Annotated in this window: 39 protein-coding genes and 2 pseudogenes (2 of these 41 only partly in view); 17 read left to right on the top strand and 24 right to left on the bottom strand. The window is 72.7% G+C overall.

Going from position 1 to position 57,671, the window contains the following annotated elements; translation table 11 throughout:
- A protein-coding gene (locus tag ABEA10_RS09795; RefSeq protein ID WP_345460478.1) for a lactonase family protein crosses the window boundary here: on the top strand, positions 1 to 289 show its final stretch. The gene continues 335 nt to the left of window position 1, outside the view; the window shows 289 of its 624 coding nt (coding positions 336-624); its start codon lies beyond the left edge, outside the window; the stop codon is at positions 287 to 289.
- 49 nt (positions 290 to 338) lie between these two features.
- Here the strand turns inward: ABEA10_RS09795 and ABEA10_RS09790 are convergent, their stop codons facing one another.
- Together ABEA10_RS09790 and ABEA10_RS09785 are read right to left on the bottom strand one after the other, a co-directional pair.
- Entirely contained in the window at positions 339 to 1,412 is a 1,074-nt protein-coding gene (locus tag ABEA10_RS09790) for an enolase C-terminal domain-like protein (protein ID WP_345460475.1), read from the bottom strand.
- Positions 1,413 to 1,588: 176 nt separating this feature from the next.
- Positions 1,589 to 4,567, bottom strand: coding sequence for an FAD-binding and (Fe-S)-binding domain-containing protein (locus tag ABEA10_RS09785; RefSeq protein WP_345460472.1), 2,979 nt, complete (start codon positions 4,565 to 4,567; stop codon positions 1,589 to 1,591).
- Positions 4,568 to 4,656: 89 nt separating this feature from the next.
- Between ABEA10_RS09785 and ABEA10_RS09780 the strand changes: the two genes are divergently transcribed.
- A complete protein-coding gene (locus ABEA10_RS09780; protein WP_345460469.1) occupies positions 4,657 to 6,444 on the top strand; it encodes a thiamine pyrophosphate-requiring protein in 1,788 nt (595 codons plus the stop codon).
- A gap of 78 nt (positions 6,445 to 6,522) precedes the next feature.
- Here ABEA10_RS09780 and ABEA10_RS09775 read toward each other — a convergent pair whose 3' ends face one another.
- On the bottom strand, positions 6,523 to 8,613 hold the full coding sequence (locus ABEA10_RS09775; RefSeq protein WP_345460466.1) for a catalase: 2,091 nt from the start codon (positions 8,611 to 8,613) through the stop codon (positions 6,523 to 6,525).
- 168 nt (positions 8,614 to 8,781) lie between these two features.
- Between ABEA10_RS09775 and ABEA10_RS09770 the strand changes: the two genes are divergently transcribed.
- Positions 8,782 to 9,207, top strand: coding sequence for a ChaB family protein (locus ABEA10_RS09770; protein ID WP_329236685.1), 426 nt, complete (start codon positions 8,782 to 8,784; stop codon positions 9,205 to 9,207).
- 121 nt (positions 9,208 to 9,328) lie between these two features.
- On the opposite strand, the gene ABEA10_RS09765 is transcribed toward ABEA10_RS09770, so the two are convergent.
- Positions 9,329 to 9,895, bottom strand: a complete 567-nt coding sequence (locus ABEA10_RS09765; protein ID WP_345460459.1) for a hemerythrin domain-containing protein — start codon at positions 9,893 to 9,895, stop codon at positions 9,329 to 9,331.
- A 240-nt stretch (positions 9,896 to 10,135) separates the two neighbouring features.
- On the opposite strand from ABEA10_RS09765, the gene ABEA10_RS09760 reads away from it, so the two are divergent.
- The 5 genes and pseudogenes from ABEA10_RS09760 (at position 10,136) to ABEA10_RS09750 (ending at position 14,684) form a co-directional block, all read left to right on the top strand.
- Complete coding sequence (locus ABEA10_RS09760; protein WP_345460456.1) at positions 10,136 to 11,836, top strand: ABC transporter ATP-binding protein; 1,701 nt, start codon at positions 10,136 to 10,138, stop codon at positions 11,834 to 11,836.
- A gap of 87 nt (positions 11,837 to 11,923) precedes the next feature.
- Positions 11,924 to 13,660 carry an ABC transporter ATP-binding protein gene (locus tag ABEA10_RS09755; RefSeq protein ID WP_345460453.1) on the top strand — a complete coding sequence of 579 codons (1,737 nt, stop codon included), beginning with the start codon at positions 11,924 to 11,926 and terminating at the stop codon, positions 13,658 to 13,660.
- Between the two features lie 283 nt (positions 13,661 to 13,943).
- Positions 13,944 to 14,219, top strand: a pseudogene (locus ABEA10_RS51055) (hypothetical protein); the annotation flags it as partial.
- Positions 14,213 to 14,446, top strand: a pseudogene (locus tag ABEA10_RS51050) (AbfB domain-containing protein); the annotation flags it as partial. The pseudogenes ABEA10_RS51055 and ABEA10_RS51050, both read left to right, overlap by 7 nt.
- Positions 14,415 to 14,684: an AbfB domain-containing protein gene (locus ABEA10_RS09750; RefSeq protein ID WP_345460450.1), complete on the top strand. Its 270-nt coding sequence runs from the start codon at positions 14,415 to 14,417 to the stop codon at positions 14,682 to 14,684. The pseudogene ABEA10_RS51050 and the gene ABEA10_RS09750, both read left to right, overlap by 32 nt.
- 63 nt (positions 14,685 to 14,747) lie before the next feature.
- On the opposite strand, the gene ABEA10_RS09745 is transcribed toward ABEA10_RS09750, so the two are convergent.
- Together ABEA10_RS09745 and ABEA10_RS09740 are read right to left on the bottom strand one after the other, a co-directional pair.
- Positions 14,748 to 16,322: an aldehyde dehydrogenase (NADP(+)) gene (locus ABEA10_RS09745; protein ID WP_345460447.1), complete on the bottom strand. Its 1,575-nt coding sequence runs from the start codon at positions 16,320 to 16,322 to the stop codon at positions 14,748 to 14,750.
- 65 nt (positions 16,323 to 16,387) lie between these two features.
- Positions 16,388 to 17,611 (bottom strand): CaiB/BaiF CoA transferase family protein, encoded by a 1,224-nt coding sequence (locus ABEA10_RS09740; RefSeq protein ID WP_345460444.1) that lies wholly within the window; start codon positions 17,609 to 17,611, stop codon positions 16,388 to 16,390.
- 304 nt (positions 17,612 to 17,915) lie between these two features.
- On the opposite strand from ABEA10_RS09740, the gene ABEA10_RS09735 reads away from it, so the two are divergent.
- Complete coding sequence (locus ABEA10_RS09735) at positions 17,916 to 18,971, top strand: LacI family DNA-binding transcriptional regulator (protein WP_345460441.1); 1,056 nt, start codon at positions 17,916 to 17,918, stop codon at positions 18,969 to 18,971.
- A 45-nt stretch (positions 18,972 to 19,016) separates the two neighbouring features.
- Here the strand turns inward: ABEA10_RS09735 and ABEA10_RS09730 are convergent, their stop codons facing one another.
- From ABEA10_RS09730 to ABEA10_RS09675, 12 genes are all read right to left on the bottom strand, one after another.
- A complete protein-coding gene (locus ABEA10_RS09730; protein ID WP_345460438.1) occupies positions 19,017 to 20,222 on the bottom strand; it encodes a fumarylacetoacetate hydrolase family protein in 1,206 nt (401 codons plus the stop codon).
- 5 nt (positions 20,223 to 20,227) lie between these two features.
- Positions 20,228 to 21,007, bottom strand: a complete 780-nt coding sequence (locus ABEA10_RS09725; RefSeq protein WP_345460435.1) for an enoyl-CoA hydratase/isomerase family protein — start codon at positions 21,005 to 21,007, stop codon at positions 20,228 to 20,230.
- Positions 21,008 to 21,090: 83 nt separating this feature from the next.
- Entirely contained in the window at positions 21,091 to 22,230 is a 1,140-nt protein-coding gene (locus ABEA10_RS09720) for an ABC transporter substrate-binding protein (protein WP_345460432.1), read from the bottom strand.
- A 198-nt stretch (positions 22,231 to 22,428) separates the two neighbouring features.
- The gene (locus ABEA10_RS09715; protein WP_345460429.1) at positions 22,429 to 23,640 is read right to left on the bottom strand and encodes a DUF4185 domain-containing protein; all 1,212 of its coding nucleotides are present in this window, start codon (positions 23,638 to 23,640) and stop codon (positions 22,429 to 22,431) included.
- Positions 23,641 to 23,710: 70 nt separating this feature from the next.
- Entirely contained in the window at positions 23,711 to 25,006 is a 1,296-nt protein-coding gene (locus tag ABEA10_RS09710) for an ABC transporter substrate-binding protein (RefSeq protein ID WP_345460426.1), read from the bottom strand.
- Positions 25,007 to 25,070: 64 nt separating this feature from the next.
- Positions 25,071 to 25,949, bottom strand: coding sequence for a carbohydrate ABC transporter permease (locus ABEA10_RS09705; protein WP_345460423.1), 879 nt, complete (start codon positions 25,947 to 25,949; stop codon positions 25,071 to 25,073).
- Entirely contained in the window at positions 25,946 to 26,911 is a 966-nt protein-coding gene (locus ABEA10_RS09700) for a carbohydrate ABC transporter permease (protein WP_345460420.1), read from the bottom strand. Before ABEA10_RS09700 ends, ABEA10_RS09705 begins: the two co-directional genes overlap by 4 nt.
- A complete protein-coding gene (locus ABEA10_RS09695; protein WP_345460417.1) occupies positions 26,908 to 27,984 on the bottom strand; it encodes a glycoside hydrolase family 130 protein in 1,077 nt (358 codons plus the stop codon). Before ABEA10_RS09695 ends, ABEA10_RS09700 begins: the two co-directional genes overlap by 4 nt.
- 64 nt (positions 27,985 to 28,048) lie before the next feature.
- Entirely contained in the window at positions 28,049 to 29,023 is a 975-nt protein-coding gene (locus tag ABEA10_RS09690; RefSeq protein ID WP_345460414.1) for an acetylxylan esterase, read from the bottom strand.
- 166 nt (positions 29,024 to 29,189) lie between these two features.
- On the bottom strand, positions 29,190 to 32,243 hold the full coding sequence (locus tag ABEA10_RS09685) for an alpha-mannosidase (RefSeq protein WP_345460411.1): 3,054 nt from the start codon (positions 32,241 to 32,243) through the stop codon (positions 29,190 to 29,192).
- A complete protein-coding gene (locus ABEA10_RS09680; protein WP_345460408.1) occupies positions 32,236 to 35,244 on the bottom strand; it encodes an alpha-mannosidase in 3,009 nt (1,002 codons plus the stop codon). Before ABEA10_RS09680 ends, ABEA10_RS09685 begins: the two co-directional genes overlap by 8 nt.
- Positions 35,245 to 35,620: 376 nt before the next feature.
- Positions 35,621 to 36,679, bottom strand: coding sequence for a LacI family DNA-binding transcriptional regulator (locus tag ABEA10_RS09675; protein ID WP_345460405.1), 1,059 nt, complete (start codon positions 36,677 to 36,679; stop codon positions 35,621 to 35,623).
- Positions 36,680 to 36,908: 229 nt separating this feature from the next.
- Between ABEA10_RS09675 and ABEA10_RS09670 the strand changes: the two genes are divergently transcribed.
- Positions 36,909 to 37,712 carry an FHA domain-containing protein gene (locus ABEA10_RS09670; RefSeq protein ID WP_345460403.1) on the top strand — a complete coding sequence of 268 codons (804 nt, stop codon included), beginning with the start codon at positions 36,909 to 36,911 and terminating at the stop codon, positions 37,710 to 37,712.
- A gap of 67 nt (positions 37,713 to 37,779) precedes the next feature.
- On the opposite strand, the gene ABEA10_RS09665 is transcribed toward ABEA10_RS09670, so the two are convergent.
- Complete coding sequence (locus ABEA10_RS09665; protein WP_345460401.1) at positions 37,780 to 38,580, bottom strand: FHA domain-containing protein; 801 nt, start codon at positions 38,578 to 38,580, stop codon at positions 37,780 to 37,782.
- A 267-nt stretch (positions 38,581 to 38,847) separates the two neighbouring features.
- On the opposite strand from ABEA10_RS09665, the gene ABEA10_RS09660 reads away from it, so the two are divergent.
- The 5 genes from ABEA10_RS09660 (at position 38,848) to ABEA10_RS09640 (ending at position 44,996) form a co-directional block, all read left to right on the top strand.
- Positions 38,848 to 40,416, top strand: a complete 1,569-nt coding sequence (locus tag ABEA10_RS09660; protein WP_345460399.1) for an N-acyl-D-amino-acid deacylase family protein — start codon at positions 38,848 to 38,850, stop codon at positions 40,414 to 40,416.
- 12 nt (positions 40,417 to 40,428) lie between these two features.
- On the top strand, positions 40,429 to 41,850 hold the full coding sequence (locus ABEA10_RS09655) for a GntT/GntP/DsdX family permease (protein ID WP_345460397.1): 1,422 nt from the start codon (positions 40,429 to 40,431) through the stop codon (positions 41,848 to 41,850).
- A complete protein-coding gene (locus ABEA10_RS09650) occupies positions 41,847 to 42,593 on the top strand; it encodes a serine hydrolase (RefSeq protein ID WP_345460394.1) in 747 nt (248 codons plus the stop codon). The genes ABEA10_RS09655 and ABEA10_RS09650 overlap by 4 nt, the downstream gene beginning before the upstream one ends.
- Positions 42,594 to 42,765: 172 nt before the next feature.
- The gene (locus ABEA10_RS09645; RefSeq protein ID WP_345460392.1) at positions 42,766 to 43,791 is read left to right on the top strand and encodes an alpha/beta hydrolase; all 1,026 of its coding nucleotides are present in this window, start codon (positions 42,766 to 42,768) and stop codon (positions 43,789 to 43,791) included.
- A complete protein-coding gene (locus ABEA10_RS09640; RefSeq protein ID WP_345460390.1) occupies positions 43,788 to 44,996 on the top strand; it encodes an alpha/beta hydrolase in 1,209 nt (402 codons plus the stop codon). The genes ABEA10_RS09645 and ABEA10_RS09640 overlap by 4 nt, the downstream gene beginning before the upstream one ends.
- A 60-nt stretch (positions 44,997 to 45,056) precedes the next feature.
- Here the strand turns inward: ABEA10_RS09640 and ABEA10_RS09635 are convergent, their stop codons facing one another.
- Positions 45,057 to 46,013, bottom strand: a complete 957-nt coding sequence (locus ABEA10_RS09635) for a helix-turn-helix domain-containing protein (RefSeq protein ID WP_345460388.1) — start codon at positions 46,011 to 46,013, stop codon at positions 45,057 to 45,059.
- Positions 46,014 to 46,102: 89 nt separating this feature from the next.
- Here ABEA10_RS09635 and ABEA10_RS09630 point away from each other — a divergent pair, with 89 nt between their 5' ends.
- A complete protein-coding gene (locus ABEA10_RS09630; protein WP_345460386.1) occupies positions 46,103 to 50,182 on the top strand; it encodes a S8 family serine peptidase in 4,080 nt (1,359 codons plus the stop codon).
- A gap of 95 nt (positions 50,183 to 50,277) precedes the next feature.
- Here ABEA10_RS09630 and ABEA10_RS09625 read toward each other — a convergent pair whose 3' ends face one another.
- Entirely contained in the window at positions 50,278 to 51,354 is a 1,077-nt protein-coding gene (locus tag ABEA10_RS09625; protein ID WP_345460384.1) for a cytochrome P450, read from the bottom strand.
- Positions 51,351 to 52,784: an ABC1 kinase family protein gene (locus ABEA10_RS09620; protein WP_345460382.1), complete on the bottom strand. Its 1,434-nt coding sequence runs from the start codon at positions 52,782 to 52,784 to the stop codon at positions 51,351 to 51,353. Before ABEA10_RS09620 ends, ABEA10_RS09625 begins: the two co-directional genes overlap by 4 nt.
- Before the next feature lie 29 nt (positions 52,785 to 52,813).
- Here ABEA10_RS09620 and ABEA10_RS09615 point away from each other — a divergent pair, with 29 nt between their 5' ends.
- Complete coding sequence (locus tag ABEA10_RS09615) at positions 52,814 to 53,404, top strand: TetR/AcrR family transcriptional regulator (RefSeq protein WP_345460380.1); 591 nt, start codon at positions 52,814 to 52,816, stop codon at positions 53,402 to 53,404.
- 18 nt (positions 53,405 to 53,422) lie between these two features.
- Here the strand turns inward: ABEA10_RS09615 and ABEA10_RS09610 are convergent, their stop codons facing one another.
- Together ABEA10_RS09610 and ABEA10_RS09605 are read right to left on the bottom strand one after the other, a co-directional pair.
- On the bottom strand, positions 53,423 to 54,586 hold the full coding sequence (locus ABEA10_RS09610; protein WP_345460377.1) for an FAD-dependent monooxygenase: 1,164 nt from the start codon (positions 54,584 to 54,586) through the stop codon (positions 53,423 to 53,425).
- 38 nt (positions 54,587 to 54,624) lie between these two features.
- Positions 54,625 to 57,671, bottom strand: the 3' portion of a protein-coding gene (locus ABEA10_RS09605; protein WP_345460374.1) for an AfsR/SARP family transcriptional regulator. Its footprint extends 40 nt past the window's final position; only the last 3,047 of its 3,087 coding nucleotides appear in the window; its start codon lies beyond the right edge, outside the window; the stop codon is at positions 54,625 to 54,627.

Raw genomic sequence — 57,671 nt, 5'->3', positions numbered from 1 at the left:
CCCCGGCGGCCGGTTCGCCCTGATCGCGGACTTCGGCGCCGGCCGGGTCCTCATCCGTCGTTTCGACCGCACGAGCCGCGTGCTGTCCGCACTCGTACAGCGCATCCCCTGCGGAGGCCTGACGCCGTGGAGTTTCTCGCTCCACCGGAGCGGGCGGTGGCTGCTCGTCGCCAATGAGGCGAGCGGCTCCGTCGACCTGTTCGGCGTCGACCCGCGCTCCGGCAGGCTGACGGACACCGGAACGTCGATACCCGTCCCGAATCCCGCCTGCATCACCTTCGACCGTTAGCCCGGACGCACCGGCCGGCACGCGCTGCGGCCCCTGCGCACCAGCGCGTTCAGGCGACCCGATAGGGCTCGGCGTCCGGGCGTTTGAACTCCAGGCCCAGGCCGGGGGCGTCGTCTCGCGGGCGTACGGTGCCGCCCGCCGGGTCGAGGGCTCCGTCGAAGAGCATCGACTCGATGCGCACGTGGTCGTGGAACCACTCGATGTGGCGGGCGTTGGGGATGGCGGCCATCGCGGCGGCGTGCAGGTGCGGGGCGCAGTGGGCGGACAGGTCCCTGCCGTGGGCTCGGGCGAGCCCGGCGGCGCGGAGGAACTCGGTGATCCCGCCGATCCGCGTCACGTCGGCCTGCGGGCAGTCGATGACGGGCAGGAGCCGGACGAAGTAGGGCAGGTCATAGCCGTACTCCCCGGCCGCCACCTCGCACGGCACAGCGTCGCGTACGGTCGCGAGCCCGGCCAGGTCGTCGGAGGAGACCGGCTCCTCGAACCACCGGATGTCGGCGGCCCGGGCGACTCGGACCGCCTGTTTGGCGCTGTAGGCCCCGTTGGCGTCGGCGAACAGCTCCGTGTCGGGACCGATGATCTCCTGCGCGCGGCGCAGGCGTTCGACGTCGCGGGCCTCGCGGCTCCCCCACGCCTCCCCTATCTTGATCTTGACGCGGGGGATGCGCTGCTCGCCGGCCCAGTGCTCGAGCTGTTCGCGCATCCGTGCGTCGTCGTAGGTGGTGAAGCCGCCGGAGCCGTACACGGGTACCACCTCGTGGACGGCGCCGAGCAGGCGGTGCAGCGGCAGGCCGAGGCGGCGGGCCTTCAGGTCCCACAGGGCGCAGTCGACGGCCGAGATCGCCATGGAGCACAGGCCGGGGCGGCCCGCGTTGCGGACCGCGCGGCACATGGCCTCGTGCGCGGCGGGCGGGTTCAGCACGCCGCTCCCGGCGACCTCGGAGGCGAGCAGCTTGGTGACCACCTGCGCGACGGTCGCGGGCCCGTACGTCCAGCCGATCCCGGTGACGCCCTCGGCGCTCGCCTCGACCAGGACGAGAGTGGTCGAGTCCCACTCCAGCGTGCCGTCCGCCTCGGGGGCGTCCGTCGGGATCGTGTAGGCGGCGGTGGAGAGCTCGATCATGGCACCTCCCTCGCCGGCGTCGCGGCCTCGCTTCGCTCGGTCATGAGGCCTCCTTCGTCGGGGAGGGTGACCACAAGGGCGCGTCTTCGATTCCCTCGCTTCGCTCGGTCATGGGACCTCCTTCGTCGGGGAGGGTGACCACAAGGGCGCGTCTTCGATTCCCTCGCTTCGCTCGGTCATGGGACCTCCGTCGGTGTCGTGACCGCCGTGTCGCGTTCGCCGGCCTCCTCCGGGCACAGCAGTTCCGCGAGCAGCTCGGCGAGGTGTTTCGGCTTCGCCTCCGTACCGGCCTCGATCTGGGTGCGGCAGGAGAAGCCGTCGGCGAGCACGGTGGTGCCCGGGTCGGCGTCACGTACCGCCGGCCACAGCCCCAGCTCGGCGGCTCCGACGGAGACGTCGTAGTGGCCGCGTTCGAAGCCGAAGTTGCCGGCCAGGCCGCAGCAGCCCTCGTCCAGCACGTCCGCCTGGACGCCGACGCGCTGGAGCACCTCGGTGTCGGCATCGAACCCCCAGATGGCGTGCTGGTGGCAGTGCGTCTGGGCGATGGCGGTACGGCCCGTGCCCGGCGGGGGCGCGGTGATCGCCTGCGGCGCCCGGTCCAGGAGGAACTCGGCCAAGGAGTGGGTCTGCTTCGAGAGGCGCTCGACGTCCGGATCGCCGGACATCAGCTCCGGGGCGTCCGAGCGGAACACCGCGCCGCAGCTGGGTTCGAGGGCGATCACCGGGGTGCCGGCGCGCAGCCGGGGCGCCAGGGCGTCGACGGTACGGCGCAGCACACGTTCGGCCGTGCCGAGTTGCCCGGTGGAGATCCAGGTGAGCCCGCAGCACAGCGGGACGGGCGGCATCTCGACCCGGAACCCGGCCGCCTCCAGCACCCGGACGGCCGCCTGGCCGATCGCGGGATGGAAGTTGTTGGTGAAGGAGTCCGGCCACAGGACGACCGACGGCCCGTCCGCCTGCGGGCCTCCGCGCCGCTTGAACCAGTCGGTCAGGCGTTCGCGGGCGAACCGGGGAAGCTCCCGGCGCCGGTCGACGCCGCCGGCGCGTTTGACCACCCGGTCGAGCCCCGGCGCGTGCGTCAGGGCGTTGACCGCGCCCGGCGCGGCGGAGGCCAGCCGTGCCCACAGCGGGAGCCAGCCCATCGAGTAGTGCGACAGCGGGCGGGGCCGCCAGCGGTAGTGGTGGGCCAGGAACTCGGCCTTGTAGGTCGCCATGTCGACGTTGACCGGGCAGTCGCCGCGGCATCCCTTGCAGGCCAGGCACAGGTCGAGGGCCTCGTGGACGTCCTTGGACCGCCAGCCGTCGGTGATGACGGCGTCCTCGCCGCCGCCGCGCATGCCGCGCATCATCTCCATCAGCAGCCGGGCGCGCCCCCGCGTGGCGTGCTTCTCCTCGCGGGTGACCCGGTAGCTCGGGCACATGACGCCGCCGGAGGAGGCGCGGCACTTGCCGATGCCCACGCATCGCGCCGCCGCGTGCGTGAACCGGCCGTGGTCTTCGGGATAGTGGAAGTGGGTCCGCGGCTCGGCGGGGTGGTAGCCGAGGTGGTCGAGGTTCTCATCCAGCCGGAACACCCCCGGCGTGCCCGCCGGGTGCTCGGTCTCCTCGGGCGAGGCGACCTTTCCGGGGTTCATCCGGTTGCCCGGATCGAAGATCTTCTTGTACCGGCCGAACAGCCGGATGATCTCGTCGCCGAACATGATCGGCAGCAGCTCGCCGCGGGACTGGCCGTCCCCGTGCTCGCCGGACAGCGATCCGCCGTAGGAGGCGACGAGGCGCGCGGCGCGCTCGACGAACCGGCGGTAGGTCTCGGCCCCGTCGGGGTCCTCCAGGTCGAAGGCGATCCGCGTGTGCACGCACCCCTGCCCGAAGTGCCCGTACAGCGACGCCGAACCGTAGCCGAACTCCTCCAGCAGGGCGCGGAAGTCGCGCAGGTAGTCCCCCAGCCGGTCGGGCGGCACCGCCGCGTCCTCCCAGCCTTCATGCGTGTCCGGACCGCCGGGAGGGTACGCGGTCGCGCCCAGGCCGGCCTCGCGGACCTTCCACAGCCGTTCTTCCTCATCCGGGTCGTCCAGGTAGGACACGCCCGGGCCGTGCTCGGAGCGGTGGATGTCGGACAGCAGCCGTTCGGCGCGCTCGTCGGCCTCCTCCCGCGTGTCGCCGCCGAACCGGACCATCAGCCACCCCGACCCCTCGGGCATCTCCTCCAGCACGCCTTGCTTCGCCACGTGCTCGGCGCGGGCCAGGTCGATGAGCGTCTCGTCGATCCCCTCCAGCGCCAGCGGCTCGTGCCGGGCGACGGTCGGTACGGCGTCGCCGGCGGCGGCGATGTCGTCGTAGCCCAGGACGACGAGGGACTGGTACGGCGGCACCGGCACCAGCGAGATCTCCGCCTGCAGGACGGTCACCAGCGTGGACTCGCTGCCGACGAGGGCCCGGGCGAGGTTGAAGCCGTTCTCGGGCAGCAGCGCGTCGAGGTTGTAGCCCGAGACCCGGCGCGGGATGTCCGGATAGCGGGTACGGATCAGCGCGAGGTTCTCCTCCGCCAGCTCGTGCAGCGCCCGGTAGATCTCCGCTCGCCGTCCTCCCTCGGCGAGGATCCGCTCGTACTCCTCCTTGCTGGTCCGTCCGACCCACATCCGCGTGCCGTCGTAGGTCAGCACCTCCATGCGGATCACCGAGTCGGCCATCTTCCCGTACGCCTGGGCCGAGGCTCCGCAGGAGTTGTTGCCGATCATCCCGCCGATCGTGCAGGTGTCGTGCGTCGACGGTTTGGGGCCCACCATCAGGTGATACTTCGACAGCTCGGCGTTGAGATCGTCCAGGCAGGCGCCCGGTTCGACGACCGCCCGCCGCCGGTCGGGGTCCGCCGACACCAGGCGTCGGCAGTACTTGGACCAGTCGATCACCACGCCGGTGTTGCAGCACTGTCCCGCCAGGCTCGTGCCCCCGCCCCGCGAGAAGACCGGCACATCGTGTTCCCGGCACACCGCGACGGCCTCCACGGCCGCCTCGACGTTCCGGGGGACCACCACGCCGATCGGCACCTGCCGGTAGTTGGATGCGTCATGGGCGTAGTCGGCGCGCGACCCGGCGTCGAACCGCACCTCGCCGTCGACGCGTGCCGCAAGATCGCGGAGAAGTGTCTCGGACATATGACTTCGGTTACCCGCGTATCAGGTTTCAATCGCGCTCTCCGGGAAGCGGATCGTCAGGAGCATTCGCCACCTCGGAAGGATTGATCATGGCGCCCACTGTCGGCGATTACCTGCTCGAACGCCTGCGCGAGTGGGACGTGAAGCACATTTTCGGCTACCCGGGCGACGGCATCAACGGAATCATCGCGGCACTCGGCCGGGCCGACGATCGCCCACAGCTCGTCCAGGCCCGGCACGAGGAGATGGCCGCCTTCCAGGCGGTCGGTTACGCGAAGTTCACCGGGAAACCGGGCGTCTGCATGGCCACCAGCGGGCCCGGCGCGATCCACCTGCTGAACGGCCTGTACGACGCCAAGCTCGATCACGTCCCGGTGGTGGCGATCGTGGGGCAGACCGCCCGCAGCGCGATGGGCGGCAACTACCAGCAGGAGGTCGACCTGCTGAGCCTGTTCAAGGACGTCGCGAGCTCGTACGTGCAGATGGCGACCGTCCCGGCGCAGCTGCCCAACCTGATCGACCGGGCCATGCGGATCGCCCTCGCCGACCACGCGCCCACTGCCGTGATCATTCCGGCCGACCTGCAGGAAGAGCCCTACGAGGGGCCGTCGCACGCGTTCAAGAACGTGCCGTCGTCCCCGCCCGGCTACACGCCCTCGGTGACCCGCGCCCCCGACGCCGAGGTCGCACGCGCCGCCGAGATCCTGAACGAGGGTTCGAAGGTGGCGATCCTCGCCGGCCAGGGCGCCCGGTCCGCCGCGGCGGAGGTCATGGAGGTCGCCGAGCTGACCGGCGCCGGGGTCGCCAAGGCGCTGCTCGGCAAGGACGTGCTGCCCGACGACCTGCCCTACGTCACCGGAGCCATCGGCCTGCTCGGCACCCGGCCCTCCTATGAGCTCATGCGCGACTGCGACACGCTGCTCATCGTCGGGTCCAACTTCCCGTACAGCCAGTTCCTGCCGGAGTTCGGCGACGCCCGGGGGATCCAGATCGACATCGACGGCCGGATGATCGGGATGCGCTACCCGACCGAGGTCAACCTCGTCGGCGACGCGGCCGAGACCCTGCGTGCGCTCATCCCGCGGCTCGAACGCAAGAAGAAGCGCTCCTGGCGCGAGACGATCGAGGACAACGTCGCGCGCTGGTGGGGCACGGTCGAGCGGCAGGCCCACGTCGAGGCCGACCCGGTCAACCCGATGCTGCTGTTCTGGGAGCTGAACTCCCGGATCCCCGACAACGCCATCGTCACCGCCGACTCCGGCTCGGCCGCGAACTGGTACGCCCGCGACCTGAAGATCCGCGCCGGCATCCGCGGTTCGCTGTCGGGGACCCTGGCGACGATGGGGCCGGGCGTGCCGTACGCGATCGGCGCGAAGTTCGCCCATCCCGACCGGCCCGCCATCGCGTTCGTCGGCGACGGCGCCATGCAGATGAACGGCCTGGCCGAGCTTCTCACCATCAAGCGCTACTGCTCCGACTGGTCCGACCCGCGGCTCGTCATCGCCGTCCTGCACAACAACGACCTGAACCAGGTCACCTGGGAGCTGCGCGCGATGAGCGGCGCGCCGAAGTTCGAGGAGTCCCAGAACCTGCCCGACATGTCCTACGCCGCGTTCGCTCGCTCGATCGGCCTGGAGGGCATCGAGGTGGACAAGCCCGAGGCCATCGGGTCCGCGTGGGACCGCGCCCTGGCCGCCGACCGGCCGGTCCTCCTCGACGTCCACTGCGACCCCGACATCCCGCCGATCCCGCCGCACGCGGAGTTCGAGCAGATGAAGGACGCCGCCGAGGCCATCATCAAGGGCGACCCCGACTCCACCGGCGTGGTCAGGAAGGGGCTGAAGACCAAGGCCCAGGAGCTGTTCGGCAAGTCCTGAGCGCCCGCGAAGCCGGAGCCCGTCGAGGATCTTCCTCGACGGGCTCCGGCTCGCTCGGCGCCGGGGTTCGTCCCGGCGTCAGGCGGGAACGGCGCTCAGGTCGCGTTCGGGGTGGCGGTGGGCCGCCACGGCCGTGATGAACGCCTCGGTGAAGTCGCCGCTCGCCGTGCCGCCGGTCACCACGCCCTGGTCGGTGACGGTCTCCCGGTCGCCGCGCCGTACGGAGGTGACCCGGGCGACCTCCAGCAGCGAGACGCCGTCGCCGAGCGCGCCGATCGCCTTGCCGTGCTTGAAGGCCTCGCTGACGAAGTGCACCGCGTCGCCGTCGCCCGCCAGCGTCTGGACCGAACGGACACCGCCGGGCACCAGCACCGCGTCGTACAGGACGGAGGCGACGGTGGTCAGCGCCCGGGTGACCGTGACATCGTCCCCGGAGGCCGCGCTGAGCGATCCGTCGGCGGCGGCGAGGACCTCGCAGTTCGCTCCCGCCTCGGTCAGGGCCGCCGTGGCCGCCCGTACGTGGTCGCCGTCCACACCGTCGGCGGCCAGGATCGCGATCTTGCGGGTGGCGACCGTGTCGGTGGGGCTGTTCGCCTGGCTGAGCGCCGGAGAGCGGCGGTCGCCGGGCGGGGTGGCGGGCGGCGCCGGGGGTTCGACGCCGATGCCCTCGGCGACCCTGGTGGCCAGGTCGGGGTGGACGTTGGCCAGGTTCCGTACGACGCCCTCGCGGACGTGCATGGGCTCGACCTTGCCGAGTTCGAACCGGAACGCCGCGACGATGTGCTCCTTCTCCCAGTCCGCCATGCTGTTCCAGAACAGCGTGGCCTGGGAGTAGTGGTCGGCGAAGCTCTCGCTGCGCTTGCGGATCTTGTTGCCGTCGACCCGTTCCTGGTAGTGCGTGTAACCGTCGCCCGCGATGGCCGGGCACCCGCCGCCGAGGGAGTTGGGGTGGTACGCGGCCTGTCCCCGGTGCACCGTCGTCTGGTGGTAGCCGTCGCGGTGGTGGTTGCTCACCTCGCTCAGCGGGCGGTTGACCGGCAGCTGGGTGAAGTTGGGCCCGCCGAGGCGGATCAGCTGGGTGTCGAGGTAGGAGAACAGGCGGGCCTGCAGCAACGGGTCGTTGCTGAAGTCGATCCCGGGCACGACGTTCGCGGTGTGGAAGGCGACCTGCTCGGTCTCGGCGAAGAAGTTGTCGGGGTTGCGGTCCAGGACCATGCGGCCGACCGGCCGTACCGGGACCTCCTCCTCCGGGATGATCTTGGTCGGGTCGAGCAGGTCGAAGTCGAAGGCGTGCTCGTCGGCCTCGGCGACGAGTTGCACGCCGAGCTCCCACTCGGGGAAGTCACCGTCGTTGATCGCCTCCCACAGGTCACGGCGGTTGAAGTCCGGGTCCTTGCCCGCGACCTTCTGGGTCTCGTCCCACACCAGCGAGTGCGTGCCGAGCTTGGGCTTCCAGTGGAACTTCACGAACGTGCCCTCGCCGGCCTCGTTGACGAGCCGGAACGTGTGCACGCCGAACCCCTGCATCATCCGGAAGCTCCGCGGCAGCGCCCGGTCCGACATCAGCCACATCATCATGTGCGTCGTCTCGGGCTGGAGCTGCACGAAGTCCCACAGCGTGTCGTGGGCCGAGGACGCCTGCGGGATCTCGTTGTGCGGCTCGGGCTTCACGGCGTGGACGAAGTCGGGGAACTTGATGCCGTCCTGGATGAAGAAGACGGGCATGTTGTTACCGACCAGGTCGAAGTTGCCCTGCCGCGTGTAGAACTTGGTCGCGAAGCCGCGGACGTCCCGTACGGTGTCGGCCGACCCGCGCGACCCGGCGACAGTGGAGAACCGCACGAACACCGGGGTCCGCAGGCCCGGGTCGGTGAGGAACTCCGCGGCCGTCACCCCGGCCAGCGCGTCGCCGTAGGCCTCGAAGTAGCCGTAGGCGCCCGCGCCGCGGGCGTGCACGACGCGTTCGGGGATCCGCTCGTGGTCGAAGTGCGTGAGCTTCTCGCGGAAGTGGAAGTCCTCCATGAGCGTCGGGCCGCGCTCGCCGGGCCGCAGCGAGTTGTCGGTGTCGCCCACGGCGACGCCCTGGTCGGTGGTCAGAACCGTCTCCTCCGGGGCGGCCCGGTCGGCGTCCAGCTGCCGATCCTTGTCAGTACGGCCGTCGGCCGGCATGTGCGTCTCCTCGGCATCTCGGGGTCGTGGTCGTGCCGCCCTACCCGGCCGCCGCACCGCAAACAGCCACCGCGACACCCCGGCTCGGCGACCATGTGTGGCCGCCGCGTGCGGGGTAGGTCTTGCGGTGACAGGGATCCGCCTTCATCGGGAGGGGAGAGAGGAGACATGCCGAAGACCACCAAGAAGGGCAAGGCCAAGCAGAGCGAGCTGCCCGACACGATCAAGCGTTCCGACGCCAAGGCCCAGCGCACGTTCGCCAAGGCCCACGACGCGGCGGTCCAGGAGTACGGCGAAGGGCAGCGGGCGCACCGGGTGGCCTACGGCGCGCTCAAGCACACCCACGAGAAGGTCGGCGATCACTGGGAGCCCAAGGACAAGGGCGCGAAGGGCCCGTCGGACGAGCAGTCCAAGGGAGGCCGCGACACCTCACGCCCGTCGGCGGGCGGCGTCGACGCCAACGCCTCCAAGCAGCACCTGTACGACCTGGCCAAGGAGATGGACATCCCCGGCCGCTCGCAGATGAGCAAGAACGAGCTCGTCAAGGCCCTGCGGAAGGCCAACGACCGCGCCACCGCCAAGGCACGCTCCTGACGCCCCGCCCGACGGCGCGTGAGGCCGTCGCCTCCGGCGGTGATCCGCCCGCCGCCGGAAGTGACGCGCCGGCCTAGAGCCGCACGGATAGGGGCGCGCAGCCCCTGTCCGTGCGGGCTCTTCAGTCCTGTCCGCGTCCGGTGGCCGCGTCGCGGGCCCGGTCGGCCGCCGCGACCGCCGGTCCGGCGGCCTTGAGAATGCCGGGCTTCGGCGGTGTGTGCGGGTGCGGCCGGGTCGGAGCGATCTTCTTGCCCTCCTCGACCTTGTGGCCGAGCTCCTCCGCCTCCTCGGCGCTGAGCGTCTTCTCCATCTGCGGCCAGACGTTGTCCTCCTCGTAGGCGATGTGCTCGCGCCCGTCGGCGATGAACCGCCCCACCAGCTCCTCGAACTTGGGGTCGTCGGTCTTCATGCCGATCAGGTCGTTGAGGATGAACTTGGCCGCCTGTTCCTGCTCGATCGCGTGGTCGGCCAGAGCGTCGCCGTCGTCGAGGTGTTCCCGTACGGCCGGCCAGAAGTACTCCTCCTCGACCGCCTCGTGCTTGGACTCCTCGATGGTCAGCTCCTCGACCAGCTTCTCCCGCAGCGTCAGCTGGTCGGCGTCGGCACCGGACGCGGCGGTCGGGCCGCGCTCGATCTCGGCCAGGGCCCGCTTGACCTCTTCATGATCCTTGCGCAGTACCTCGAACACGTTCCCCATGACATCCCCCGCTCGATGAGGCTCCCCCTACCTTGCGCCCTCGATTTCACGCTACGCGTGCCCCCGTTTCCGAACCGGCTCGGGGGTGGCCGCCTTTCGCACGAGGCGGGCCGGAAGGTAATTTAGGTGAGCCTAATAAAGGCAAGGCTTACCTAAATTATTTGCCGACAGTCTCCGGAGGAAGGCGCCCATGTGGGTCGCGATCGACGGCCGTGACATCGGCGGACGCGGATGAGGCGTCCGCGGATCCGGAGGGAGGTCACGATCCCCACCGGGCGCTCCGTACTGGCGCGTGCCATCGGCGGACAGCGCCGGCAGGTTCTGCTCGGCTCGGCGATGATCACGGGCCACCAGGCGGGCGAGGCGCTCGTGCCGTTCCTGATCGGCGTGGTGATCGACCAGGCGGTCGACGGCGGGCCCGGCGGTCTGGCGCTGTGGCTCGGCGTTCTCGGCGCGGTGTACCTGACGCTCAGCTTCAGCCACCGGTTCGGCGACCGGGCCGCCCAGCGCGCGTCGCAGCAGGCCGCGCACGAGTTGCGGCTCGCGCTGACCCGGCGGGTGCTCGACCACCGGGGCGGGGCCGAGGCCGGACGGCTGCCGGGCGTCCTGGTGAGCATCGCCGCCGGGGACGCGGCGCGCGTCGGCGCGGTCGCCGCGATGGTGCCCGCCGCGGTCGCCGCCGGCGGCGGGCTCGCGCTGACCGCGGTGCTGCTGTTGATGATCTCACTGCCGCTCGGCCTGCTGGTTCTGGTCGGCGCGCCTCCGCTGCTCTGGCTGTCGCACGTGCTCGGCAGGCCGCTCGAACACCGCAGCGAGACCGAGCAGGAGCACGCCGCGCGGGCGTCGGGGGTGGCCGCCGATCTCGTCTCGGGGCTCCGGGTGCTCAAGGGCCTCGGCGCCGAGCGGCACGCGCTCGACCGTTACCGGCGCACCAGCCGGGAGTCGTTGCGGGCCACCGTACGGTCGGCGCGGGCCGAGGCGTCCTACCACGGCCTGACGATCGCGCTCAACGGCGTGTTCCTCGCCGTCATCGCCCTCGCCGGCGGACGGCTGGCGGCGGGCGGGCACATCACCATCGGCGCGCTGGTCTCGACGGCCGGGCTCGCCCAGTACCTGCTGACCCCGCTGACCACCTTGGCGTGGGTGAACGGCGTCTTCGCGCAGGGCCGCGCGTCGGCCCGGCGCGTCGCTGCGGTGCTGTCGAGCCCGCCGGCCGTGACGCCGGGGCCGCTCGCGGTGCCCGAACCCGCCGCCGGGAAGATCGCCCTGCGCGGCCTGTACGGCACGGGCCTGCGCGGTGTCGACCTGGACGTCACTCCCGGCGAGTTCGTCGGCGTCGTGGCCACCGACCCGGCCGCCGCGACGGCGCTGCTCGCCCACCTCGGACGTGCGGCCGACCCCGAGGAGGGTTCGGTCGAACTGGACGGCGTGGCACTCACCGACCTGCACCCGGGCGAGCTGCGGGCCGCGATCCTCGTCGCCGGGCACGACGCGCGGCTGTTCGACGGTACCGTCCGCGACAACCTGGCCGCCGACACGGGCCTGGACGCGGCTCTGGTGGCGGCCGGCGCCGACGAGGTGGTGGCGGCCCTGCCGGCCGGGCTGGACACGGTCCTCGACGAGCGCGGCCGCTCGCTGTCCGGCGGGCAGCGCCAGCGGCTGGCCCTCGCCCGCGCGCTCGCCGCCGATCCCCCGGTGCTCGTCCTGCACGACCCGACCACCGCCGTCGACACGGTCACCGAGTCCCGCATCGCCGAGGGCCTCCGCGCGTTCCGCCGCGACCGGACCACGATCCTGGTCACCACGAGCCCGGCCCTCCTGGCCGTCACCGACCGGGTGGTCCTCCTCGACGGCGGAGTGATCGCCGCCCAGGGAGCGCACACCGCACTCGTGACGGAACACTCCCGCTACCGCACGGCGGTCCTGTCATGAGCGAACACGGCGAGGGCCCGTGAGCGAGCGCAGCGAGCGAACCGAACAACACGCATGCCCGGTCACTCCCCCGACGAAGGAGGGCCCGTGAACCAGCGAGAGCCGCTGCCGGTCGCGAGCGGGCGGCGGACCCTCCGCTCGGCGGGCGCGCTCCTCCGGCCACGCGTCCGGGCGGTCGTCCTGGCGCTGGCGATTCTCCTCGCCGGAACGGTCGCCGGGCTGTTCGTACCCCCGCTGGTGGGCGGCATCGTCGACCTCGTCGCCGGGCACCGGGGCGCGGGCTCGATCACCTGGCCCGCGGTCCTGCTGGTCGCGGCGGCCCTCGCCCAGGGCGCGCTGTCGGCCGCCGGGCTCGCCGAGCTCGCGCGGGCCGGCGAGAACGCGCTCGCCGAGCTGCGGGAACGCTTCCTGGCCCGCGCGCTGCGGCTGCCCCTGGAACAGGTCGAGCGCGCCGGGTCGGGCGACCTCACCTCGCGGGTCACCGGCGATGTCACCGTCATCGCCGAGGCCGTACGACGGGCGATACCGGCGCTGATCGGCTCGCTGCTCACCATCGTCTCGACGCTGGCCGGGATGGCCGTGCTCGACTGGCGGTTCCTGCCGGCCGCGCTGGTCGCCGTGCCGGTGCAGTTGCACACGGCGCGCTGGTACTCGCGGCGGGCCGGGCCGCTGTACGCCGAGCAGCGGGCGGCGGCCGGGGCGCAGCAGCACGCGCTGCTCGGCACGGTCGACGGGGCGGCGACGATACGGGCCCTGCGGCTGACCGACCGCCACCTCGACCGGGTCGAACGGCGCTCGCGGGCGGCGGTCGACCTGTCGTTGCGCGGCGTCGCGCTGCAGACCCGGTTCTACGGCAGGCTCCATGTCGGGGAGTACGCCGGCCTGTGCGCGGTGCTGGCCGTGGGGTTCGTGCTGGTACGCCAGGGATCGGCGACGGTGGGCGGCGCGACGGCCGCCGCGCTGTACTTCCACGGGCTGTTCGGGCCGATCAACATGGCGCTGGCGCTGGTCGACGACGCCCAGGCGGCGGCGGCCGGGCTGCGGCGGCTGGTGGGCGTCGCCGACCTCCCGGTGCCTGCCGAGGCGGACGCGACCGCCGCGCCGGCGGACGCGTCGGTCAGGGCGCGGGCGCTGGGCCACGCGTACGTTCCGGGCCGTCCCGTGCTGCACGACGTCACGCTCGACGTGGCGGCCGGCGAGCGGGTCGCGCTGGTCGGCGCGAGCGGCGCCGGCAAGACGACGCTGGCCAAGCTGATCGCCGGCGTGCACCGGCCCGGCGCGGGCACGGTACGGGTCGGCGGCGGCCCTCCGGTTCCCGGGGCGCACGTCGTGCTGGTGACCCAGGAGGTCCACGTGTTCGCGGGCACGCTGGCCGACGACCTGCGGCTGGCCGCGCCGGACGCGACCGACGCGGAGCTGCGCGCGGCGCTCGACCGCGTCGGCGCGCTCGGCTGGGCCGAAGGGCTCCCGGAGAAACTGGCGACCCGGGTCGGTGACGGCGGGCACGCCCTGACCGTCGCGGAGGCGCAGCAGCTGGCGTTCGCCCGGCTCGTGCTCGCCGATCCCCGGGTGGTCATCCTCGACGAGGCGACCGCGGAGGCGGGCAGCGCGGGCGCCCGGGTCCTCGAGGCCTCGGCCGAGGCGGCGCTGGAGGGACGGACCGCGCTGGTCGTCGCGCACCGCCTCACCCAGGCCGCCGCGGCGGACCGCGTCGTCGTGCTGGACGCCGGCCGGATCGCCGAGACCGGCACGCACGCGGAGCTGCTCGCCACGGCGGGCCCCTACGCGGCCCTCTGGTCCGCCTGGTCGCGGCAACGCCGGTAGCGCGGGCGAATCCTGCTAGCGGGTGTCCGCCAGGACGCAAGACGGCCATTTCCAGAAATAGCGAAAGGCCGTTGACGGCCCACAACGGGCATTTTAACGTCCAGGCGACCACCTCCGAACACCGTTCGAAATATCGAACAACAAACTCGGATCGGAGCCCGCGAAAATGCCAAGCCGACCGCCGTAGCCGAACCTCGCCCGGCAACGCAGGCGGGCGACGAACACGCACGTCAGTCGGCACGAATACAGACCACTCGGGCCGGATCACCCCCGCGCGTCGATAATGCCATGCTCAATGCAGTCCCAAAGGCCCGAGTACGCCGAAATTCGGCGCCCCGCCATTCAACCTGCGCCATTCTACGCATTACTCTCAGCCCTCGATCTGCCCGAGAGTCCCATGATGATTATTCGACCCCTGATTCACCGTGCGCGAAGAGCACTGATTTCCGCCGGCGCGACCCTCGTCCTCGTCGTCGGCGCCCTGACCACCATGCCGGGCGCTTCGTACGCCGCCACGCTCCCCTGCGACATCTACGGCGCCGCCGGTACGCCGTGCGTCGCCGCGCGCAGCACCACGCGTGCGGTCACCTCCGGCGTCGCGACCGGCGGGCAGGCGGAGGGCACGTACATGGTCACCTCCGGCACGCACGTGAACGGCGCGGGCCGGCGCTCGACAAATCCGACGGCACGTGGATCGTGCGCCGCGGCCTCGCCGACCCCTCCTGCGTCTCGTTCGAGTCCAGGAACTATCCGGGTGACTTCCTGCGGCACCAGAACTTCCACGTCTACCGGCAGCCGATGGACGGCACCGCGCTGTTCCGCGCCGACGCGACGTTCTGCCCCCCAGGCCGGCAAGAGCGGCCAGGGCACGTCCTTCGCCTCGTACAACTATCCGACCCGGTTCGTCCGGCACTACGACAACACGCTCTACATCGCCGGCGACGGCGGCGACAACGCCTTCGACTCCGCCACCTCGTGGGCGGACGACGTGAGCTGGGCCGTCGGCTCCCCCTGGGCGCCGTGAGCCCGTGCCGGCCGGGCGGTCGCTCCGGAACCGCCCGGCCGGCACGCCCCCCCAGCGGCCGCGTTACCGCCGGGCGCCGTCGACCCGGCGCGGCAGGCCGTAGACGTTCTCGTCGGACACCTCGGGAGGAAGCAGTCCGGCCGGCACGTTCTGGTAGCACACGGGACGCAGGAACCGTCGGATCGCGAGCGTGCCGACGGAGGTGGTGCGCCCGTCGGAGGTCGCGGGGTACGGTCCGCCGTGCACCATCGCGTGCGTGACCTCCACGCCGGTGGGCCAGCCGTCGAACAGGATGCGCCCGGCCCGGTCCTCCAGCACCGGCAGCAGCGTCGCCGCGACCTCCTGGTCTCCCTCACCGTGGTGGACCGTCGCGGTCAGCTGGCCGCGCAGCGCCGCGGCCACCTCGCGCAGCTGCTCGGTGTCACGGCAGACGACCACGGTGGACGCCGCGCCGAAGGCCTCGTCCTGGAGCTCCGGCCGGTCCAGGAAGACGCCGGCCGCCACCGAGAACAGCCGGGCGACTCCCGTGTTCGCCCCCGCTCCCGGCAGGCCCGAGCCGAGTTCCCGTACGCCGTCGGTCGCGAGGAGGCCGGCGGTGGACCGTTCGTAGGCGGTGTGGATGTCCGCGGTGAGCATGGTCTGCCCGGCCGTCGCGGCGAGGGCGCGCGTCGCCGCGGCCAGGAACTCCGTCAGCTCCAGGCCGTCGACGGCGACGATCAGGCCGGGGTTGGTGCAGAACTGGCCGGCTCCCAGGGTCAGGGAGCCGACGAACCCCTCGGCCAGCCCGGCGGCGCGCTCCCGCAGCGCGCCCGGCAGGAGGAAGACCGGGTTCACGCTGCTCATCTCGGCGTACACCGGGATCGGCACCGCACGGACGGCGGCCGTCCGCAGCAGGGCCAGACCTCCCGCCTGCGAGCCGGTGAAGGCCACGGCGCGGATGCGGGGGTCGGCGACCAGTGCCTGGCCGACCTCGTTGCCCGCCGCGAAGAGCAGGGAGAAGACGCCCTCGGGCAACCCGCGGTCGCGGACCGCGGCCGCGACGGCGGAGCCGACGAGCTCGGAGGTGCCGAGGTGGGCGCCGTGCCCCTTCACCACCACGGGACAGCCCGCGGCCAGTACCGAGGCGGTGTCGCCGCCCGCCACCGAGAAGGCCAGCGGGAAGTTGCTCGCCCCGAAGACCGCCACCGGGCCGACCGCCAGATGCCGCTGCCGCAGATCGGGCCGCGGGGCGGGCCGGCGGTCGGGCAGCGCCGGGTCGATGCGCGTGTCCGCCCACTCCCCCGCCCGTACCTCGGCGGCGAAGAGGCGCAGCTGGGCGGTGGTGCGGTCGCGCTCGCCGCTGATCCGGCCGCGCGGCAGGCCGCTCTCGGCGACCGCCCGGTCGATGAGTTCCTCGCCCAGCTCCTCGATGCGCTCGGCGATCCGCTCCAGGAACGCCGCCCGTTCGCCGGGCGACGTGGAGCGGTACGCGACGGCGGCCGACGCCGCGCGCCCGCAGGCGTCCGCGACGTCCTCGCCGGTACCCGTGCCGTACGCGGGCTCCAGGGCCGTGTCGGTCCGGGGATCGTACGACGTGATCGCCGGACCGGATCCCGGACGCCGCTCGGCGCCGATGAACATGGTTCCCTTCAGGGGCATGACTGTGTTCCTCCAGGGGGACGGAGGGGCACCCGGTACCTGACCGTGTGCCCCGGGCGCGGGTTTCATCCGCGGCGGTCGACCGCGGCGCGAGCGGCCGGCCGGGCGCGGACGATGACCCCCTCCTGCTCCAGCCGGTCGATGCGGTCTTCGCCGAGACCCAGTTCGCGGAGTACCTCGTGGCTGTGCTCGCCGTTGACCGGGGCGGGCCGGTCCACGGTCTGAGGACTCCCGGAGAGCCTGAAGGGGAAGCCGGGGGTGGTCACGGTGCCCTCGGTCGGATGGTCGTAGGTGACGAACGACCCGTTGTGGAGCACCTGCGGATCGGTCAGCAGGTCGTCGTAGTCGTAGACCGGCCCGCACCACACGCCCGCGGTGCCGAGTTTCTCGATCCACTCGGCGGTGGTCCGCTTGCGCAGGTTCTCCTCCACCAGCGCGGAGATCTTCTCCCGCTCGCTGAAGCCGTCGCGCTCCGCCTCGTACGCGGCCAGGCGAGGGTCCTCCATCAATTCGGCCAGCACGGCTGGTTCGGCGAACGAGATCGCCAGGTAGCCGTCCCGGGTGGGGAAGACGCCGTAGGGGGCGCGGATGTAGCTGTGCGCGTGGATCGCCTCAGCGCGGGTCTGCGGCACCCGGCCCACCGTGCGGACGCTGATCTCCTGCATCTGCGCGGCGATGATCGCGTCCAGCATGTTGACCTGCACCAGTTGCCCCTCCCCCGTCCGCTGGCGGTGGAAGAGCGCGGCGAGGGCGCCCTCGAAGGCGGAGTAGGCGGCGAAGGCGTCCACCAGGAAGTACGGGGCCGGCGCCGGCGGTTCGCCCGGCCTGCCTGCGCTGAACAGAGCCCCGCTCATCGCCTGGAGAAGGACGTCCTGACCGGGGCGCCGGGCGTACGGGCCGGTCTCCCCGTACCCGGACACGGAGACGTAGACCAGGTCCGGCTTGACCGCGCGAAGGGTCTCGTAGTCCACGCCGAGCCGCTGGGCGACGCCCGGGCGGTAGTTCTGCAGGAACACGTCCGCCGTCGACACGAGGTCGCGCAGCAGCCGGCCGCCCGCCTCGGACTTCAGGTCGATCGACAGGCTGCGCTTGTTGCGGTTGAGCGACAGGAAGGAGGCGTTGACCTCGTTGCCGCGCGCACCTCCGGCCGGAGCGTGCCGCTGCCACTCGCCACCCGGCGGCTCGACCTTGATCACGTCCGCCCCCAGGTCCGCCAGCTTCATCGCGGCGAACGGCCCCGACATAGCGATGGACAGGTCGAGGACGCGAATTCCTTCGAGAACCTTCATGAGCCGCCTCTTCACCTAGGGACAGTCCGGACGAAAGGGTCAAGCGTTCCGATGGAGGAATGTTAGCGCTATCGGTAGCGCTAACAGAAGATGTGCCGGGAAACGTCATGGACATCCGTCGTCGGCGCCACAGAGGGTCACTCGGCGGTCTCGCGCCGGTCCGCGGCGCACGGTCCACGCGCTCCGGCGGAGTCGGGCACCGGCGGGCCGCGGGCCGGGCGCATGCGTAAAGTTGGGCTGACGCCGTAGGACCCTGCCGGCAGCGCCGTCGAACGCGTGGGCGGCACACGAGGAGAGCGACATCATGAGCAGCCAGGACGGAGCGGTGACGTCGGTCTCGCGCCGCCGCTCCGCCACCCGCTCCGTGACACTCCAGGACGTCGCGGAGATCGCCGGGGTGTCCGCGCAGACGGTCTCGCGGGTGCTGCGCGTTCCGGACGAGGTGAGCCCGCACACCCGGGAAAGGGTCGAGACCGCCATCCGCGAGGCCGGGTACGTGCCGAACCTGTCCGCTCGCAACCTCGCCTCGAACCGCAGCAAGATCGTGGCGACGGTGATCCCCTCGCTGTCCGCGTCCATCTTCTCCGAGACGCTGACCGGCCTGTCCTCCGTCCTGGCGCCCGAGGGGTACCAACTGCTGCTCGGGTACACCGACTACGACGACAAGCGGGAGGAGGAGCTCATCCGCTCGCTGCTCGGCCGGCGGCCGGACGGGTTCTTCATGACCGGCACCCTCCACAGCCCGGCGGTGGTGCGGATGCTGACGACGTCCGGCGTCCCCGTGGTCGAGACGTGGGACTGGACCGACACCCCGCTGGACACTCTTGTGGGCTTCTCCAACGAGGAGGCCATGTACGCGATGGTGTCCTCCCTGCACGAGGCCGGATACCGGCGGCTCTGCTTCGTCGGCCGCCTGCACAAGGGCGACCACCGCTCGCGGCGCCGGCTCGACGGCTACCTGCGGGCCGTGGCGGACCACTGGCCCGGCGCCGAGCCGCGTGTGTTCGACGCCTCGGAGTTTCCGCTGACGCTGGAGGCGGGCGGACGCCTCCTGGACGCCGCCCGGCAGGCCCATCCCGACAGCGACGTCCTGGTCTTCTCGACCGACGTCTTCGCCAACGGGGCCCTGCTGGCCGCGGCCGAGCGCGGGATCGCGGTGCCCGGCGAGATCGCGATCTCCGGCTTCGGCGACTTCGAGCTGTCGCGGCTGATCCGGCCCGGCCTGACGACCGTGGCACTGCCCAACACCACGATCGGCCAGGAGGCCGCCCGCATGCTGCTCCGCCGGATGCGCGGGGAGAGACCGGCGAAACCCCACGTCGACATGGGGTTCCAGATCCGCCGCCGGGCCAGCGCCTGACCGGTGTCTCTCCGGCCGCACGACGGCGGCCGGAGAGTTCGCCGGTCAGCGCAGCAGGCCGCGCCGGGCGAGGTTGGTCATCAGGGCGCGCACCCCGAAGTCCCAGGGAGCGCAGTCCTGCGCGTGCTGGACCTCGTGGGTGAGCGTGCCGAGCTCGGGCGTGGAGATCCGTACGACGTCGCCCTGGTGGTGGGTGAAGCCCCAGCCGGGCCGCCCCCGGTCGTTGACCGGCGCGAACATCGTGCCCAGCAGCAGGACGGCGCCGTCCGGGTACTGGTGGTGGTCGCCCATGAGCTGGCCCACCAGGTCGGCCGGGTCCCGGCTGATCTGGCCGTGCGGCGACTCGCCGCCCATCGTGAACCCGTCGGCGCCGGCGACCTCCAGCCGGACGGTCGTCGACCGGATGTCGTCCAGCCCGAAGGCGCCGTCGAAGAGGCGGACGAAGGGGCCGAGCACGCAGGAGGCGTTGTTGTCCTTCGCCTTGGGCAGCAGCAGCGCGGACCGGCCCTCGTAGTCGCGGAGGTTGATGTCGTTCGCGAGCGTGGCGCCGACGATGGCGCCGCGCGACGAGACGACCAGGCCGACCTCCGGTTCGGGGTTGTTCCACTCCGACTCGCGCAGCACGCCCGCCCGGCTGCCGTGACCCACGGCGGACAGCGGCAGCGCCTTCGTGAAGATCTCGGCGTCGGGCCCGATGCCGACCTCCAGGTACTGACTCCACGCTCCGCGCGCCACCAGCCGCCGCTTGACCTCGGCGGCCTCGGGCGAACCGGGGCGCAGCGAGCGCAGGTCGCCGCCCAGCGCCTCCTCCAGGTCCGCGCGGATCGCCGCGGCGGCACCAGGGTCGCCCTGGGCCCGCTCCTCGATCAGCCGCTCCATCATGGAGGCGGCGAAGGTGACGCCCGCGGCCTTGACGGGCTGGAGGTCGACCGGCGCGAGGAAGCGCGCGGCGCCGGGGTCCGCGGGCCGGTCGACGGTCGCCGCCAGCAGGTCGTCGACACTGCCGACACGGATGCCGGCCGCGGCCCGCAGCGCGGCGGCGGGATCGTCCTCCTCGCACAGGCCGGCCACGGTGGGAAAGGCGTCCGAGACGTCGTACACGCCGTCGGCGCGGACGGCCGCCGGCGAGGGGCCGCCCGCCGCCGGGTTCCAGATCCGCGCGAGAAGGGCACCGGCCGTACCGTCCTGCGGCAGGGTGTTCGCGGCACGCAGTCCCGACAGACCGGCGCCCGGGTCGATGTGGGTTTCCATGGGATCTACTTTCGCTGGAAGACGGCCGGACGCCGCTCGCGGAAGGCCGCCCGGCCCTCCGCGGCGTCCTCGGTGGCGAAGCACACGGTCTGCAGGTCGCGTTCGTAGGTCATCGCCTGGTCCAGGGGCATGGTCGCCGCCGCCCGCAGGTTGGCCTTGGCCGTCTCGGCGGCGATGGGGGCCCGCGAGGCGACGACCTCGGCGATGGCGTGCGCGCGGTCCATGAGGTCCTCCGGCCGGGTGACCTCGCTCACCAGGTGCCACCGCTCCGCCTGCGAGGCCGTGATCGGGTCGCCGGTCATCAGCATCAGGGCCGCGTTGCTCTCACCGATGCTGGCCCGCAGCAGGGCGGACATCCCGCCTCCGCCGACCCAGCCGAGCTTGATCTCCGGCGCGCCGAACCGCGCGGACTCGGCGGCGATCCTGATGTCACAGGTGAGAGCGGTCTCCAGGCCTCCGCCCAGGGCCCAGCCGTTCACGGCGGCGATCAGCGGCTTGCGCAGGCGGCGCAACGAGTCGCAGTAGTCGGCGCGGTTGCGGAAGTCCCAGGGGGTGGCGTAGGCGTCGAGCTCGGCGATGTCCGAGCCGACGCAGAACGCGCGGTCCCCGCTCCCGGTGATGATGACGGCGCGGACGTCGTCGGACCCGTTGCACCAGTCCGCCAGGCGCATCAGTTCGGCGGACATCTCTGCCGTGACGGCGTTCAGCTTGGCGGGGCGATCGAGGGTGATCACGGCGACGTGGTCGCTCAGCGACCAGCCGATCTCCGGGACGGTGCTCTCCATAGGGCTCCTTCTGATCCGGTGTTCATGTCCTCAAGCAAGGCGTACCGAGCGCCGTCGTTCAAGCCGCCGCCCACGACGGCCGCTCAGAGCACGTCCGCCGTCGAGCGGACGGCGGCCCGGTGCGCCTTCTCCAGTTCGTCGTACGCCGCGGCGGCGGCGCGCCCCGCCTCCAGGCTCTCGCGGATCAGCGCGGAGGCCGATGTCTGGAACTCGGTGTAGCCGGGATGACGCGGGCGCACCCACGCGGCCTCGGTGGTGGCGAGGGTGCCGGAGTAGAAGCCGCCGCCGGACCCGTCCACCTCCGGGTCCGTCCAGGCCTCCCGGCGAGCGGGCTGCCCTTCGTGCCGGGGCAGGAACCGCCGCTGGGCATCGGCGGACATCAGCCAGGCGATGTGCCGTTTCAGCGCGTCCGACACCTCGGCCCGGCGCGAGACGGCGAGGCCCGTACCACCGAGCGTCGAACCGAGCGGCCCGCCGGGCGTCAGGCGCGGCACGTCGGCGAACCGTACGGGATTGCCCGGCGCCGCCGCGTAGTTCACGTACCCGTAGACGAACGGGCAGTAGGCCAGCGAGCCGCGGGCGAGCAGTTCCAGCAGCGCGATCGGGTTGAGCCGGGCCGTCGCGGGATCGCAGTGGGCGAAGGCGTCCCGCATCATCTCCAGCGCCGCCACTCCCGTGGCCCGGGACACGAGCGGCCCGTCCCCCGTGGTCCTCGCCGCCTCCCCCAGCCCCTGGCACAGCGAGAAGAAGGTCAGCAGCGCGTGCGGACCCGCGAGGGACAGTGCGAACGGCACGCGGCGGGCGGTCCGCAGGGCCTCGTCCCACGTACGCGGCGGTTCGGGCACGCTCTCCCGGTGACACGCCGACACCTGGGTGGCGGCGTCCAGCGGGGCCGCCCACAACCGACCGCGCGCCGTGTACGAGGCGGCGCTCGCGCCGACCGCGGACGCCCGCCACTCGTCGAGCACGTCCCCGGGGAACAGGTCGTCGAGCGGTCGCAGCGCATCGGCGGCCAGCGCGTCGCCGAGGTGCGGGTGGTCCAGGACCACCAGGTCGTAGCGCGCGCAGAGGTCGCCGATGGGGTGCGACTCGAAGCCTTCGAGCGGCTGGCCGTCCCAGGCGAGCGTGTCCCCGTGCGCCTCCCGCGAGAAGCGCCCGGCCGCGGTGTTCAGGGCCACCGTGCCGCGCGGATGGTCCCAGGTGAGTCCTCGGTAGTCCGTCATGGAACACCCTCGCAGTCCGGCCGGAACGTTCGCAGGAGTTAGCGCTGCCGTTAGCGCTAACTTAACAGACGCTCTTCCGGCGGCACCAGGCTCGGAGCGCGGGTGGATCCAGGCACGAGGTGCCGCGGACGACGTCCCCGGAACGGCGGTACCGGCCGTGGAACGGAGCCCACGACCGGTACGCGGTGGTTCTTCTCGTCAGTTCTTCGCCAGGTCGAAGTCGACCCGGACCAGCTGCTGACTGGTGTCCTGCGGACGGTAGTAGGTGAAGTACTGGGTCAGGCCGCCCCGGCGGGAGTACTCGGGGTGCGCGAACATCGCGTAGTCCCACAGCTGGTCGGTCGGCAGGCCGGTGAACATCGCCTTGGGCGTGGTCCACGGCCCCCAGGGCTCCGGCGCGGTCTGGTAGCGGCCCACGTTGTCGTAGAAGCCCATGAAGGTGTTCAGGTAACCGTGCAGCGCCGGGACGTACTGGATGGTGGAGCCGGCCGCTCCGTTGCCGGCGCCGACGGGCACCGCCTTGTCCGGGTCGGTCGACCACACCGGGGTGCCGTCGCCGGCCGTGCCGGTGTAGTAGCGCCAGGCGAGCCGGTCCTGGATCCGCGCCGCGGGCACCCGGGCCAGCGCGCAGGAGTTCGCGGTGGTGTCGCACCGGCCGTACGTGTAGATCATGCCGTCCTTGAGCACCATCGAGCCGGACGCGAACTCCTTGCCCGGCGCGAACATCAGCGTCGGGTCGCTCCCCTCCGGCTGTGCCCCGATGACCGCCGGGTCGGGATGCTCGACGGTGATCCGGCTGACCTTGTGGGTGCGCATGTCCAGCTCGGCGAAGCCGGTGCCGAGCGCGGTTCCGACGAACCCGGACGCGCACGGCGTGCCGTCCGGCGCTCCGCGGCACAGCTTGCCGTAGGAGAAGATGATCCGGTGCCGGGCGGGGTCCGCGACGACCGGGCCGGGCCAGTCCGCGAACAGAGTGCCGCAGTACTCGTCCCCGGTCGCGCAGGGCGCGGCGTGGGCGTCCTGGAACCTGCGCTCGGCGTCGGTGAGCGGCAGCAGTTGCTTCGGCGCGGTCGACGAATCCTCGGTGAACGGGTTGTTCGACTCCAGGTCGATGCCGTCGGCGGCGTCGAGGTCGCTGGTGACCGCGCCGGTGTTCGCCAGGAAGTCGTCGGGATTGCGCAGCATGGTGTCGTCGAAGATCCACACGGACCGCCCGGCGTAACCGGCGCTCTGGCCGTTGTCGCGGCCGATGACGTGCGCGTTCTGCCGCAGCGGTGGCAGTTGCGCGGTGGTGGTCACGCCGAGCGTGCGCACCGGCGGGGCGGCGGTGCCGGCCGTCGCCGGTGTCGCCGCCACGGTGGTCAGCGCGACGGCGGTGCCGACCACCGCGAGCATGGGGCGGATTCTCATCTGTGGGTCTCCCTTGCCGAGGAAGCCTCGTCCGACCGGAGTGGCCGGCACGGATGGAGGAGGCGACGGGTCACGAGCCGCTCGCCAGGGTGTTGATCTCTTTCATCGTCTTGGCCACGCCGGCCGCCGGGTCGGTCTTGCCGGCGATCGCGGGGTTCCAGTCGGCCTTCAGGATGTTGAGGGCCTTGGTGGCCCAGCCGTCGAGGAACGCGGACTGCACCTTGACGGGGGCGGCGAACTCGTACCGGATCGTCGCGGCCATGCTCTTCGGCCCGGCGCCCTGCCCCTCGAGCGCCTGGAAGTAGCCGGTCGAGCCGGGCTGGTACGCGATCGGCGCCACCGGGATCTTGCGCATCGTCTCGTTGAAGACGTTCGTCTCCAGGTACGAGATGGCCTTCCACACCTGGTCGGGGTCGCCGAGAGTGGCCGGGGAGCACACGCCGTTGCTCTCGGTGAACTGCACGTTCTTGTCGACCCGCGGCATCGGGACGTAGCCCCACTCGAACGAGGGCTTGTCGTCGACCATCGTCTGGGCCACCCACTGGCCCCCGAACAGCATCGGCACCGAGCCGTTGGCGAACGCCGGGATCGCCGGGTCGGCGTTGTAGGCGTAGTCGGGGGTGGTGATCTGCCCGGCCTTGATGGCCGTGGCGTAGCGCTTGGCGGCCTCCACCATCTTCGGATCGGCGGTGACCTGCTTGACGTTGGTGGCGGTCGTCGCCAGCGGCTGCCCGCCGGCCGAGACCGAGTACTGCGCCAGGCCGAACGGGTTGGTCAGCAGCGGCCACTGGGTGACCAGGCCCTGCTTGGCGCCGTTACGGCCGGTCAGCTTCGCGGCGTCGGCGAACATCTCGTCGTACGTCCAGCCGGCCGCCGGCACCTTGACGTGCGCCTTGTCGAACAGCTTCTTGTTGTAGAAGACGCCGTAGGTGTTGGCGAGCGTCGGGATGCCGTACAGCTTGCCCTTCGCGTACCAGGAGTCCAGCGAGCCCGGCGAGAACTTGCTCAGGTCGATGCCCTGATTCTTCTTGGCGTACGCCGTCCAGTCATAGAGCAGGCCCTGCGCGGCGAGCGTCTGTTCCTCGGTGTTGCTGCACCAGAAGAAGTCGGGGATCTTCTTCGACATGATCAGCGAGGCGAGCTTCTGCGCGTAGTCGGCGTTCGGCGCCTCCTGGCGCTTGAGGGCGATGCCGGTCGACTTGGTGAACGCGCCGAACGCGGCGTCCATCGCGTTGTTCGTCTGGATCGTCTCCCAGGACATCCACGTCACGGTCCTGGCTCCGTGCGAGCCGCCGCCGGAGCCGCATCCGGCCACGGCGAGGAGGGCCGTGGCGATCGCGGCGACGCCGAACCTGTGCATTCTCATGAGAACCTCCCGGGCCCGCCCGACGCGGGTCCGTGCGAAAGGTGAAAGGGGGTGGTGAGGGTGCTTACTTGGAATTCATGCCGAGGGCGCCGATGCCCTGCATGAAGTGCCGCTGCGCGAAGAAGAAGAGCAGCAGGGGAGGCAGCATGTACAGCAGATTGGTGGCCATGAAGAGGTTGTACTGAGACGTCGCCTGACCGGCGCTGTCACTGACGAAGCCGGCCATTCCCAGGGACAGGGTGAAACGGCTGGGACTCTGGATGTACACCAGCGGATTGAGGTAGTCGTTCCAGGACAGCTGGAAGGACAGGATCGCTATCGTGATCCACACGGGCCGGGTCAGCGGAACCATGATCGACCAGAAGATCCGAAAATGGCCGGCGCCGTCGATTTTGGCCGCCTCGTCCAGCGAGAAGGGAATGGACAGGAAGTACTGGCGGGCGAGAAAGACGAAGATCGGAGCGGCGAGGAACGACGGCAGGATCAGGGGGACCCAGGTGTCGATCAGGCCGAGGTCGATCCACAGCCGCTGCAGCGGGATCAGCCCGACGATCTGCGGCATGAAGATGCTCGCCGTGAAGGCGTAGAACCAGAACTTGCGGCCGCGGAACTTGATGCGGGCGAGCCCGTAGGCCACGATCATCGAGCTGAGCACCGAACCGGCCGTCGACAACACCGTGATCACGACCGTGTTGAGCAGCAGCCGGTAGAAGTGGACGACCTTGGGGCCCTCGACGAAATTGGACCACTGGAACTCATGCGGAAGGAACTGCGGCGGTATCCGGTTGACGTCCGGCCCGCTCTTCAGGGCGATCGCGAGCATCCACACCAGCGGCAGCAGCATCGAGACGCTGAGCACCGCGCACAGCAGGTACCAGGAGATCCGCGAGGCGCGCAGCGGCACCCGCATCGCCAGGCTCCCCGGTCCGGTTCGCGTCGTCATCGGTCGTCCTCCCCGGCGTAGACCCAGATCGAGGAGAACCGCAGGGTGACCACGGTGACCGCCATGACGATCAGGAACAGCACCCAGACCTCGGCGGTCGCGTACCCCAGCTGGGGCGTGTTCAGGTAGTTGTAGAACCCGTCGAAGTAGACCTTGTACATCAGCACGTCCGTGGTCGTTCCGGGCCCGCCCTTGGTGAGGATGGCGATCTGGTTGAAGGTCTGGAACGCCATGTTCATCTGCAGGACGACCTGGAGGAGCAGGATCGGTGTGATCATCGGCAGGGTGATGCGGAAGAAGCTGCGGATCGGCCCCGCGCCGTCGACCTGCGCCGCCTCGTACAGCTCCTTCGGCACGGCCTGAAGCCCGGCCAGGAAGATCATCATGGTGCTGCCGATGCCCCACAGCCCGACGATCACCACGGCCGGCATCGCCATGCGGGTGCTGCCCACCCACATGCTCGTCGGCAGATGCAGCGTCTTGAGCAGCTGGTTGGCCAGGCCGTACTGCGGGTCGTAGACGTACTTCCACAGCGCCACCACCGCGACCGAGGGCAGCACCACCGGCAGGTAGAAGATGGTCCGGAAGATCCGTACGCCGCGCAGGGCCCGGTTGACCAGCACCGCCAGCGCCAGCCCGGCCACCAGTGAGGCCGGCACGCTCATGACGACGAACAGCGCCGTCGCGCGTACCGACGGCCAGAACGTCGGGTCGTGGCCCAGCAGGTACCGGAAGTTCTTCCAGCCGGTCCACGTGGCCGGGGTCAGCCCGTTCCAGTCGGTGAACGCGTGGTAGGCCGAGGTGACCAGCGGATAGACCACCAGCAGGCCCAGCCCGAGGATGGCGGGCAGGATGAACAGGTGGCCGGTGAGGAACTCGCGTATCGACCCGCGCCGCCGGCGGGCCCGCGCGCGGTCACTCCGGTCCACCCGCGCGGTCGGGGCGATCTCGGTCGCCGTCATGGCCGCTCGCCCCCGGCCGGCCCGACGTGACCGGCCGACCGCACCATGCGCGCCGCCCCGATCCGGGCGTCGGCCATGCCGTAGAAGCACAGCAGCCCGGTCTCGTGCGGCACCAGCGTCGTCGGGAAGACGACGTCGTCCACGGTGCCGACCCGCTCGTGCTCCGACTCCGGCGACAGCAGCGGCTCCTTGCTGCGCGCGAGGACGTACCCGGGGTCCTCGGCGTCGAGCAGTGCCGCGCCGGCCTGGTAGACCTGACCGTCGCCGTCACCGTCGGCCGGGCCGACGCCGTGGTAGACGAGCAACCAGCCGTCCCGTACGCGGATCGGCGGCGGTCCCGCGCCGATCTTCGTCCGTTCCCACGGCTGTTCGGGCTTCATGATCTCCCGATGGCCGGACAGCACCGTCAGCATGCGCGGGTCGGCGCGCGCCGCCTCGAGGTCGATGTAGGACAGCCAGATCGACAGGCCCTCGCCGTCGTGGCCCGCCGGGGTGTACCGGCCGAGCCGGTCGCCGTCGAGCGCCTCGCCCCACATCGGCCGGTGCAGCACGGCGAGCGCGGGCCGCCCGTCCGGGCCGGGGACCGGCTCCGGCAGGATGACCACGTCCTTGTTGTAGACCAGGTTCAACTCGACGTCCGCGGCGTCGTCGTACACGTAGACCAGCGGGCCGAGCCGGCGCCAGGCGGTCAGGTCGGACGAGATCGCCATCGCGGTGCGCGGCCCGAGCGGGCCGTACGCCACGTAGGTCATGAGCCAGCGGTCCAGCGCGTCGATCCGGGACACTCTCGGGTCCTCGACGCCGGCGTGGTCGTCCGCCCGCTCCCAGCCGCGGTCCGGCTTGAGGACCAGCCCCTCCCGGCGTACGCCGGCCGGGACGCCGTCCGCGAAGGTCACCGTCGCGCGGGCGATCCGCGACACGTTGCCCTCGGCCACGATCCGGGGGAACAGCACGACCTCGCCGTCCGGGCTGACCGCCCCGCCGGGGTTGAGGGTGCCCTCGACCTCGTCCGGGTCGTCCGGGTCCGGGCTCATCACGACGCCCAGCCGCTCGAAGCGGTACGGGAAGCTCATGAATCCTCCTCCGTCGGAGGCGTGATCCTCAGGCGCGCGTTCTCGATTCGCTCGCTCTGCTCGCTCATCCCCCCACCACCGCCTCCGGCTTGGCCAGCGAGGCCGCGAACTCCAGGTGCAGTTCGCGCAGGTAGCCCATGCCGTTCTCATGTCCGTTGTACGGCCAGACCTGCATGCGCTTGGACCCGCCGTAGGCGTTGTGCGCCGCGAACACGCTCGACGGCGGGCAGACGGTGTCCATCAGGCCCACGGAGAAGAAGCCCGGCGCCGTGGCACGGCTCGCGAAGTGCACCCCGTCGTGGTAGGAGATGGTCCGCTCGGCCCGCTCCAGCTTGCCGCGCTGCACCCGCAGGTATTCGCGCAGCTCCGAGTAGGGCGCGTCGTCGGTGATGGTGGAGCACCGCATGATGTCGCACAGGAACGGCGCGTCGCTGATCATCCCGATGACGTCCGAGCGCAGCCCGGCCACCGCGAGCGCGATCCCGCCGCCCTGGCTGCCGCCGGCCACGATGACGCGGTCCGGGTCGACGCCGTCGAACCGCCGCACCGCGTCGACGGCGCGCACCGAGTCGGTGAAGACCCGCCGGTAGTAGTAGTCGCGTGGGTCCTCGATGCCCCGGGTCACCAGGCCGCTGGACTGCGGCGCGCCGATGCAGCCGAGGTCGGGAGTGTCGGCGCCGACCTGGCCCCGGCAGTCGACCAGCAGGTGGGCGTAGCCGGCCGCGCTCCACATCAGCGACTCGCTCGGGTGCCCGCGCCCGCCGGTGTAGCCCAGGTACTCCACGACGGCGGGCAGCGGCCGGACGCCGTTTCGCGGCACCATCAGCCAGGCGGCGATGCGCTGTCCCGCGTACCCGCCGAACGAGACGTCGTAGACGTCGATGGTGGACAACCGGGTGGACATCGGCTCGAACCGCGCGTCGAGCGGATGCGCCGCGGCCTCGGCGAGCGTCTCGGACCAGAACGCGTCGAAGTCGTCGGGCGCCACGGCGGCGGAACGGAATTCGTACAACTCCTGAAGTGGCAGGTCGAACTGCACGGAGACTCCCCTCTCTGGGACTGATCCAGATGACAGGGGCGGTGTCGCATGCGTCCCGTGAATCCCATGTGTCACTGATGTGTCCCGCGTGTTACACGCTCGCATACGACGACCGCCAATGTCAACGTTGACATTTTGGTTCGAGACCGAGGTTCCGCGACCGGGGTCAGGGACCGCTTTCCAAGCGCAGGCGGACCGTGACGATCTCGAACGGGCGCAGGGTGATCCGCACCCCGTCGCCGTCGGACTCCGCCGGGCCGGCGTCCCGTTCGAGCAGGTCCACCAGGCGTGCGTCACGCACCCTCTCGGTGGTCGACAGCAGCACCCGGGCGCGGTCGCCCAGCGGTTCGTACAGCCGGACGACGAGGTCGCCCGAGCGGTCGTCGGCCAGCTTCACCGCCTCCACCACCGCCGGGCCGTCCGCCGTCACCAGCGGCGCGACGTCATCGCCGCCGACGACCGTCCGGGGCGGCAGGTTGATCCGGTATCCCTCGCGTACCGCGGCGGAGACGTCGGCACCGCACACCAGGGCGTACCGGAAGACGTGCGTCCCCTGGTCGGCGTGGGGATCGGGGAACTGCTGCGTGCGCGCCAGCGACAGGGCCAGCACCGTCGTCGTGCCGCCGTCCGGGCGAACGTGCCGGGTCGCGTCGTAGCCGTACGTCGCGTCGTTGACCAGCGCCACGCCGTAGCTCGGCTCGCCGACGTGCACGAACCGGTGCGCGTACACCTCGAACTTCGCCGTCTCCCAGGACGTGTTGCGGTGCAGGGGTCTGCGCACGTGACCGAACTGGATCTCCGCGGCGACGTCGTCCGCGCGGACGTCCAGCGGGAACACGGCCTTGCACAGCCGTTGCGGCACGTGCCAGTCGACCGTGGTCTCGAACTCGACCCGGGGCGCGCCGGCCGGCAGCCGTACGCGCTGCGTGAAGCGGCAGCCGTCGTGGGTGCGGACCACGGTGACCGCCGGGACGCCGTCGGCGTCCGGCGCGAGATCGACGCTGTCGGCGTCGCGCAGGTCGAGCGCGGCGGCGCGGTAGTGCTCGTCGACGTCCCACGCGTCCGCGCCCACCGGGTGGTCGGCGTGCAGGCGCAGCAGGCCGGCCGCCGCACCGGCCGGCACCAGCTCCCGGCCCGCGACCAGGTCGTACACGGAGACGACGGTGCCGCGCGGGTCGATCTCCACGCGGACCAGGTCGTTGTTCAGCACGATCCGGCCGTCGTCGGCGCGCCGCGCGTGGGGGACCGCCGCCTCCACGGCCGCCGCCGCGCCCATCGCCGGCACGCCGTCGCGGGCGTGCGGCGCGGCGTTGAACACCAGCCCGCGCCGCCCCTCACCGGCCAGCGCGGCCATGGCCGTGCGCGCCAGCTCCTCGATCCGCCTCTCCAGCACCGCGTAGCGCTGCGTCGCCTCGCGGTAGACCCACGCGATCGACGAGCCGGGGAGGATGTCGTGGAACTGGTACAGCAGCACCTCTTTCCACAGGGCGTCCAGCTCGTCGTAGGGATAGCCGGCCAGGCCACGGACCGCCGCGGTGGCGCACCAGAGCTCCGCCTCGCGCAGCAGGTGCTCGCAGCGCCGGTTGCCCCGCTTGACGGCCGCCTGAGTCGTATAGGTGCCGCGATGCACCTCCAGGTACAGCTCGCCGGCCCAGACCGGCGCGTCGTCCGCCTCGGCCTCCGCCGCGGCGAAGAAGCCGGCCGGCGTGCCGATCCGCACGCGCGGCAGTCCTTCCAGGTCCTCCAGCCGCTCGGCGTGCTCCAGCATCTCCCGGGTCGGGCCGCCTCCGCCGTCGCCCCAGCCGAACGGGACCAGCGACCGGCTGGTGCGCCCGTCGTCGGCGCAGCGCTCCCGCGCTCCGGCGAGGTCCGTCGCCGACAGGTCGCTGTTGTAGGTGTCCACGGGCGGGAAGTGGGCCAGGACCCGGCTGCCGTCGAGGCCCTCCCACCAGAACGTGGTGTGCGGGAACCGGTTGGTCTGGTTCCACGACAACTTCTGGGACAGGAAACGGGTCGCCCCGGCGAGCCGGAAGATCTGCGGCAGCGCCGCCGAGTACCCGAACGAGTCGGGCAGCCAGATCTCGTCGGACTCGACGCCGTACTCGGCGAGGAAGAAGCGCTTGCCGTGCACCAGCTGGCGCACCATCGCCTCACCGCCGGGCAGGTTGGCGTCCGACTCGACCCACATGCCGCCCACCGGCAGGACCGCGCCGTCGGCCACCGCCGCCCGCAGCCGCTCGAACAGCGCCGGGTGGTGTTCCTTCAGCCAGGCGTGCTGCTGTGCCTGGGAGAAGGCGAAGACGAGCTCCGGGTGCGAGGCGCGCAGCGCGGTGACGTTCGCGACGGTACGGGCGACCTTGCGCACCGTCTCCCGGATCGGCCACAGCCAGGCCGAGTCGATGTGCGCGTGCCCGACCGCGGTCACCCGGTGCTCGGTCGGCGCCGCCGGGCTGCGCAGGACCTCGGCGAGCATTCCCCGGGCGGTGCGCGCCGACCAGGCGCCGGTCAGCTCGGACCGGTCCAGGCGGTCCATCATCGCGGTCAGCGCCCGCACCACCGCGTACCGGCGCGGCTCGGTCGGGCCCAGCACGTCCAGCAGGCCGTCGAGCACCTCGACGTCGGCGACCAGCGCGCGGACCTCCTCGTCGACCACGGCGACCTCCGCGCCGCCGAAGCGGTACAGCGGCTCGCGCCCGGCCGTGCGCACGTCACCCAGGTCGGTCGGCGCCCACGGGTACGGCTGGTGGATCGTCGGGTTCGCCGCCGCCTCGACGAGGAAGTCCACCCGTGTGCCGGCCGTCAGCGGCGCGGCGGCCACGCCGACGCCACCGGCCCCGCCCGGGTCGATCGGGACGTACCGGTTGAGCGGGTGGACGCCCTTGAGCGGCGTGCCGTCCGGGGAGTACACCAGGCCCTCGGCGGTGAACCCGGGGCCGACGCCGGTGAACCCCAGGTCCACGACCGCCTCGGCGCGCCGGCCGGCCCACGCGGCGGGCAGCGTCGCCGTGCAGCGCAGCCAGGTCGTCCCCCACGGCGGGCCCCATCGCTCGCCCGCGCCGAACGGCTCGTAGCCGGCGCCCAGCGCGGTCGCGACGTCGACCGGCTCGCCGGGCGCGTGCCAGGCGGTCACCGTCAGCGGCACGCGCTCGCCGTACCGGGCCGGCCGGAGCCGCCGCTCCAGCACCCGGTGCAGCCGTCCCCGGACGAGGTCCTCACTCATCGTCGCCTCCCGCGGCGAACCGCAGCGTCACGATCTCGAACGGCCGGAGCTCCAGCACGACCGGGTCGCCCGCCGCGAACGACCGGCCGCCCGGGCGCGGATCCTCCAGCAGGTCGGTCTCGACCGCCGCTCCGGGCGTCCGCACGGACACGGTGGCCCGCGCCCGCGCGCCGAGCGACTCGTACAGCCGGACGATCAGGTCGCCGGACCGGTCGTCGGCCAGCTTCACCGCCTCGGCCACGACCGCCGGATCGTCGACCACGACCTCGGGCTCGATCGGCCCCGCGCCGCGCAGGGTCCGCCGGGGCAGGTTCATCCGGTAGCCGGCCCGGACCGCCGCGCCGAGATCGGCGCCGCACACCAGCCCGTACCCGAAGCGGTGAACGCCCTGGTCGGTGTCCGGGTCCGGGTAGCGGGGGGCGCGCAGCAGGGACAGGCGGACCGTCGAGTACGTCCCGCCGCCGGGGTGGGCGGTGCGCGTGATGTCGTGACCGTAGACGGAGTCGTTGACCACCGCGGCGCCGTACCCCGGCTCTCCCACGTGGACGAACCGGTGGGCGCACACCTCGAAGCGGGCCGCGTCCCAGGTGGTGTTGGCGTGCGTGGGCCGGGTCAGGTGGCCGTACTGGATCTCCGCCGTGGCGCGGTCGGTGTGCACGTCGACCGGGACGGCGACCTTGAGGAACCGCTCCCGCTCGTGCCAGTCCACCTCCACGCCGAACTCGACCGTACGGCTGCCGGGCGCGAGCGCGATCGTCTGCACCGCCGACGATGAACCGAACGACCGGCGTACCCGTACCACCGCGCCCTCGACGTCCAGCGACTCCACGCCGGTCAGGTCCTCGACGCGGTTGCGGTAGAACTCGTCGACGTTCCAGGCGTCGAAGCTGTTGGGCCGGTCGGGGTGGAGCTGGAGCAGGTTCACCGCCGTACCCGCGGGCACGATCTCCCGTCCGGCGGTCAGGTCGAGCACGGACGTGACCAGCCCGCGCCCGTCGACGCTCACCCGCACCAGGCCGTTGTCGAGCACGATCCGGTCCGGCTCCCGTGTCACCGCGACCGGCGCGCCGTCGTCGCCGGCCTCGGCGGCGCCGAGCGCCGGGACTCCGGCCCAGGCGTGCGGCGTCGCGTTGAAGGCGAGCTCCCGGTCGCCGGTCCCGGCGAGCGCGCGCTGGGCCGCGTCGCGCAGGGACTCCAGCTCCCCGATCACGCGCCCGTACGTCTCGCGGGCCTCGCGGTGCACCCAGGCGATCGACGAGCCGGGGAGGATGTCGTGGAACTGATGGAGCAGCACCGTGCGCCAGAGCCGCTCCAGCTCCTCGTACGGGTACGCGGCCAGCCCCCGGCGGGCCGCCGTCGCCGCCCACAGCTCGACCTCGCGCAGCAGGTGCTCCGAGCGCCGGTTGCCCTGCTTCATCAGCGCCTGTGACGTGTAGGTGCCCCGGTGCGACTCCAGGTACAGCTCCCCCACCCAGACGGGCGCGTCGGGGTACTCGGCGTGCGCGGCGGTGAAGAACTCGGCCGGGGTCCGCACCTCCACCCTGGGCGAGCCGGCCAGGTCGGCCTGGCGCAGCGCGCGCTCCATCATCTCGGCGGTGGGGCCGCCCCCGCCGTCGCCGTGCCCGAACGCCACCAGGGAACGCTCGGCGGCGCCGGACTCGGTGAACCGGTCGGCCGCGAAGGCCAGGTCGGCCGGGGTCAGCTCGGCGTTGTAGTTCTCCACCGGCGGGTAGTGCGCGAAGATCCGGGTGCCGTCGATCCCCTCCCACCAGAAGGTGTTGTGCGGAAAGCGGTTGACCTCGTTGTAGGCCAGCTTCTGGGTCAGGAACCACTGCGTTCCGGCGAGCGCGGCGATCTGCGGCAGCGCGGCGGTGAAGCCGAACGAGTCCGGCAGCCACACCTCGCGGCACGTGACCCCGAACTCTTCCCGGAAGAACCGCTGTCCCTGCGTGAACTGGCGGGCGAGCGCCTCACCGCCGGGCATGTTGGTGTCCGACTCCACCCACATGCCACCGACGGGCACGAACGTGCCGGCCGCCACCGCCGCGCGGATCCGGGCGAACAGCTCGGGGTGGGCGTCCCGGATCCACGCGTACTGCTGCGCCTGTGAGCAGGCGAAACGCAGCTCGGGGTACCGCTCGGCGAGGGCCGTCACGTTGGCGAACGTCCGGGCGCACTTGCGGACGGTCTCCCGGATCGGCCACAGCCAGGCGGAGTCGATGTGCGCGTGGCCGACCGCCGAGATCCGGTGCGCACCGTGGTCGGCCGGGGCCGCGAGCAGCGGCTTGAGCGTCTCGCGGGCCCGCGCCGCGCCGTCGGCGACCTCGCCGGTGTCGAGTTCGTCGAGCATGTGGGCCAGCACCCGCAGGATCTCCCGGCCGCGCCCGGAGTTCTCCGGCAGGGCCCGCGCCAGCCCGAGCAGCACCTCGACGTCGTGGCCGAGCGCCCGTACGGTCTCGTCGGTACGGGCCAGCTCCAGCGCGGTCAGGACGTAGAGCGGCTCGCGCGGCGCCGTGCGCACGTCACCGAGGTCGGTGGGCCGGAACGCCTGCTCGATCACGGGCGGGTTCGCCGCCGCCTCCAGGTAGTAGTCGACGACCTCGCCCCCGGCGGCCCGCTCGGCGATGAGCAGTTCGGTGTTGTCCGGCTCGATGCCCTTCACCGGGACGCCGTCCGGACGGTAGATGAGCCCTTCGGCCTGGAAGCCCGGACCTCCGGAGAACCCGAGGTCGGCGCGCAGCACCACGTGGCCGCCGGCCCACTCGGCGGGCACCCGCCCGGTCACGTGGAACCAGCTGGTGCCCCAGGGTGGGCCCCACCGCTCGCCGGCACGGGCCGGGCGGAACTCCCCGGCGATCGCCTCCCGGGCCGGGACCGGCTCACCGGGCAGATGGTTGACGGTGACCTCCAGCGGCACGCCGGCGCACAGGACGGCCGGCCGGATCCGCTCGCGCAGCGCCCGCTCGACCCGCTCCTGAGTACGCATGCTGCTGTCGTGCACGCTCGCACTTCCCTTCGCTACACCACGGTCGACGAGCCGGACGGCACGGTGCGGCGGGCCTCTCGGCGAAGCACGACGACGTGGGATCGAGCGGCGTTACGGCAGAGCCGCAGCCGGTCCGGCAGGTCGAACGTGGCACAGCCAAGCCAGTAATGTCAACGTTGACATTTTCACGGGACCGCGACACCCGGCGGCGAAACAGGAGATCGACGGCCGCATGCCCGGCCGGCACGACCGGGCGGTACGGGCGGTGCGTGCGAGCCAGCGGCGTGCGTACGAGCGGCGTACGCGGGCGGCGCGTACGGGCTGTGAGAGCTCAGGCCCGGCGCGTACGGGCTGTGAGAGCTCAGGCCCGGCGCGTACGGGCTGTGGGCGCTCAGGCCCGGCGTGGACGGAGGGGGGCGAAGGCCGGCTGGTCGTGCACGATCAGTTTCGCCCGGACGGTGGTCTGCGTCGGTGGGCGGTCCCGGTCGGCCAGCCGGCGGAACAGCAGCTCCGCGCCGGCGCTGCCGACCCGGAACGGGTCGCTGTCGACCACGGAGATCCCGAGTTGCGGCGCGAGGTCGAAGTGGTCGAAGCCGACCACCTCCGGGTGGCACGCGGCGTAGCTCGGCGACTGGAGGATGCCCACGGTCATCCGGTTGTTGTCCGCGAACAACGCGGTGGGCGGGTCGGGGAGATCGAGGAGCTCGGTCACCGCGCGCGCGGCGTCGGCCTCGGTGGTCAGCCCCCGGCGGACCAGGGCAGCGTCGGCCTCGATGCCCGCGTTGCGCAGCGCCTGGCAGTAGCCGAGCCACCGTTTGGGGGCGCCGTAGCCCTGCGGCGGGTGGCCGATGTACCCGATGCGGCGGTGCCCGCGCCCGATCAGATGCGCGACGGCGTGCCGGGTGCTCGCCGTGTTGGTGGTGATGACGGCGTCGGCGGTGAGGCCGAGCGGCGCGGAGTCGATGAACACGATGGCCGACCCGAACTCCGCCTCCTGGGCGAGGAAGCTGAAATCGGTGCCCGTCGGAGCAATGATCAGACCGGCGACCCGCTGGGCCAGGATGGTCTGGATCGACTCGCGCTCCACCGTGCCGTCGCCCTCGGCGTCCGCGCTGATCACGAGGTGACCGTGCTGAGCGGCGACCGCATGGATGCCGCGCAACATGGGCGGGAAGAACGGGTTGCCGAGATCGCCGAGCACCACCCCGATGGTCTTCATCGTCTGCCCGGTGCTGCGCAGCCCGGCGGCGATGTCGTTACGGCGGAAGCCGAGCCGCGCGGCCTCGGCCAGCACGCGTTCACGGGTCGACTGGCGCACGTTCGGCGCACCGGACAGAGCACGCGAGACCGTCTTGATCGTGACGCCGGTCGCGGCCGCGATGTCCTGCATCCGCGGCCTCGGCGCGGGTCCCGACCTGGCCCCGCCCTCCGCGCCGTCCCCGCTGCTCACCCCTGCGACCCTCCCCCGCGGCAGGCCGGTGCTCGCGCACCCGGCGCCACGACTCGCCGGTACCGCTGTCGAGTCGCATCCTATGCCGGACCCCCCGAGCCCCCACGCACGGTCGAAAGTCGTCCCGGACGCCCCCGCGATCCGGGACCGCCGACGGTAACGGTCTCGTTCGGGACGGGTCCCGGAACCCGCGTGCCATCCTTTCCGCATTCTGTTCGCGGAGGTCGATGTGAGCGATGGACAGCCGATTCCGGGCGGCCGGAGGCTCTCGGCGGGGCACGCCAGCCTGGCCCTCGGCGTACCGCCGTCGGCACCGGGTCTGATCTATGCCCTCGCCGTCGGCGGAGGCATCGTGGTCCGGCCACAGGAGGGCCGCACCATCACCTTCGGGCGCAACCGTCCGAAGGTGCACCTTTGCATCGGTGAGAACGACCGGCGGATCAGCCGCCACCACGGCCTGCTGACCTGCCGCGACCACACCTGGTGGGTGCGGACCACGGGGCGGCTGCCCGTCCGGTTCCCCGACTCGCGGCTGCTGTTCGCCGGGGACGACTCCGTGCCGCTGGCCGAGGGGTACACGCCGTTGTTCGTGCGCGGTTCGAGCGGCCGGGAGCACCTGCTCGAGCTGTACGTGACGGGGCCGGACGAGCAGCGATCGACGTCCCGGCACTCCGACTCCACCCAGCCGCCGCGGACCTGGCGGCTCTCGGCCACCGAACGGCTCGTGCTCGTCACCCTCGCCCAGCGGTATCTGCTGCATGAGTCGCACCCCCAGCCGCTGACGTGGCAGCAGGCCGGCGAACACCTCGACGACCTCCAGCCCGACGCCGGCTGGACGGCCAAGAAGGTCGAACACAAGGTCGCGGCGGTCCGTGCCCGGCTGGCCAAGGGCGGAGTGCCCGGGCTCACCCGGGAGGAGGTCGGCGAGCCCGTCGGCAACGCGCTGAACCAGAACCTGATCCGTGAGCTGCTGGAGAGCACCACCCTCGTCCCTCCGGACCTCGCCCTGCTCGACGTGCCCGGCGACGGCTGACACGGACACGGCCGTACGACACGGATGGATTTCCCGGCACTGCCGGCGTCCGTCGACGCCTCGCGGCCTACGCCGGGCCGGGGTCGTCGAGCAGGGCCAGATGCGCCTTGACGAGCGTCGCCGTGACCAGCAGCTCGATGATGAGGTTGTGATTGACGGAGTTCGCCGCGCCCGGGCGGAGGTCGTCCTCGCGGATGCCGCACACTCCCCTGGCGCTCAGCCGCAGGCGTACCTTGCGGACCTCGTGGGCCGCCTGCCGCCAGGTCCAGCCCTTCTCCGGCTGCACGCGCCTCAGCTCGTCCTCGACCTCGGCCCAGGTCAGCGGCTGGGGCGCGCGATCCTGCCGCAGGTAGCGCTGGGCGAGACAGACGAGGACCAGGCGCTCACGATCGTTCAGGTTCCAGGCGGTCGGGAGCGTCTTGGCCTGGTAACTCGTCGCCGGGACCGGCGCCGTGCGGGCCGCGACGCGGACCTCCAGCAGATGCTCGTAGTCGGGCGCGACGATGAACAGCGGCGAGTATCCGGACGGCAGTTCCTCCCGCTGCCCGCTGACCACCAGCCGCGCCCCGGGGAACCGGATGGGCAGCTTGCCGACGTTGTGCAGGACCCAGCGCGAGTCCTCGCGCGTGATGCGTCCGTGCAGCCGGCTGACGCGCGTGTCGTCGGCGCCGACGCAGACGTGGACGTCCGGCTCGCAGCGCCCGAAGTGAAGCTCGAACCGGGCGTCCGGCTCGACGCTCATCCCGCCGTACAGCCCGCGGACGAACAGCGTGCCCGGCGGGGCGGGCGGAAGCCCGTGGGCGAGGCTGCCGAACTCCTCCGGCAGGATGTTGACCTTGTGCGACGGTCGCGGCATCGCCATCGGCATGGGTGCTCTCCTTCTCCCGCGCCAGGCTAACCTCCGGCCTTCGGGAGGGGTCCCGAACGCCCGGCGACGCAGGTCAGAGCGCTGGTTCCCGGCCTGGAGCCGAACCGGGGCCAGCCGGTGGCCGATGAGGGACACCGGTTTGACGGCGGTTCGACATCTTGGTAAAAGTCCGTTCAGTACCCGTCTGCCCTAAACGAGCTTTTCGGGCAGGCCAAGACGGCGAGGTCACCCCTCCTGCCTGACCAGACCGGAGGTTGGTACCGCACGATGCCCGAACTCGACCTTGTCATCGCCGGCGGAAGCGTGCTGGACGGCACCGGCACGGCGGCCACGGCGGCCGACATCGGCGTCGAAGGCGACCGGATCACCGCCGTCGCGCCTCCCGGAGCCCTGTCCGGCGCCGACACGCTGGACGCGACCGGCCACGTGGTGACGCCCGGCTTCATCGATCTCCACTCCCACGCCGACTTCTCCCTGCCGGCACACCCCGGTGCGGACACCTGCCTCTACCAGGGCGTCACGACGCTCGTCGGCGGCAACTGCGGCTTCTCCCCGTTCCCGGTCGTGGACCCGGAGAAGCTGCGCCGGGCGGCGGCGTTCATGGGCCGCGAGGAGCTGGCCTGGGACTGGACCGGCCTCCGCGGCTACGCCGACTCCGTCGACGGCACCGCCCCGGCCGTCAACCTCGTGGCCCAGGTCGGGCTGAACGCCCTGCGCATCGCCGCCATCGGCAACGACGAGCGGGCGGCGTCGCCGGACGAGCTCGCGACGATGCGCCGCCTGATCGAACAGGCCGCCGATGAGGGCGTGGCGGGCTTTTCCACCGGCCTCATCTACGCCCCCGGGAGCTACGCGCCGCCGCGGGAGGTGACCGAGCTGGCGCGCACCGCGGCACGGCTCGGCCTGCTGTACTCCACCCACATGCGCAACGAGGCCGACCGGCTGGTCGAGGCCGTCACCGAGGCGCTGACCACGGCGCGCGAGTCCGGCGTGCGCCTGGAGATCTCCCACCTCAAGGCGATGGGGCGCGAGAACCACGGGAAGGTGCACGAGGCGCTGCGGCTGATCGACGAGGCCCGCGCGGACGGTGTCGACGTCACCGCCGACGTCTACCCCTACACGGCCTCCTCCACGACCCTGACCTCACGCCTGCCGGGCTGGGCCCTGGACGGCGGCGTGGACCGGCTGCTGGACCGGCTCGCGGACACAGAGGTCCGGCGCCGGATCGCCGCCGAGGCGCGGATCGACCCGGACGCCATCGTCCTCGCGCAACTGCCGCCCGGCCCGTACGCGGCCTGGGTCGGACGGAGCCTGGCAGAGCTCGGCGCCGAACTCGGCCTGGGCGGAGCCGAGACCGCCCTGGAGGTGCTGGCCGCGCACAACGGCTCGGTCGGCATCGTCAACCACGCGATGGCCGAGGACGACGTGCGCGCGGTGCTGTCCCACCCGCACGTCAGCGTCGCCAGCGACGGATGGACCCTCCGCCCCTCCGGTACGGGCCGGCCGCACCCGCGCAGCTTCGGCACGTTCGCCCGCGTGCTCGGGCGGTACGCCGGCGACGGGCGGCCGCTCACGCTCGCCGACGCCGTACGGAAGATGACCTCGCTGCCCGCGTCGCGGGCCGGGCTGGCCGACCGCGGCCGGATCCGCGAGGGGATGGCCGCCGACCTGGTCGTCCTCGATCCCGGCACCGTACGGGACACCTCCACCTTCGACGACCCCTGGAACCTGGCGACGGGCGTACGCCACGTCGTCGTGAACGGCGCCCCGGCGCTGCGTGACGCGGCCCTGACCGGAAACCGTCCCGGACGCGTGCTCCGGCGACCCAGCCCCTGAGGAGCACCCCCGATGAGTACGACCACCTCCGCGGAGAACAAGGCGGCCCCCGTAAGCCGCTTCGGGCGCCTGCCGATGATCGCCACCGGCGGCTTCGCGGTCGCGCTGGTGATCGGCATCGTGACCGCCGTGTCCGGCGGCAAGGCCGGGCTGTGGGGGCTGATCCCGATCTTCCTCTACGCGATCCTCGCGCTCCTCGGCGTGGACGTGGTCATCGCGACCGCCGGCGCGCTCATCGTCGCCGCGGTGATGACCCGGACCGGCCCGATCCCGCTCGGCGCCCAGATGGCGACCTCGCTCGGGTCGCTGGTCGCGGTCATCGGCGTGATCATCCTGCTCGGCTCGGCGCTCGGGCAGGTGACGCAGGAGACGGGCGCGGCACAGGCGCTGATCAAATTCGTGATGGGCCGGATCGGGCTGAACACGCGCACGCGCGTCCAGATCGGCATCATGGTCTCCTCGCTCATCATCGTGGGCGCGCTGGGCACGCTGGCCGGCGGCAACGCGATCCTGGCGCCGATCATCATCCCGATCGCGGCGCGAACCGGCTGGCGTCCGCCGGCGGTGGCGGCGATGCTGCACGCGGCCGGCGCGGCGGGCCTGATGACCGGCCCGTTCACCCCGCCCGTGGTGACGATCATGGCGGCGACGCGGCTCAGTTACAGCGGCTACCTGCTCCACGCGGGCCTGCCGGTCGCGGCCGTGACGATCGTGACGGGCTTCTTCATGGCGCACTGGATCCAGCGCCACACCGACCAGGAGTACACCGCCGCCGACGCGGCCGACACCTCGGCCGAGGAGACCGACCGCCCGGGCGCCCGCCGGGCCGCCGTGGCCCTGGCGGTCGTGCTGCTCGCGCTGGCGATCTACGGCATCGCCGAGAAGGCCACATACTCCTACGCCCTGGTCGTCATGGTCGTCACGGCCATCGCGACCGGGCTGGCCGGCGGGCTGGCGCCCAAGAGGATCCTGGACGCGATGTACACCGGCGCGGCGCGGCTGATCTGGCTGTTCCTGCTGTTCTGGATGCTCGACCCGATGCTCACGCTGATCGGGAAGACCGGCGCCTTCGACGCGGTCTTCGCCGACCTGAAGCCGGTGCTGTCCCATGCCGGGCCATGGGTGTTCCTGATGCTGATCGTGTTCCTCGGCTACCTCCACGCGGTACCGGGCGCCGCCGTGGCCCAGGTGGTGCTGGTCAACAAGCTGTTCGGTCCGATAGCCGCCGCGCTCGGCATCGCGCCCGGCGTGTGGGCGGTGGCGATGCTCGGCGTCTCACAGATCGACCAGCTGGGACCGCTACCCGGCGCCGATATGATCGGGCAGATGGGACTGGCACGCTCGTCCAGCCTTCGCATGATGCTGTTCAACGGCTGGGCCATCATCGTCACCAACACGGCGCTCTTCGCCGTACTCTTCCTGGTTCTGACATGAGTCTGCGCGAGGCGCTGGGCGCACTGGTCGAGCGGGCCGAGGCGGCGGGCGGCCGGGCCGCCGTCGTCGTACGCCCGCTCCACGGCGACGACGACGAGGCGATCGCGGTCGCGGCGGACCACCGGTTCACCGCGGCGTCGTTGATCAAGCTGCCGATCCTGGCCACCGCGCTCGACTCGGGCCTGCCGTTCGACGAGCGGCTCCCCGTACGGCCCGCGGTGCCGGGTTCGGGCGTGCTGGCCCACCTGGCCGACGTCGGCGACATGAGCGTCCGCGACCTGCTCACCCTGATGGTCGCCGTCAGCGACAACACGGCGACGAACGTGCTCATCGACCGGATCGGCCGAGAGCGGGTCAACGACTGGTGCGCGCGCCACGGCCTGACCGCCACCGTGCTGGCCCGGCCCCTGATGGACCTGGAGGCGCACGCCCGTGGCCTGGACAACCTGACGAGCGCCGCCGACGTCGCGTCGGTGCTGTCCCGGCTGGCGGACTCGCCGTTCGCGGTACGGGCGCTGGAGGCGCAGCAGTTCAACGACCGGCTGCCGCGCCACCTGCCGCCCGGGTTCCGCCTCGCGCACAAGACGGGCGAGCTGACCGGCGTCCGCCACGACGCCGGTATCGTCTACCCGCCCGCCGGCCCACCGGTGGTCGTCGCGATGCTGACCGACGGAACCACCGACGGCGCCGGCCACATCGCCGAGTGCGGCCGCCTGGTCTTCTCCGCCCTCGCCGGGTCGTGAGGTGCGAGGCGGCCGCGAAGGTAAAGGCGGCCTAACCCCGCGCTGAGGAGGCTCTGACCCACGCTCTCCTACTGTGGCGGCACTGACTCGCCAGGGGGGAGCCGAGCATGTCCACCCGTGCCTTCTCGTCCGGCAGGGCCGACCGCGCGGAGCATGATCCGCGGGTGCGCCGATGGGGCTGACCGGCGCCGGTTTCGTCGCGTCGCTGACGGTCGTCGCGCTGGCCGCGGTGGCCGCCTGCGTACGGCTTCTGCCGAGATACTCCGGCCCGGGCCGCCGGCAGGTGGCGGCGCGCACGGGGCTGGTGGCAGGCGGCCAGGCCGCGCTGCTGCTGGCGTTGCTCGTCCTGATCAACTCCGGCATGCAGTTCTACTCGTCCTGGCGTGACCTGTTCGGGATGTCGGCGGGCACGGTGCGGATCGCCGACCGGAACCCCGGGCCCGCGCCCGTGGCGGTGCCCTCGGCGAGGCCGTCGCACAACGCCCTCACCCGCCGGCTGCCGGCCGGTGACGGGCGGCTGGACGTTCTCGACGTGCACGGCCCGCGGTCCGGAATCTCCGCCCACGTGTACGTGTACGTACCGCCGCAGTATGCGCGTGACGGTCGCCGGCCGCTCCCCGCCGCGCTGCTCCTCGCCCCCGCGCGCGACGCGATCGTGGGGCAACGCGTGCCGGAACTGGCCGCGCGGGAGATCGCCGCCGGGCGGCTGCGGCCGATGCTGCTCGTCATCGCGCCGGTCGGTCCCGGGTGCGTGGACGCGCCCGGCCACGCGCAGGGCGAGACGTTCTTCAGCCAGGATCTGCTCGCCGCGGTCGGGGCGGCGTACCACGTGAGCGGTGAGCCGAGCGGCTGGTCGGTGGCCGGGGCGCGGGGATCGGCGGCCTACTGCGCGGCGCTTCTCGCGATGCGGCACTCCGACCGGTTCGGTTCGGCCGTCTTCACCGCCACCGCGCTCGCCCCTCCGGCGGGCGACCTGTACGGCGGCAGCCGGGCCATCCGCGACGAGTACGACCCGCGCTGGCGGCTCCGGCACCGGCCGCCCCCGCCGATCAGCGTCGGCGTCGTCGCCGACGACGGGTTCGCCTCCGCGGCCCGGCCGCCGATGCACGCCGAACCGCTGCCCCCGGCCGCCTGGCAGAACCCGCCCACCGTGCTGCGCTGGCTGGGCGCCCACCTCGCCTCCGGGAGCCAGGCATGAGGCTCACGGGTGTTCCCCTGCAGATCACGGTCGTCGCCGTCGCGCTGATCGCGATCGTCGCGACGGTACGGCTCGCGCCGCGGGTGGCGGGTGGACGGCTCGCCGACGTGCTCGCCCGGCTCGGCCTCGTCCTCGGCTGCCAGCTCTTCGTGGTCCTGGCGGTACTGGACCTGGTGAACGCCTCCTTCGACTTCTACGGCTCATGGGGCGACCTCGTGGGCGTGCGCGCCAGGACCCAGAACCCCGGCGTGCCCTCGGCGCGCACCCCGGCCGCGAACCGGAGCGCGCTGGTCACCCCCGACCCGGCCGCTCCCCGGTACCGGCTGCCCGCCGGGCAGGGACGCATCGACTCCGTCGTCATCCACGGAGCGCGCACGCTGATCAGCGAGCCGGCGTTCGTCTACCTGCCACCGCAGTACCTCACGCCGGCGGACCGGACGCGCTTCCCGGTCATCGTGGCCTTCACCGGCTACCCGGGCGACGCCCAGAACCTGATCACCCACCTGCGCCTGCCGACGACGGTCGCGCAGGAGATCGCCGCGGGCCGGATGCCGCCGGCGATCGTCGTCATGCTCCGCCCGACGGTCGCGCCGCCCCGCGACACCGAGTGCACCGACGTGCCGCACGGCCCCCAGGCCGAGACGTTCTTCGCCCAGGACGTGCCGGCCGCGCTCGCCTCGGCGTACCGGACCGCCGACCGCGCGACCGGCTGGGGCGCGATGGGCGACTCCACCGGGGGCTACTGCGCGGCCAAGCTCGCGATGCGGCACTCCGACCGGTACGCGGCCGGCGTCTCCCTCGCGGGCTACTACCACGCGCTCCAGGACTTCACCACCGGGGACCTCTACGGCCGCAGCCGGGCGTACCGCGACGAGAACGACCTGCTCTGGCGGCTCCGGCACCTGCCCTCTCCCCCGGTCAGCCTGCTGCTGACCACCAGCCGCGTGGGCGAGAAGGACTACGCGCAGACCCGGCGGTTCCTCGCGCTGGCTCGCCCGCCGATGCGCGTCGCCTCCATCACTCTTCCGTTCGGCGGCCACCACTTCAGCACGTGGCGGCGCGAGCTGCCGCCGGCGCTGCGGTGGCTCGGCGCCCGGCTGGCGAGCGGAACGAAGACCGGTTCCTTCACCGGAAGGCCGCCGGGCCCGGGGAGAAGTACCGTCCCCGGGCCCGGCGGCCGATCTCTCAGCGCCGGGAGACGCTGACCGTGAATCATGAATCCGGTCCGGATGCCGCCCGCGGACCCGCCGCGCTCGGCGCCGCGCTCAGATCCAGCCGCGCCGGGCGGCCTGGGCGCCGGCCTGGAAACGGTTGTCGGCGCCGAGCAGCTCCATCAGGTGCTTCATCCGCCGGCGCATCGTGCGGGTGCTCAGGCCGAGCTGGCGGGCGATCGCGTCGTCCTTGAGACCGGCCAGCAGCAGAGTGAGCAGCCGGCGGTCCTCCTCGGCGAGCGGTGACCGCGAGTCCGTGCCGAGGGGAGCGGCGTGTTCCCACGTGAACTCGAAGAGCTGAATGAGGGCGTCCAGCAGCGCCGAGGAGTGCACGAGCGCGGCCTCTGCGGTGGCCTGGTCCATCTGCAGGGACACCAGGGCGGCGTCGCTGTCCGCGATGGCCAGCTTCACCGGGATGCCGCCCGCCACCCGTGCCTGCTCCCCCAGCGACGCGAGCTTGTGGAGGTCCTCCAACGCACCGGGCTGTTCGAGCGCCTCCGGCGTGTACACCGCCCGCCAGCGCACGCCGCGCCGAAGCGCGCCGGGCTCGACCGGGTTCGTCGCGGCCAGGACATAGGGCGGCCGGTCCAGCATCCGCATCTCCTCGCGGACCCCGTGTTGTAGCCGCAGGAACCGGCGCGCCACCTCGTCGCGCCCGGTGACGATCTCCACCGCACCCGCCTGACCCGCGCGTTCCCTGCGGAACAGCACCATCATCTCCGCCGCTGCCGTACGCAGCCGGGCCAGCGCCTGCTCCCGGTCCCGGATCAGGGTCTCCAGCGCGACGTCCGGCTCCGCGGCGGCATAGCGCCGCGGCCGGCCGGAGAGCCGGCTCACCAGACCGCGGGCGCGCAGCCGGTCCAGCGCCCGCACCAGCCGATCCGGGCCGTACCCCAGGCGCGAGGCCAGCTCTCGCGCGGTGGCCTCGCGCCCGGAGAGCAGCTCCCGGTACACCATCTCGTCGAAGGCCGTCACGTCGAGCGGTGCCAGAATCCGGCCGTCCTGCAGCATGCCCGCATCGTGTCCGGAATGTGCCAACGTCCGCAATGAGCCACGAATAACGATTGTTGGCCTTTGTCGCAGAAGGTCATTCTGAGCCGGTGATCAAGAACCGAAGGCTGTGGCCCGTCCTGGCCGCGGTGGCGCTGGCCGCCGCGGTCGTCCCAGCCGCCGGCGGAACCGCCGGCGCCGAGACCCGCGCGGGCGAGCGGGTCATCATCGAACTCGACACCGCGGCCGGAGCGCGTGCGGGTGCCCAGCAACAGACTCTGCGGGCCCAGGCCGACAAGGCCGGTGTGGCCCTGCGTCCCTCGCGGCGGTTCTCCCGGCTCGTCAACGCGGTCGCCGCCACGGTGCCCGCCGACCGGCTCGCCGCCGTACGGACCCTGCCCGGCGTCAGGGCGGTCTATCCGGACCTGCCGATGAAGGCCACCGCCGAGGCGAACATCGACCTGATCGGCGCACCCGGCGTCTGGAAGCGCAAGGACCGGGCGGGCCGTCCCGTCACCGGTTCCGGCGTCACCGTGGCGATCATCGACACCGGCGTCGACGCCACCCATCCCGACCTGGCCGGGAAGGTCGTCGGAGGACACGACTTCGTCAACGATGACGACGATCCCGCCGACGACAACGCGCACGGCACGCACGTGGCCGGCATCGTGGCGCAGACCGCGCCGGGGGCCTCCCTCACCGCCTACAAGGTGCTCGACGCCGACGGGGCCGGCTACGAGTCCGACATCATCGCCGGCCTGGAGGCCGCGGTCGATCCGGCCAACCCGCACCGTGCTCAGGTCGTCAACATGAGCCTCGGCGGGGCGGGCGACGGCACCGACCCGCTCGGGCAGGCCGCCGCCCACGCCGCGCAGTCCGGCGTGGTCGTCGTCACGGCGGCCGGCAACGCGGGTCCGGGCGCCTCGACGGTCGGCACGCCGGCCGCGGCGGACGGAGTCGTGGCCGTCGGGGCGTCGTTCAGCGGAGTACGCATCCCGGCCGCCCGGCTGACCCGCACCGGCGAGGAACTGCAGACCACTCGGGCCGACTATTCGGCCAACCCACCGGCGAAACCGGTCACCGGCACGCTCGTCGACCTCGGCCAGGGCCGGCCCGCCGACTTCGACGCGGCCGGTGACCTGCACGGCAAGGTCGTCGCGTACTCCGCGCTCGCCGGCAGCCCGGCGCTGGCCCGCGAGGCCGAGGACCGGGGCGCGATCGCCGCTCTCATGTACGCGGACGGGTCGGCCGGCCCGCAGTTCACCGGCGGGGTGCAGCCGGCCACGCCCAAGACGCTCGACTCGGGCGACGACATGCGCATGGACAAGATCGTCGTGATGAGCGTGGACGAGACCCAGTGGGCCGAACTCGGCCGGCTGAGCGCCCAGGGCAAGGTCCAGATCACGATCAGCGGCAAGGACGTCACCGACCAGGTCGCCGGCTTCAGCTCCCGCGGCCCGACCACCCGGTACACGCTCAAACCGGACCTGGTCGCACCGGGCGTCGAGATCCGGTCGAGCGTGCCGAAGAGCCTGTGGCCCTCCGGTGAGTACCGGATGTCCGGCACGAGCATGGCCTCGCCGCACGTGGCGGGTGCCGCCGCGCTGCTGTCCCAGCTCGGCACGCGGCACATCGCGGCAACGCTCATCGGTGCCGCGAAGCCGCTGACGGGCACCGACCCGATGACCCAGGGCAACGGCCGGCTCGACGTGGCCGCCGCGGCGGACGCGACCGTCACCGCCCAGCCGCCGACCATCTCGTTCGGCCTGGCCGACCTGCGCGACCGCACCACGAAGGCGAAGACCACGGTGACGCTCACCAATGACGGGCACGCCCCGGTACGGGCGCGGCTCGGCACCTCCGCGGCCCCGGGCAGCCCGGGCCGGGTCCGGGTCACCCCGGCGAGTGTGGCGATCCCGGCCGGCGGCAGCGTGCAGGTCACCGTCACCGCCACCGCCGACCGCGCCGCCACCGACACCGACGTGAGCGGCTGGGTGACGGTCGGGAACCGGCTCCGCGTGCCGTACCTGCTGGCCCTGCGGCCACTGCTGCTGACCACCACTCCCGATCCGAGCGACGGTCACTCGGAGGTGTTCGCCTATGCCCCGGCGGACCTGGCCGCGCCCCCGGTCGTCACGGTGACGGCTCCGGGCGGGAAGCGTACCCGGGTGACCGCCACCCTCGACCACGACCGCTGGTACCGCGCTCCGGTGACCGGCGCGAAGGCCGGCGCCTACACGGTGGAGGCACGGGCGACGACGACCGGCGGACGGGCGCTGTGGGGCACGGGCACCTTCGAGGTGACCGCGACATCGAGCGGCGCCTGGGAGCCGATCGGACCGAACGGCCAGGCCGGGCTGCTCGCGAGTTCCCCGGCAGCTCCCGACCAGCTCGTCCTCGCCCAGCCGGGCAAGGCGGGGCTGTGGCTCACCACCGATCAGGGCCGGAAGTGGCGGCAGCTCGACCGGCTGCCGGTGGCCGGCGGCACCGGCACCGTCGTCGTGGACCCGAAGAGCCCCGAGCGGATGTGGTACGCGGTGAACGGCCGGCCCTTCGCCGACTCGCCCTCCGCCTTCGACCCGACGTACGAGGGCAAGGTGCTGGCCACCGGCGACGCGGGGCGGACCTGGCGCACCCTCCCGTTCCCCAACACTCACATCGACGCGTTGCTGTCGGACGGTCACGCGCTCGTCGCGGTGACGGCCGGCGGCGTCGTGAGCAGCGATGACGGAGGAGCGCACTGGACCACGCACGCCGTGACGCTCCCCACGGGAGTGACGGGTGCGGCGCTGACCGGCGGCGACCTGTACGTGAGCGCGTACGGCGGCGTCTGGGTCGTACGGGAGGCGACCGGCGACGACCTCGCCCCCGCACAGCAGGTGCTCAAGACCACCGGCTGGGCCTCTCCGGTCGGCGTCGCGGCGGACCCACGGCTCGTCGTCACGGCGACCACCGACGGCACGGTCCGCGGCTCGCGCGACGGCGGCCGTACGTGGAACGTCCTGCACGAGAACGGATCGGACGGCGGCTACGCCGTCTCGGTGCGGATGGTCGGCGGGACCGTGTACGTGGGCGGCACCGGGCAGGATCTGGCCGGCCGGGACCACGGCACCGCCTGGAGTCCGCTGCCCAAGCCGGCACGGGGCCCGGTCGATGACGACTTCGGCGCGCTCGGGGACAGCACACTGGTGTCGGCCGAGAACGGCGGCCTCTACGCGACGGGCGACAACGGCGGCCACTACACCCGGATCGGCGTCCAGGGCACGTCGGTGCACGCGCTGGCACTCGGCGAGCGGAAGGACGGCACGACGGCGCTCGTGGCCGGCACCGACACCGGGATCACCGCGACCCCGCTGCCGACCGGCCAGAGTGTGAACCCCGAGTGGGGCGGCAACGGCCAGGAGGGGACCGTCGGCACGGCGATCGGCCAGCTGGCGGCCTCACCGTCCGACCCGCGCGTGCTGTGGAGGGTGCGCACCGACGCGTTCCGCGGACTCTCGTTGTCGCGATCCTCCGACGGCGGCGCGACCTGGTCCGACGTCGCCCGCCAGGCCGAGACGCCGACCGCCCTGCTGGTCCACCCGGCCGATCCACAGGAGATCTCGATCGGCTTCACGAGCCTGACCGGCGACGGTCTGTACGTCACCCGGGACGGCGGCACGACCTGGCGCAAGTATGTCCTGGGCCACAGGGTCGACGCGATCGCGGGCGCCCCGGACGACGCGCGCCGCGTGTGGATCGGCACGCCCGACGGCCTGTACCGATCCGATGACGGCGGCGCGCACATCACCAAGGTGAGCGACGGCGCGGTGTCGGCGATCGCCATCGACCGCCGCGACCCCCGGCGGATCGTCACCGGTGGCGCCGCACTGCGGGTGAGCGACGACGGCGGCCGCACGTTCCGCACCGGCGACGCCGGTCCGCTGACGATGCGTGTCTCGTCCCTGCTCGTGTCACCGCGCGACCCGAACGTGCTGTACGCGGGAACCACCTCGTTCCGGCCGAACGGCCTGCTCGTGGGCGGCCGGGGCGTACTGCGCTCGGCGGACGGCGGGCGTACGTGGCAGAACGTGTCCTCGGGCCTGCAGAACACGGCCGTGCTGAGCCTGGCCATCAGCCCGGACGGCGGGTGGCTGTACGCCGGTACCGACCAGGGCGGGATCCACCGGCTGCGGCTTCGGGACAAGTAGGCGACCTGGGGACAAGTAGGCGCCCCGTTGCCGTCACCGGCGATGATGCCGGTGACGGCAACGGCTGCCGAGGCCGTGCCGGACGGACCGTCGGCTCAGGCGGCGATGCGTACGGGCAGCGCGGTCAGGGCGCGGAAGGTGGTCGAGTCGCGCCACCGCGGGGTTCCGGTCTCCGGGGTCATCGCCGGGAAGCGGGCGAACAGGCGGGTGAGGGTCTCCTGGGCCTCCAGGCGCGCGAGCGCGGCGCCGAGGCAGAAGTGGGCTCCCCCGCCGAACGCCAGGTGGGACGGGCCGGAGCGGGTCAAGTCGAGGCGGTCCGGGTCGAGGAAACGGCGCGGGTCGCGGTCGGCGGCGTCGATGCGGACGAGGACCTGCTCGCCCGCGCGGACGGGGTGGCCGCCGAGGAGATGGCCGGTGAGCGCCACGCGGCCGACGAGCCGTACCGGCCCCATGTGGCGCAGCAGTTCCTCCACCGAACGCGCCGGGTCGGTGAACAGGTGCGGCAGCTGCCGCGGGTGACGCATGAGGGCGAGGGCGCCGTTGCCGATCAGGTTGGCGGTCGTCTCGTGCCCGGCCGCGAGCAGGAGCACCGTGGTGGCCAGCACCTCGTCGACGGTGAGTTCGCCGACCGCGAGCAGCGCGCTGATGAAGTCGTCTCCCGGATGACGACGCCGCTCGTCGATGAGCGGCACGAGGAACAGGGTCACGGCGGCGAAGGCGTCGATGGCCTCGGCGAAGTCGTCGGCGCCGGCGCCGACCTCCAGCATGCGGGCGAGGCGGGGCGTCTCCGCGCGGAACAGCTCGGCGCCGTCCGTGCCCGCGTCGAGGAGTTCGGCGATGACCGCGAGCGGGACGAGGTGACCGAGGTCGGCGACCAGGTCCGCGGCCTCCTCCAGGGTGTCCAGCGCGGCGTCGACGATGGACGCCACGCGCGGGCGGATCCGCTCGACGGCGCGCGGGGTGAAGGCCGGGGCGATGAGGCGGCGCAGCCGGGTGTGGTCGGGCGGGTCCATGAACAGCAGCGCCGCGAGGGGAAGGTCGCGCGCCGCGGGCGGGGCCAGCGGGCTGCGCCGCGGGTCGCTGCTCCACCCCGGCTCGCGCAGCACCGCGGACGCCTCGTCGAAACCGGTGACGATGTGGGCGCCGAGGCCGGCGTTCCAGGTGACGGTCACGTCCTCGCCGCCCAGAACGCGGCGTCCAGCTCGCCGAGCGGAGTGCCGGGAGGAGCGTCGCAGTCCCATTCGTCCCGGATGGCCGCCCAGGCGCCGGTCGCGCGCAGGCCGGCGAGGACGGCGGTGACGCCGAGGTCGATCCGCGTGATCATCAGGTACTCGGGCTGCAGGGACAGCTTCCGGGTCACCTGGCTGTAGCGGCCGAGGGGCGAGTACTCCGACCGGATGAGCGCCTCGGCGTACTCCGGCGTGTAGGTGAACGGCTGTGGCGCGAGCAGCGGTTCGAACTGCTCGCGGAACCAGGCGAGCAGGTCGGCGGGGTCGGGCGCGTCGGCGGGGTCGACAAGACCCGCCCCGCTCGCCGCGCGGAACAGCGCTTCGGCGTCGCCGTCGACGGCGGCCCGCACGATCGCCAGCATGGTCGCCACATGCCGGGGTTCGAACCGCTTGACGCAGCCGAAGTCGAGGAAGGTCACGCCGCCGTCCTCGTGGAACAGGTAGTTGCCCGGGTGCGGGTCGGCGTTGAACATCCGCTGCCTGCGCAGGCCGCCGAGCGCGAAGCGGAAGATCGCCTCACCCCAGCGGTCGCGCAGCCCGGCGTCCGCGGTGAGCGCCTGCGGCCAGCGCAGCCCGTCCGCGCGTTCCATGGTGAACACCCGCCGGGTCGACAGCTCGGGGATCACCTCGGGCACGTGGATGAACGGATGGCCACGGTACGCGTCGGCGAAATGCGCCTGGTTGCGCGCCTCGGCCCGATAGTCGATCTCCTCCCCGATGCGGTCGGCCACCTCGCGCGCCAGCGCGCGCACGTCCGCTCGGGCCAGGTCGGGGGCGAGCGAACGGACCAGGGAGAAGAACGTCGCCAGCAGCTCGGTGTTGCGCAGGTCGTCCCGGATCGCCTCTTCGACGCCCGGATACTGGATCTTGACGGCCACCCGGCGGCCGTCGTGCAGCCGCGCGCCGTGCACCTGCCCGATCGAGGCGGCGGCCAGCGGCTCGGAGTCGAACTCGGCGAACACCCGCGCCGGCGCGGCGCCCAGCTCCTCTTCCACGACCGAGGCGGCCAGGTCGGCGGGCATCGGCGGTGCGCCGTCCTGCAACCGCGCCAGCGTCGTCTGGTAGATCGTGCGGTATTCCGCGGGCACCGCCGGGCCCACCGCGGCGAACGACAGGATCTGCCCCGCCTTCATCAGCACGCCCTTGGACCGGCCGAGCGTCCGGGCGTAGCGCTCGGCCGCCCGGACGTGGAAGTCCTCGTCCTGCCCTGCCCCCATGCGCCGGCGCAGTGATGCCACGACGGCCTCGCCCGCCGTCCGGCCCGCCAGCCCGACGAGCGGAGCCGCCCGGCGCACCCGCCCGTGAGGAACGACGTGCGATCGCCCGCGCCCCTGCCGCTCCGGCATCGCGACACTCTCCTGTGGAATGGACACTTGGTTTTCCTCAGTGTTTACTTAGGGACGTGGCGACGTCAACCTCAACCCGTGAACGGATCGTCGACGCGGCGATGACGCTGTTCGCCGAGAAGGGCTACCGCGGCACGAGCGTGGCGCACATCGAGGCGGCGGCCGGGCTCACGCCGGGCGCCGGCGGCCTCTACCACCACTTCCGCACGAAGGAGGAGGTGCTGGCCGCCGGCATCGAGCGGCACCTGGCCCGGCTGAGCGCCCTGCGCGACATCCGGGGCGTGTTCGGCGGCCTGGGCGACCTGCGCGCCGAGCTGATCGTCACCGCCCGCTACACGCTCGCCGAGCTCGACAACGAGACCGAGCTGCTCCGCATCCTCGCCTCGGAGGCACGGTCCCATCCGGACCTGGTCGAGGGCGCCGTGCACCGGCTGATCGACGCGACCTACGCGGAGTTCGCCACCTGGCTGGCCGAGCGCACCGGCCTGCCCGCCGAGCGGGCCGAGGCCGTGGCCGCGATCGGGCTCGGCGCCCTGGTGTCGGCCCGCTTGCTGACCGGCGTCCTCGGCGCCGCGCCCACCGGCGTGGACGACGAGACCTTCGTCACCACCTGGGTCGACATGATGACCAACGCGATCGGCCCGTGAGCGGCGAGCGCGCCGGCCTCATCGCGACGGCGGGGCCGGGTAGTCCGCGAGGTCGATGTCGGATGCGAACCTGTCGGCCGTCCACAGCATCGACTTGAGCAGGAGCCTGCGTTTGAACATCTGGTTCCGCATGGCGATCCGCGCCTGGGTCGGCGGGGCGAGGAACGGCCCGGCGTTGCCCTTCCTGGCTACCTTGGCGTAACCGCGGAGCTGCTCCTCGTACCGCCGGAACGCCGTCCGGTGGTCGCCGCCGGCCGCCGCGAGCTCCCCGGCCAGCACGTACGCGCCGACGACGGCCAGGCCGGTGCCGAAGCCGCCCAGCGTGTTGCCGTACGCGGCGTCGCCGAGTAGCACGACCCGTCCCCTGGCGTAGTGGTCGATCTCGACCCTGCTGATCGAGTCGAGATAGAACTCCGACGCTCCGGAGAGCGCGGCGACGATCTCGGGGACCTTCCACCTCGCACCCTCGTAGGCTCGGGTGAGAAGCCGTTTCTGCTGGTCGGGGTTCCAGCGGTCGTACTCGAGCCGCTCGGAGGCGAAGACGAAGAACGCCGACGCCTTGTTTCCCCAGAGCGACACCATGCGGCCCGGCTCGTTGTACATCACGCTTCGCACGGCGGGGCCCTCGGCGGCGATGTCGGCGAGCGCGTAGTAGTGGCCGAGGAAACGGACGTAGTCCGCTTCGGGGCCGAAGGCGAGGCGACGAACGTTGGAGTGGATGCCGTCCGCGCCGACAACGAGGTCGAACGTCCGGGGCGCGCCGCGCTCGAAGGTGACGTGGACGCCGCCCGCCGTCTCGGTCAGCGAGGTGATCGAGTCGCCGAAGACGTACTCGCAGCGCCCCGCCGTCCGCTCGTACAGGAGGGCGGCCAGGTCACCGCGGCTGATCTCGATCTCGCCGCCGGTGAACGCGCCGGGTATGACCGCCCGCGTCCGGCCGTCCGCGTCGATGAGGTCGGTGTCGTGCCCCCCGGTCTGCCGGCGGCGCACCTCGTCGAGGATGCCCATCCGCGCCAGCACCGTCATGTGGGCCGGGCCCTTGAAGTCGACGGCCTGGCCGCCGGGGCGCAGCGCGGGCGCCTTCTCGACGACCGTGACCGTGCAGCCGTGGCGCTCCAGCCAGTAGGCGAGGGCCGGACCGGCGATGCTCGCGCCGGAGATGAGGACTGTCGTGTTCTTCATGTCCCCGAGCGTCGCCGGGGGCGCTGACGGTCCGTGCGCTATCCGCTGACAGTCTCGTCGATGACTGTCAGCGCCTGCGCGCGGGACATCCGGGCACCGCGCGCGAACGCCGTCGCGAACGCGTCGGCGCCGATGAGGTCGCGGGCGCGTGCCGCGGCGAGGTCGGCGTCGCGATCGCGGGCCACGGCCGTCCCGCGCAGCGCGACCGCCGCGCCGAGCAGGACCGCGGCGCGCTCGCCCGCCCCGTCCCGCACGGTGAGCCCGGCCAGGCCCGACACGGCCTCCGCCAGGTCGACGGCCATCGGCGACTCGCGTGCGGCGGCGACGGCGCGCCGGTGCCAGGTCCGCGCCGCGTCGTCGTCGTTCTCCGCCTCGGCGAGCCGGCCCAGCGCGGTGTACGCCCACGGCTGCGTCGTCTCCAGCCCGAAGCCGGCGCTCCCGGCGACGCGCAGCGCCTCGTCGAGCCGGCGGCGGGCCTCGGCGAGGTCGCCCCGGAACCGGGCGATCTCCGCCAGACCGTGGTGCACCGACGCGGGGGCGTCGGCCCGGCCCGCCCGCCGGGACAGCTCCTCCGCGCGGTGGAGGTCGGCGAGGGCGGCGTCGAGGTCGCCCTCCCGGATCAGCGTCTCGGCGCGGCGCACGAGAACGTCGACCGCCTCCTCGTCCGCGCCCAGTTCGCCGAACAGCGCGAACGCCTCCCGCCAGAGGTCCCGGGCGCGGGCCCACTCGCCCCGGCGGCCCGCGGCCACGGCGAGCCAGTCGAGTGCCTGCGCGGTCCCCCACCGCTCGCCGAGCGCGCGGAAGCGGGTGAGCGTGTCCTCGAGCCGGCGTTCCCCCTCCGCGGGATCGCCGCCGAGCAGGGTCGTCAGCGCGAGGCCGAGCAGGCCCACCGCCTGGCTCCAGGGATCACCGCCGAGCACGCGTTCGTTCGGCGCCCCGGACGCCCCCGGCGGCCCGGACGGCCCGACCGTCATGCCCCGCAGCACCACGGTGAACGGATACCGCAGCGGCCCGTCCAGCGACCGCAGGATCGACTCGGCGCGTCGCCAGTGGTCCGGATCGGGGTGCGGCAGGGCCTGCACGACGCACGCGACGTACTCCTCCCCGTCCAGCCCCTCGGTGGGCGCACGGAGGATTTCGGCCGCGGCCGCGCGGATCTCGGCGCGCCGTCCGCTCAGCCAGCCGTACGCGCCGAGCGCGGCGACCAGCCGGGCCGCGGTCCCCGGATCGTGGCGTACGGACCAGCGCAGGGCCGCCATCAGGTTCTCGTGGTCGGCGGAGATCCGGGCCAGCCATTCGAGCTGTTCCGAGCGCCGCAGGTGGGGGTCGGCGCGCTGGGCGAAGTCGAGGAAGTAGCGGGCGTGGGCGGCGCGCACGTGCCCCTGCTCATCGGCCTCGGCCAGGCGTTCGGCGCAGAACAGGCCGATCGTCTCGGACATCCGGTAGCGGACGCCGTCCGTTTCGGCGAACGACTTGTCCACCAGGTCGGCCAGCAGGTCCCCGGCGTCGTCGCCGCAGACCGCCTCGACGGCGTCCGGCGACGCGCCGCCCGCGAAGACGGAGAAACGCCGGGCCGCCGCCCGCTCGTCCGGCGTGAGCAGGTCCCAGCTCCACTCGACGACGGCGCGCAGGGTCTGGTGCCGGGCGGCGGCGGTACGGTCGCCGCGCGACAGCAGCCGGAACCGGTCGTGTTCGGCGAGCCGGCGGGCGACCTCCGCCACGGGAAAGGAGCGCGACCGCGCCGCGGCCAGCTCGATCGCGAGCGGCAGGCCGTCGAGCGCGGTACAGATCCGGGCGACCGCCTCCGCGTTGTCCGCTCCGATCGCGAAGCCGGGCCGTACGGCCGCCGCCCGGTCGGCGAACAGCCGCGCGGCCGGGTAGTCCGGAACGTCGGCGGGCGCGGAGGCCGTCGGCGGGACGTCCAGGGGGCCGAGCGGCACGAGGGTCTCACCGGTGATGCCCAGGGGCTCCCGGCTCGTGGCCAGGATCCGCAGCCCAGGGCAGTCGCCCAGCAGCCGGCGGGCCAGGGCCGCCGCTCCGGCGACGACGTGCTCGCAGTTGTCGAACACGAGCAGCAGGTCGCGGTCGGCGATCGCCGTGGTCAGGCGCCCGGCCGGGTCCGGCGGCTCCAGTGCCCGCAGCCCCGTCTCGCGCAGGCCCAGCGCGCCGAAGACCGCCCGGGGAACCTGGTCGTCGTCCTCCAGCGGGGACAGATCGGCGAAGACGACCTCGCACCCGTCGCGGGCCGTCGCCTCGATCGCCAGCCGGGTCTTGCCCGCGCCGCCGGGGCCGGTGATCGTGACCAGCCGCGCGTCGCCCAGCGCCTCGAGGCGCGCGAGCTCGCGTTCGCGGCCGACGAAGCTGGTCAGCCGTGCCGTCGGCCGCCGGCGGGGCACCGGGTCCGGCCGGTGGTCGCGAAGGACGGCCAGCTGGATCGCGGCCAGCTCCTGAGAGGGCCCGGTGCCGAGCTCCTCGGCCAGCAGGTGCCGCGTCTCCTCGAAGACCGTCAGTGCCTCGGCCGGCCGCCCCGCCGCGTGCAGGGCGCGCATGAGCTGCCCGCGGAGCCGCTCGCGCAGCGGGTGCTCGGCGACGAGCCGGCGCAGCTCCGCGATCGGCGGGCCCTCGGGCAGGGCCAGCTGGGCCTCGATGAGGTCCTCGGCCGCGGCGAGCCGCATCTCCTCCAGGCGGGCCCGGTCGGCGTCCGCGTGGGGCAGGTCGGCCAGCGCCGGTCCGCGCCACAGGTCGAGCGCCCGCCGGAGGACCGTGGCGGCGTCCGCGTGGGCACCCGCGTCCAGGAGCCCGCGTCCATCCCGGGCCAGCCGCGCGAAACGGTGCGCGTCGACGTCGTCGGGGTCGACCGCCAGCCGGTATCCGGCTCCGTCGAACTCGAGCGTCCCCGCCGGCAGGTGACGCCGCAGCCGGGACACCTGTGCCTGCACGGCGTTGACGGCGCCGGCCGGCGGCTCGTCGCCGTACTGGCCGTCGATCAGCCGGTCGAGGGTGACCACGCGGCCGGCGTTCAGGAGCAGCATGACCAGCAGCGCACGCGGCCGAGGCCCGCCGACGGAGATCACCTCGTCGCCGG

The organism is Actinoallomurus oryzae (assembly GCF_039541955.1).
Classification (GTDB): domain Bacteria; phylum Actinomycetota; class Actinomycetes; order Streptosporangiales; family Streptosporangiaceae; genus Actinoallomurus; species Actinoallomurus oryzae.
The sequence above is the reverse complement of the archived record's forward strand: the minus strand, read 5'-3'. Positions and strand labels throughout refer to the sequence as shown.

Bases quoted from the DNA above. Each gene is read 5' to 3' on its own strand.
- ABEA10_RS09790 (WP_345460475.1), bottom strand. From the start codon at position 1,412: ATGATCGAGCTCTCCACCGCCGCCTACACGATCCCGACGGACGCCCCC.
- ABEA10_RS09785 (WP_345460472.1), bottom strand. From the start codon at position 4,567: ATGTCCGAGACACTTCTCCGCGATCTTGCGGCACGCGTCGACGGCGAG.
- ABEA10_RS09780 (WP_345460469.1), top strand. From the start codon at position 4,657: ATGGCGCCCACTGTCGGCGATTACCTGCTCGAACGCCTGCGCGAGTGG.
- ABEA10_RS09775 (WP_345460466.1), bottom strand. From the start codon at position 8,613: ATGCCGGCCGACGGCCGTACTGACAAGGATCGGCAGCTGGACGCCGAC.
- ABEA10_RS09770 (WP_329236685.1), top strand. From the start codon at position 8,782: ATGCCGAAGACCACCAAGAAGGGCAAGGCCAAGCAGAGCGAGCTGCCC.
- ABEA10_RS09760 (WP_345460456.1), top strand. From the start codon at position 10,136: ATGAGGCGTCCGCGGATCCGGAGGGAGGTCACGATCCCCACCGGGCGC.
- ABEA10_RS09745 (WP_345460447.1), bottom strand. From the start codon at position 16,322: ATGCCCCTGAAGGGAACCATGTTCATCGGCGCCGAGCGGCGTCCGGGA.
- ABEA10_RS09740 (WP_345460444.1), bottom strand. From the start codon at position 17,611: ATGAAGGTTCTCGAAGGAATTCGCGTCCTCGACCTGTCCATCGCTATG.
- ABEA10_RS09735 (WP_345460441.1), top strand. From the start codon at position 17,916: ATGAGCAGCCAGGACGGAGCGGTGACGTCGGTCTCGCGCCGCCGCTCC.
- ABEA10_RS09730 (WP_345460438.1), bottom strand. From the start codon at position 20,222: ATGGAAACCCACATCGACCCGGGCGCCGGTCTGTCGGGACTGCGTGCC.
- ABEA10_RS09725 (WP_345460435.1), bottom strand. From the start codon at position 21,007: ATGGAGAGCACCGTCCCGGAGATCGGCTGGTCGCTGAGCGACCACGTC.
- ABEA10_RS09720 (WP_345460432.1), bottom strand. From the start codon at position 22,230: ATGACGGACTACCGAGGACTCACCTGGGACCATCCGCGCGGCACGGTG.
- ABEA10_RS09715 (WP_345460429.1), bottom strand. From the start codon at position 23,640: ATGAGAATCCGCCCCATGCTCGCGGTGGTCGGCACCGCCGTCGCGCTG.
- ABEA10_RS09710 (WP_345460426.1), bottom strand. From the start codon at position 25,006: ATGAGAATGCACAGGTTCGGCGTCGCCGCGATCGCCACGGCCCTCCTC.
- ABEA10_RS09705 (WP_345460423.1), bottom strand. From the start codon at position 25,949: ATGACGACGCGAACCGGACCGGGGAGCCTGGCGATGCGGGTGCCGCTG.
- ABEA10_RS09700 (WP_345460420.1), bottom strand. From the start codon at position 26,911: ATGACGGCGACCGAGATCGCCCCGACCGCGCGGGTGGACCGGAGTGAC.
- ABEA10_RS09695 (WP_345460417.1), bottom strand. From the start codon at position 27,984: ATGAGCTTCCCGTACCGCTTCGAGCGGCTGGGCGTCGTGATGAGCCCG.
- ABEA10_RS09685 (WP_345460411.1), bottom strand. From the start codon at position 32,243: ATGAGTGAGGACCTCGTCCGGGGACGGCTGCACCGGGTGCTGGAGCGG.
- ABEA10_RS09665 (WP_345460401.1), bottom strand. From the start codon at position 38,580: ATGCCGATGGCGATGCCGCGACCGTCGCACAAGGTCAACATCCTGCCG.
- ABEA10_RS09660 (WP_345460399.1), top strand. From the start codon at position 38,848: ATGCCCGAACTCGACCTTGTCATCGCCGGCGGAAGCGTGCTGGACGGC.
- ABEA10_RS09655 (WP_345460397.1), top strand. From the start codon at position 40,429: ATGAGTACGACCACCTCCGCGGAGAACAAGGCGGCCCCCGTAAGCCGC.
- ABEA10_RS09650 (WP_345460394.1), top strand. From the start codon at position 41,847: ATGAGTCTGCGCGAGGCGCTGGGCGCACTGGTCGAGCGGGCCGAGGCG.
- ABEA10_RS09645 (WP_345460392.1), top strand. From the start codon at position 42,766: ATGGGGCTGACCGGCGCCGGTTTCGTCGCGTCGCTGACGGTCGTCGCG.
- ABEA10_RS09640 (WP_345460390.1), top strand. From the start codon at position 43,788: ATGAGGCTCACGGGTGTTCCCCTGCAGATCACGGTCGTCGCCGTCGCG.
- ABEA10_RS09635 (WP_345460388.1), bottom strand. From the start codon at position 46,013: ATGCTGCAGGACGGCCGGATTCTGGCACCGCTCGACGTGACGGCCTTC.
- ABEA10_RS09610 (WP_345460377.1), bottom strand. From the start codon at position 54,586: ATGAAGAACACGACAGTCCTCATCTCCGGCGCGAGCATCGCCGGTCCG.